The organism is Stappia taiwanensis (assembly GCF_014635285.1).
Taxonomy (GTDB): Bacteria; Pseudomonadota; Alphaproteobacteria; order Rhizobiales; family Stappiaceae; genus Stappia; species Stappia taiwanensis.
The window spans coordinates 229350-284653 of sequence record NZ_BMCR01000001.1; the positions used below are offsets into that span (position 1 = coordinate 229350).

The 55304-nt window shown below is 64.2% G+C and carries 57 protein-coding genes and 1 tRNA gene (2 of these 58 cut by a window edge); 40 read left to right on the forward strand and 18 right to left on the reverse strand.

Annotation, left to right across the window (positions count from 1 at the left end; translation table 11 throughout):
• Window positions 1–92 carry the 3' end of an aminotransferase-like domain-containing protein gene (locus IEV83_RS00955; RefSeq protein ID WP_181758392.1) on the forward strand. 1294 nt of this gene lie to the left of the window's left edge, so the window shows 92 of its 1386 coding nt (coding positions 1295–1386); its start codon lies beyond the left edge, outside the window; it ends in the stop codon at window positions 90–92.
• 9 nt (window positions 93–101) lie between these two features.
• On the opposite strand, the gene hemB is transcribed toward IEV83_RS00955, so the two are convergent.
• Window positions 102–1142, reverse strand: coding sequence for a porphobilinogen synthase (gene hemB / locus IEV83_RS00960; RefSeq protein ID WP_181758393.1), 1041 nt, complete (start codon window positions 1140–1142; stop codon window positions 102–104).
• A gap of 467 nt (window positions 1143–1609) precedes the next feature.
• Between hemB and IEV83_RS00965 the strand changes: the two genes are divergently transcribed.
• The 16 genes from IEV83_RS00965 to IEV83_RS01040 all read left to right on the forward strand — a co-directional run bounded on the left by IEV83_RS00965 (window position 1610) and on the right by IEV83_RS01040 (window position 17088).
• The gene (locus IEV83_RS00965) at window positions 1610–2749 is read left to right on the forward strand and encodes an isobutyryl-CoA dehydrogenase (protein WP_181758394.1); all 1140 of its coding nucleotides are present in this window, start codon (window positions 1610–1612) and stop codon (window positions 2747–2749) included.
• A gap of 22 nt (window positions 2750–2771) precedes the next feature.
• Entirely contained in the window at window positions 2772–2963 is a 192-nt protein-coding gene (locus tag IEV83_RS00970) for a DUF5367 family protein (protein WP_280513983.1), read from the forward strand.
• Window positions 2960–4018, forward strand: a complete 1059-nt coding sequence (locus tag IEV83_RS00975) for an enoyl-CoA hydratase/isomerase family protein (RefSeq protein ID WP_181758396.1) — start codon at window positions 2960–2962, stop codon at window positions 4016–4018. The genes IEV83_RS00970 and IEV83_RS00975 overlap by 4 nt, the downstream gene beginning before the upstream one ends.
• A gap of 45 nt (window positions 4019–4063) precedes the next feature.
• Window positions 4064–4474: a DUF6163 family protein gene (locus tag IEV83_RS00980; RefSeq protein WP_181758397.1), complete on the forward strand. Its 411-nt coding sequence runs from the start codon at window positions 4064–4066 to the stop codon at window positions 4472–4474.
• A 70-nt stretch (window positions 4475–4544) separates the two neighbouring features.
• Window positions 4545–5441, forward strand: a complete 897-nt coding sequence (mmsB, locus tag IEV83_RS00985; RefSeq protein WP_181758398.1) for a 3-hydroxyisobutyrate dehydrogenase — start codon at window positions 4545–4547, stop codon at window positions 5439–5441.
• Between the two features lie 526 nt (window positions 5442–5967).
• Complete coding sequence (gene ldtR / locus IEV83_RS00990) at window positions 5968–6480, forward strand: transcriptional regulator LdtR (RefSeq protein WP_181758399.1); 513 nt, start codon at window positions 5968–5970, stop codon at window positions 6478–6480.
• A gap of 387 nt (window positions 6481–6867) precedes the next feature.
• Window positions 6868–8154, forward strand: a complete 1287-nt coding sequence (locus tag IEV83_RS00995) for a L,D-transpeptidase family protein (RefSeq protein ID WP_209002952.1) — start codon at window positions 6868–6870, stop codon at window positions 8152–8154.
• Between the two features lie 142 nt (window positions 8155–8296).
• Entirely contained in the window at window positions 8297–8500 is a 204-nt protein-coding gene (locus tag IEV83_RS01000) for a DUF6898 family protein (protein WP_181758401.1), read from the forward strand.
• A 180-nt stretch (window positions 8501–8680) separates the two neighbouring features.
• Window positions 8681–9997, forward strand: coding sequence for a serine hydroxymethyltransferase (glyA, locus tag IEV83_RS01005; RefSeq protein ID WP_181758402.1), 1317 nt, complete (start codon window positions 8681–8683; stop codon window positions 9995–9997).
• A 34-nt stretch (window positions 9998–10031) separates the two neighbouring features.
• Window positions 10032–10508 carry a transcriptional regulator NrdR gene (nrdR, locus tag IEV83_RS01010; RefSeq protein ID WP_181758403.1) on the forward strand — a complete coding sequence of 159 codons (477 nt, stop codon included), beginning with the start codon at window positions 10032–10034 and terminating at the stop codon, window positions 10506–10508.
• A 15-nt stretch (window positions 10509–10523) separates the two neighbouring features.
• Window positions 10524–11642 carry a bifunctional diaminohydroxyphosphoribosylaminopyrimidine deaminase/5-amino-6-(5-phosphoribosylamino)uracil reductase RibD gene (gene ribD, locus IEV83_RS01015; protein ID WP_342366151.1) on the forward strand — a complete coding sequence of 373 codons (1119 nt, stop codon included), beginning with the start codon at window positions 10524–10526 and terminating at the stop codon, window positions 11640–11642.
• Window positions 11643–11644: 2 nt separating this feature from the next.
• The gene (locus IEV83_RS01020) at window positions 11645–12262 is read left to right on the forward strand and encodes a riboflavin synthase (protein ID WP_181758405.1); all 618 of its coding nucleotides are present in this window, start codon (window positions 11645–11647) and stop codon (window positions 12260–12262) included.
• Between the two features lie 190 nt (window positions 12263–12452).
• On the forward strand, window positions 12453–12899 hold the full coding sequence (gene ribH / locus IEV83_RS01025) for a 6,7-dimethyl-8-ribityllumazine synthase (protein WP_181758406.1): 447 nt from the start codon (window positions 12453–12455) through the stop codon (window positions 12897–12899).
• Between the two features lie 6 nt (window positions 12900–12905).
• Entirely contained in the window at window positions 12906–13415 is a 510-nt protein-coding gene (nusB, locus tag IEV83_RS01030; protein WP_181758407.1) for a transcription antitermination factor NusB, read from the forward strand.
• A gap of 184 nt (window positions 13416–13599) precedes the next feature.
• Window positions 13600–14820, forward strand: a complete 1221-nt coding sequence (locus IEV83_RS01035; protein WP_181758408.1) for an MFS transporter — start codon at window positions 13600–13602, stop codon at window positions 14818–14820.
• 132 nt (window positions 14821–14952) lie between these two features.
• A complete protein-coding gene (locus IEV83_RS01040) occupies window positions 14953–17088 on the forward strand; it encodes a sodium-translocating pyrophosphatase (protein WP_181758409.1) in 2136 nt (711 codons plus the stop codon).
• A 114-nt stretch (window positions 17089–17202) separates the two neighbouring features.
• Here IEV83_RS01040 and IEV83_RS01045 read toward each other — a convergent pair whose 3' ends face one another.
• Window positions 17203–17640: an outer membrane protein assembly factor BamE gene (locus tag IEV83_RS01045; protein ID WP_181758410.1), complete on the reverse strand. Its 438-nt coding sequence runs from the start codon at window positions 17638–17640 to the stop codon at window positions 17203–17205.
• A gap of 142 nt (window positions 17641–17782) precedes the next feature.
• Here IEV83_RS01045 and IEV83_RS01050 point away from each other — a divergent pair, with 142 nt between their 5' ends.
• The 6 genes from IEV83_RS01050 to IEV83_RS01075 all read left to right on the forward strand — a co-directional run bounded on the left by IEV83_RS01050 (window position 17783) and on the right by IEV83_RS01075 (window position 22364).
• Entirely contained in the window at window positions 17783–18331 is a 549-nt protein-coding gene (locus IEV83_RS01050; RefSeq protein WP_181758411.1) for a ubiquinol-cytochrome C chaperone family protein, read from the forward strand.
• Window positions 18328–18897: a YceD family protein gene (locus IEV83_RS01055; RefSeq protein ID WP_209002926.1), complete on the forward strand. Its 570-nt coding sequence runs from the start codon at window positions 18328–18330 to the stop codon at window positions 18895–18897. The genes IEV83_RS01050 and IEV83_RS01055 overlap by 4 nt, the downstream gene beginning before the upstream one ends.
• A 241-nt stretch (window positions 18898–19138) precedes the next feature.
• A complete protein-coding gene (gene plsX / locus IEV83_RS01060; protein WP_181758412.1) occupies window positions 19139–20200 on the forward strand; it encodes a phosphate acyltransferase PlsX in 1062 nt (353 codons plus the stop codon).
• Entirely contained in the window at window positions 20197–21174 is a 978-nt protein-coding gene (locus tag IEV83_RS01065) for a beta-ketoacyl-ACP synthase III (protein ID WP_181758413.1), read from the forward strand. The genes plsX and IEV83_RS01065 overlap by 4 nt, the downstream gene beginning before the upstream one ends.
• Window positions 21175–21321: 147 nt before the next feature.
• A complete protein-coding gene (locus tag IEV83_RS01070) occupies window positions 21322–21639 on the forward strand; it encodes an integration host factor subunit alpha (RefSeq protein WP_181758414.1) in 318 nt (105 codons plus the stop codon).
• Between the two features lie 38 nt (window positions 21640–21677).
• On the forward strand, window positions 21678–22364 hold the full coding sequence (locus tag IEV83_RS01075) for a MerR family transcriptional regulator (protein ID WP_181758560.1): 687 nt from the start codon (window positions 21678–21680) through the stop codon (window positions 22362–22364).
• A gap of 313 nt (window positions 22365–22677) precedes the next feature.
• Here IEV83_RS01075 and IEV83_RS01080 read toward each other — a convergent pair.
• The 5 genes from IEV83_RS01080 to IEV83_RS01100 all read right to left on the reverse strand — a co-directional run bounded on the left by IEV83_RS01080 (window position 22678) and on the right by IEV83_RS01100 (window position 27606).
• Window positions 22678–22754 (reverse strand) — tRNA-Pro (locus IEV83_RS01080).
• On the reverse strand, window positions 22732–24036 hold the full coding sequence (locus tag IEV83_RS01085; RefSeq protein ID WP_209002927.1) for an O-antigen ligase family protein: 1305 nt from the start codon (window positions 24034–24036) through the stop codon (window positions 22732–22734). The genes IEV83_RS01080 and IEV83_RS01085 overlap by 23 nt, the downstream gene beginning before the upstream one ends.
• A 68-nt stretch (window positions 24037–24104) precedes the next feature.
• Window positions 24105–25664 carry an undecaprenyl-phosphate glucose phosphotransferase gene (locus IEV83_RS01090; RefSeq protein ID WP_181758415.1) on the reverse strand — a complete coding sequence of 520 codons (1560 nt, stop codon included), beginning with the start codon at window positions 25662–25664 and terminating at the stop codon, window positions 24105–24107.
• Window positions 25665–25683: 19 nt separating this feature from the next.
• Entirely contained in the window at window positions 25684–26922 is a 1239-nt protein-coding gene (locus IEV83_RS01095) for a glycosyltransferase (protein WP_181758416.1), read from the reverse strand.
• A gap of 126 nt (window positions 26923–27048) precedes the next feature.
• Window positions 27049–27606: a polysaccharide biosynthesis/export family protein gene (locus IEV83_RS01100; protein ID WP_181758417.1), complete on the reverse strand. Its 558-nt coding sequence runs from the start codon at window positions 27604–27606 to the stop codon at window positions 27049–27051.
• Between the two features lie 171 nt (window positions 27607–27777).
• Here IEV83_RS01100 and IEV83_RS01105 point away from each other — a divergent pair, with 171 nt between their 5' ends.
• Window positions 27778–30027, forward strand: a complete 2250-nt coding sequence (locus IEV83_RS01105) for an exopolysaccharide transport family protein (protein ID WP_181758418.1) — start codon at window positions 27778–27780, stop codon at window positions 30025–30027.
• A gap of 80 nt (window positions 30028–30107) precedes the next feature.
• Here IEV83_RS01105 and IEV83_RS01110 read toward each other — a convergent pair whose 3' ends face one another.
• Window positions 30108–31268: a GNAT family N-acetyltransferase gene (locus tag IEV83_RS01110; protein ID WP_181758419.1), complete on the reverse strand. Its 1161-nt coding sequence runs from the start codon at window positions 31266–31268 to the stop codon at window positions 30108–30110.
• Between the two features lie 208 nt (window positions 31269–31476).
• Between IEV83_RS01110 and IEV83_RS01115 the strand changes: the two genes are divergently transcribed.
• Window positions 31477–32550, forward strand: a complete 1074-nt coding sequence (locus tag IEV83_RS01115; RefSeq protein ID WP_181758420.1) for a polysaccharide deacetylase family protein — start codon at window positions 31477–31479, stop codon at window positions 32548–32550.
• On the opposite strand, the gene IEV83_RS01120 is transcribed toward IEV83_RS01115, so the two are convergent.
• Window positions 32525–32755: a DUF2842 domain-containing protein gene (locus IEV83_RS01120; protein ID WP_181758421.1), complete on the reverse strand. Its 231-nt coding sequence runs from the start codon at window positions 32753–32755 to the stop codon at window positions 32525–32527. The genes IEV83_RS01115 and IEV83_RS01120 overlap by 26 nt on opposite strands.
• 172 nt (window positions 32756–32927) lie before the next feature.
• On the opposite strand from IEV83_RS01120, the gene IEV83_RS01125 reads away from it, so the two are divergent.
• The gene (locus IEV83_RS01125) at window positions 32928–34031 is read left to right on the forward strand and encodes a COX15/CtaA family protein (protein ID WP_181758422.1); all 1104 of its coding nucleotides are present in this window, start codon (window positions 32928–32930) and stop codon (window positions 34029–34031) included.
• A gap of 65 nt (window positions 34032–34096) precedes the next feature.
• On the opposite strand, the gene IEV83_RS01130 is transcribed toward IEV83_RS01125, so the two are convergent.
• The 3 genes from IEV83_RS01130 to IEV83_RS01140 all read right to left on the reverse strand — a co-directional run bounded on the left by IEV83_RS01130 (window position 34097) and on the right by IEV83_RS01140 (window position 36891).
• Window positions 34097–35386: an O-acetylhomoserine aminocarboxypropyltransferase gene (locus tag IEV83_RS01130; RefSeq protein WP_181758423.1), complete on the reverse strand. Its 1290-nt coding sequence runs from the start codon at window positions 35384–35386 to the stop codon at window positions 34097–34099.
• A gap of 113 nt (window positions 35387–35499) precedes the next feature.
• On the reverse strand, window positions 35500–36036 hold the full coding sequence (locus IEV83_RS01135) for a CoA-binding protein (RefSeq protein ID WP_181758424.1): 537 nt from the start codon (window positions 36034–36036) through the stop codon (window positions 35500–35502).
• 45 nt (window positions 36037–36081) lie between these two features.
• Entirely contained in the window at window positions 36082–36891 is an 810-nt protein-coding gene (locus tag IEV83_RS01140; protein ID WP_181758425.1) for an enoyl-CoA hydratase, read from the reverse strand.
• 146 nt (window positions 36892–37037) lie between these two features.
• On the opposite strand from IEV83_RS01140, the gene IEV83_RS01145 reads away from it, so the two are divergent.
• The 3 genes from IEV83_RS01145 to rpsI all read left to right on the forward strand — a co-directional run bounded on the left by IEV83_RS01145 (window position 37038) and on the right by rpsI (window position 38646).
• Window positions 37038–37457 (forward strand): PaaI family thioesterase, encoded by a 420-nt coding sequence (locus IEV83_RS01145; protein WP_181758426.1) that lies wholly within the window; start codon window positions 37038–37040, stop codon window positions 37455–37457.
• Window positions 37458–37699: 242 nt separating this feature from the next.
• Window positions 37700–38167, forward strand: coding sequence for a 50S ribosomal protein L13 (rplM, locus tag IEV83_RS01150; RefSeq protein ID WP_181758562.1), 468 nt, complete (start codon window positions 37700–37702; stop codon window positions 38165–38167).
• 2 nt (window positions 38168–38169) lie between these two features.
• Window positions 38170–38646: a 30S ribosomal protein S9 gene (gene rpsI / locus IEV83_RS01155; protein ID WP_181758427.1), complete on the forward strand. Its 477-nt coding sequence runs from the start codon at window positions 38170–38172 to the stop codon at window positions 38644–38646.
• Between the two features lie 113 nt (window positions 38647–38759).
• Here the strand turns inward: rpsI and IEV83_RS01160 are convergent, their stop codons facing one another.
• Window positions 38760–39182, reverse strand: a complete 423-nt coding sequence (locus IEV83_RS01160) for an Lrp/AsnC family transcriptional regulator (protein ID WP_181758428.1) — start codon at window positions 39180–39182, stop codon at window positions 38760–38762.
• A gap of 162 nt (window positions 39183–39344) precedes the next feature.
• Here IEV83_RS01160 and rocF point away from each other — a divergent pair, with 162 nt between their 5' ends.
• Both rocF and rocD read left to right on the forward strand, forming a co-directional pair.
• Window positions 39345–40298, forward strand: coding sequence for an arginase (gene rocF / locus IEV83_RS01165; protein WP_181758429.1), 954 nt, complete (start codon window positions 39345–39347; stop codon window positions 40296–40298).
• Window positions 40299–40362: 64 nt separating this feature from the next.
• Entirely contained in the window at window positions 40363–41574 is a 1212-nt protein-coding gene (gene rocD, locus IEV83_RS01170) for an ornithine--oxo-acid transaminase (protein ID WP_181758430.1), read from the forward strand.
• Window positions 41575–41587: 13 nt separating this feature from the next.
• On the opposite strand, the gene IEV83_RS01175 is transcribed toward rocD, so the two are convergent.
• Window positions 41588–42217, reverse strand: a complete 630-nt coding sequence (locus tag IEV83_RS01175) for a DUF6653 family protein (RefSeq protein ID WP_209002928.1) — start codon at window positions 42215–42217, stop codon at window positions 41588–41590.
• 193 nt (window positions 42218–42410) lie between these two features.
• Entirely contained in the window at window positions 42411–44216 is a 1806-nt protein-coding gene (locus tag IEV83_RS01180) for a PHA/PHB synthase family protein (RefSeq protein WP_181758431.1), read from the reverse strand.
• A 259-nt stretch (window positions 44217–44475) separates the two neighbouring features.
• Here IEV83_RS01180 and IEV83_RS01185 point away from each other — a divergent pair, with 259 nt between their 5' ends.
• The 7 genes from IEV83_RS01185 to IEV83_RS01215 all read left to right on the forward strand — a co-directional run bounded on the left by IEV83_RS01185 (window position 44476) and on the right by IEV83_RS01215 (window position 51965).
• The gene (locus IEV83_RS01185) at window positions 44476–44919 is read left to right on the forward strand and encodes a hypothetical protein (protein WP_181758432.1); all 444 of its coding nucleotides are present in this window, start codon (window positions 44476–44478) and stop codon (window positions 44917–44919) included.
• 286 nt (window positions 44920–45205) lie between these two features.
• Window positions 45206–46423, forward strand: coding sequence for an LL-diaminopimelate aminotransferase (locus IEV83_RS01190; RefSeq protein WP_181758433.1), 1218 nt, complete (start codon window positions 45206–45208; stop codon window positions 46421–46423).
• A gap of 33 nt (window positions 46424–46456) precedes the next feature.
• Window positions 46457–47770, forward strand: coding sequence for a homoserine dehydrogenase (locus tag IEV83_RS01195; protein ID WP_181758434.1), 1314 nt, complete (start codon window positions 46457–46459; stop codon window positions 47768–47770).
• Window positions 47771–47804: 34 nt separating this feature from the next.
• Window positions 47805–48800 (forward strand): class II fructose-bisphosphatase, encoded by a 996-nt coding sequence (gene glpX / locus IEV83_RS01200; protein WP_181758435.1) that lies wholly within the window; start codon window positions 47805–47807, stop codon window positions 48798–48800.
• A gap of 74 nt (window positions 48801–48874) precedes the next feature.
• Entirely contained in the window at window positions 48875–50692 is a 1818-nt protein-coding gene (gene recJ, locus IEV83_RS01205) for a single-stranded-DNA-specific exonuclease RecJ (protein WP_181758436.1), read from the forward strand.
• 98 nt (window positions 50693–50790) lie between these two features.
• Entirely contained in the window at window positions 50791–50991 is a 201-nt protein-coding gene (locus tag IEV83_RS01210; RefSeq protein ID WP_181758437.1) for a hypothetical protein, read from the forward strand.
• Window positions 50992–51065: 74 nt separating this feature from the next.
• The gene (locus IEV83_RS01215) at window positions 51066–51965 is read left to right on the forward strand and encodes a nitrilase-related carbon-nitrogen hydrolase (RefSeq protein ID WP_181758438.1); all 900 of its coding nucleotides are present in this window, start codon (window positions 51066–51068) and stop codon (window positions 51963–51965) included.
• A 99-nt stretch (window positions 51966–52064) separates the two neighbouring features.
• Here the strand turns inward: IEV83_RS01215 and IEV83_RS01220 are convergent, their stop codons facing one another.
• Genes IEV83_RS01220 through IEV83_RS01230 form a run of 3 tightly spaced genes read right to left on the reverse strand, consistent with a single transcriptional unit; the run spans window position 52065 to window position 54402 of the window.
• A complete protein-coding gene (locus IEV83_RS01220; protein WP_181758439.1) occupies window positions 52065–52907 on the reverse strand; it encodes an ABC transporter substrate-binding protein in 843 nt (280 codons plus the stop codon).
• Between the two features lie 30 nt (window positions 52908–52937).
• Window positions 52938–53702 carry an ABC transporter ATP-binding protein gene (locus IEV83_RS01225; RefSeq protein WP_181758440.1) on the reverse strand — a complete coding sequence of 255 codons (765 nt, stop codon included), beginning with the start codon at window positions 53700–53702 and terminating at the stop codon, window positions 52938–52940.
• Entirely contained in the window at window positions 53695–54402 is a 708-nt protein-coding gene (locus IEV83_RS01230; RefSeq protein WP_181758441.1) for an ABC transporter permease, read from the reverse strand. The genes IEV83_RS01225 and IEV83_RS01230 overlap by 8 nt, the downstream gene beginning before the upstream one ends.
• Before the next feature lie 174 nt (window positions 54403–54576).
• On the opposite strand from IEV83_RS01230, the gene IEV83_RS01235 reads away from it, so the two are divergent.
• Together IEV83_RS01235 and IEV83_RS01240 are read left to right on the forward strand one after the other, a co-directional pair.
• The gene (locus tag IEV83_RS01235) at window positions 54577–54990 is read left to right on the forward strand and encodes a DUF423 domain-containing protein (protein ID WP_181758442.1); all 414 of its coding nucleotides are present in this window, start codon (window positions 54577–54579) and stop codon (window positions 54988–54990) included.
• Between the two features lie 108 nt (window positions 54991–55098).
• A protein-coding gene (locus IEV83_RS01240) for a sarcosine oxidase subunit beta family protein (RefSeq protein ID WP_181758443.1) crosses the window boundary here: on the forward strand, window positions 55099–55304 show its start. 1048 nt of this gene lie beyond the right edge of the window; the window shows 206 of its 1254 coding nt (coding positions 1–206); it begins with the start codon at window positions 55099–55101; its stop codon lies beyond the right edge, outside the window.

Genomic DNA, 55304 nt, shown 5'->3' on the forward strand with positions numbered 1-55304 from the left:
CCGTGCCCGACGAGACCCGCTTTCGCGCGGCCATCGACCGCATCGCCGGGCTGTGTCAGCGGCCCGGAACGCGGTCGGAGTTCGCGCCCTGATCAGGCTCGTCAGACGGCCTTTGCCAGCCGGCGGGCGACCTCGGGGGCGAAATAGGTGAGGATGCCGTCGGTGCCGGCGCGCTTGAAGGCGATCAGGCTTTCCATCATCGCCCGGTCCCGGTCGATCCAGCCGTTCTGGCCGGCGGCGCAGATCATCGCGTATTCACCAGACACCTGATAGGCGTAGGTCGGCATCAGGAAGGTGTCCTTCACCCGGCGGATGATGTCGAGATAGGGCATGCCCGGCTTGATCATCACCATGTCGGCGCCTTCTTCAAGATCGAGTTCGACCTCGCGGAGCGCCTCGTCGCTGTTCGCCGGATCCATCTGGTAGGTGCGCTTGTCGCCGACCAGCGTGGTGTTGGTGCCGACCGCATCGCGGAACGGGCCGTAGAAGGCGGAGGCGTATTTCGCCGCATAGGCCATCACCTGCACATCGCCATGGCCGGAGCGGTCGAGAGCGCTGCGAATCGCGCCGATGCGCCCGTCCATCATGTCCGAGGGGGCGATTACGTCGGCGCCGGCATCCGCCTGCAACAGCGCCTGGCGGACAAGCTGTTCCACGGTCTCGTCGTTGAGGATGTCCTCGCCCTGCATCAACCCGTCGTGGCCATGGCTGGTATAGGGGTCGAGCGCCACATCGGTGATGATGCCGATCGGCAGGCCTTCCCGGGTGATCGCCCGGCAGGCGCGGCAGATGAGATTGTCCGGGTTGAGCGCTTCCGATCCGGTGTCGTCGCGCAAGGACGGGTCGGTGTTGGGGAACAGCGCCACCGCCGGAATGCCGAGCTTCGCCGCTTCCTCGGCCTGCCGCACCACCCCATCGACGCTGAACCGCTGCACGCCGGGCATGGAGGGTACGTCCTCGGCAACGCCTTCGCCTTCGGTCAAAAACAGTGGCCAGATCAGGTCGTCGACCGTGAGGCTCACTTCGCGCACCAGCCGGCGCGACCAGTCGGTGCGTCGGTTGCGGCGCAGCCGGCGACCGCCAACGATGGAGCCGACATCGGCGGCAAGGCCACCGGCGTGGGGACGATGAGGCGCGGTCATGTTGAGGAATCTCCAGTGTATCGTCGAAAAACGCGTTTGCCCGGACCCTATCCCATGCGCCTCTTCGCCGAAAGACTGAGAGGGTGCGATACAATGGCAAGATTGACGGGCAGGCAGGCGGCCGGTACTCAAACCTAGGGTCCAGACTCATAAATGAGGCTGACATGGCATGGGAAATGGCAAAGTCTCGCGAGGAAGGGCGTGCGGAGCGGGCTTGTTGCCCGGTCAAACGCGCTGACGACGCAAGGTGAAGCCATTTCCATGTCCTGAAGGATTTGACCGGATTGCTCCTGCTCCGCGTCGCGAAAGGCTTGAAAATGAACCACATTTCCTGCGCTTTCGCTTCTTGACCAGGAGCAATCTGCCTCAAACCATTTCGAGCTCATTTATGAGTCTGGACCCTAGCGCTGCTCGGCCTGCTTGCCGCGCAGGGCGCTGGGAGAAGTGCGGTAGGGGAGGCGCCGTTCATGGATTTTACCCTCGGTGAGGATCAACGCGCGTTTCAGGACGTCGCGGCACAATTCGCCCGCGACGAAATGGAGCCACACGCCCGGGAATGGGACGAAACATCGACGTTTCCGGTCGAAACCCTGCGCAAGGCCGCCGAACTAGGTTTCGGCGGCATCTATGTGGGCGATGATGTCGGCGGCTCCGGCCTTGGCCGGCTCGATGCGGCGGTGATCTTCGAGGAACTGGCCAAGGGCTGCACGTCGACCGCCGCCTATATCTCGATCCACAACATGGCGTCCTGGATGATCGACCGCTACGGCTCGGACGAGCAGCGGCGCCGCTTCCTGCCCGATCTTTGCGCCATGCAGCGCTTCGCCAGCTATTGCCTGACCGAGCCGGGGGCCGGTTCCGACGCGGCGAGCCTCAGGACCCGCGCGGTGCGCGATGGCGATCACTATGTGCTCAACGGCTCCAAGGCGTTCATTTCCGGCGGCGGCGCGGCGGATGTTTATGTGACCATGGTGCGCACCGGCGAGGACGGTCCCCGGGGGATTTCCTGCGTTGTCGTGGAAAAAGGGACGCCGGGCCTGTCCTTCGGGGCGCAGGAGGTCAAGCTGGGCTGGAAAAGCCAGCCGACGGCCCAGGTCGATTTCACCGATTGCCGGGTGCCGGTGGCCAACCGCATCGGCGAGGAGGGCGAGGGGTTCCGCATCGCCATGGCCGGACTCGACGGCGGGCGGCTCAATATCGGTGCCTGCTCGCTCGGGGCGGCGCAGACTTGCCTGGAACGGGCCACCGCCTACATGCGCGAGCGGCGCCAGTTCGGCAAGGCGCTCGCCGAGTTCCAGGCCCTGCAGTTTCGTCTCGCCGACATGGCGACGGAGCTGGAGGCGGCCCGCCTCCTGCTGCACAAGGCGGCGGTTCTGGTCGATGCCAAGGCACCCGATGCCACCCGCACGGCGGCGATGGCCAAGCGGCTGGCGACCGACACGGGCTTCAAGGTGGTCAACGAGGCGCTGCAATTGCACGGCGGCTACGGGTACCTGCGTGATTATCCGATCGAGCGCTACCTGCGGGACGTGCGGGTCCATCAGATCCTGGAAGGTACCAACGAGATCATGCGGTTGATCATCGCGCGGGACCTGTTGAAGGATTGAGAAGGCGCCCCGGGGTCCATGCTTGCGCTTTGCGGCCGGTGTCGTCATGCCCGGACGTCCGGGTGATGCGGCGGCAACGCTTCTGTGCGCGCAGGCGTTTCCGGCCATGCCGACGAACGACGATGTGCTGTTCGCCGCGATGATGCTATGGGGCTACGGCGTGATCCTGGCCGTGCTGATCCTGTTCGGCGACAAGTTAGTGAGGGCTCGATGAGCGAAGACGAAATTCTGTTCGAAACCCGCGGCCATGCCGGCATCGTTACCCTCAACCGTCCGAAAGCCCTCAATGCCCTGAGCCATGGCATGGTGCGCGCGCTCGCCGCGCAGATAGAGGCCTGGCGGGAGGATGATGCGGTTCGCCTTGTGGTGTTGCGGGCCGCTGGCGAGCGGGCCTTCTGCGCCGGCGGCGACATTCGCCGGATCTACGATCAGGGACAGGCCGGGGATCCGCACAAGGTTGATTTCTTCGCCGACGAATACCGGTTGAATGTCGCGATCAAGCGTTATCCCAAGCCCTGGGTGTCGCTGATCGACGGCATCGTCATGGGCGGCGGTGTCGGCATTTCGGTGCACGGCAGCCACCGGGTCGGCACCGAACGAACCGTCTTTGCCATGCCGGAAACCGGCATCGGTTTCTTCCCCGATGTCGGCGGGTCCTATTTCCTGCCGCGCCTGCGGGGGGAGACCGGAATGCTGGCGGCCCTGAGCGCCGGCCGCATGAAGCAGGCCGATGCGCTGTGGACCGGCGTGCTGACCCATGCGGTCGCCTCCGCCGATCTCGATGGGCTGCTGGACGCGCTTGCCGAGAGCGGGTCTCCTGACGAGGTGCTGGCCGCGCAGGCGCGTACCGCTGCGGATCTTGCTGAGGGCGAGGCGCCGCTGGCGGAACGCGAGACGCGCATCGCCGACGTGTTCGGCCGCGACACGGTCGCAGCGGTTCTCAATGAGCTGGATCAGGTCACCGGCGCGGATGCGGATTGGGCCGCAGGGCTGGCGGACACCATCCGCTCCAAGTCGCCGACCAGCCTTGAGATCGCCTTCCGGCAGGTGCGGCGCGGGGCCGATCTGGATTTCGAGGACTGCATGCGCATGGAATACCGGATCGTCAGCCGGATCCTGGAAGGCAAGGACTTCTACGAGGGCGTGCGCGCGGTGCTGGTGGACAAGGACAACACCCCGCACTGGACGCCGGCCAATCTCGCAGATGTGCGCGAAGAGGATGTGGAAGCGCATTTTTCCGCACCCGCGGGCGGTGATCTGGATGTATGACGTCGAAGGGCGGGGGCGAGGACAGGCAACAGGGATGATGTGCCGATGATCTCGCTGATCAAGGATTTCGTGCAAAGCCGGCCGGCCTGGTCGGTGGTGCTCGTCTGGTACCTCAGGGCCATGGCGGTGCTGCTCTTGGGCGGCGGGCTCATTCACTGGGCGCGGATCATCGGCATTGTGCCGTGGCGCGGTGCCTGGTTCTGGGACATGCCGGTGGAATGGCAGGCGGCGACCGTGTTCTTCGCCGTCCTGGATCTGGTGGCGGCCATTGGCCTGTGGCTGACCGTGTCCTGGGGCGCGGTGATGTGGCTGTTCCGGGCGCTGACGCAGGTGGTGATGCACTCCGCCTTCTCCGACGTGTTCGGGCGCCGGCCTTATGAAATCGCGTTCTATCTTTTGACCATCGCGCTCTATCTGACGTTGCTCTACCTCACGGAGCGGGAGCAACGACGTTAGCGTGCCGTTCCGGCGCGCGGATCTCGAAGCTTGAGTGTTGTGAACTTTCGTTCAGCCAAGGAGAGAATACATGGCAACCATCGGCTTTATCGGACTGGGCAACATGGGTGGACCGATGGCGGTCAACCTGCTGAAGGCCGGGCACAAGGTCTTCGGTCTCGATCTGTCGACCGAAGCCAAGGAGCGGCTCAGTGCGGAGGGCGGTGTTGCCGTCGACAGCGTCGCGGAGGCGGTCGCCTCTGCCGATGTGGTGGTGTCGATGCTGCCGGCGGGCGCGCATGTGCTCAAGGTGTATTGCGGTGAGGACGGGGTGCTGGCGCATGTGCGTCCCGGCGCGTTGCTGATCGACAGCTCCACCATCGATGTGGACTCCGCCCGCCAGGTCGCCGCCGCCGCCGTCGAGGCGGGCATGCGGATGGTCGATGCGCCGGTCTCCGGCGGGGTTGCCGGGGCAGCCGGCGGGACACTCACCTTCATGGTGGGCGGTCCGGACGACGCCTATGAAGCGGCGCTGCCCTATCTGGAAATCATGGGCAAGACCATCGTCCATGCTGGCGGCGCGGGCACCGGGCAGGCGGCGAAGATCTGCAACAACATGCTGCTTGGCATTTCCATGATCGGTGTCAGTGAAGCCTTCGTTCTGGCCGAGCGGCTCGGGCTCGATCACCAGAAGCTTTATGATATTTCCTCCACCGCCTCGGGCCAGTGCTGGTCGCTGACGAGCTACTGTCCCGTTCCTGGACCGGTCGAGACCTCGCCGGCCAACCGGGATTACCAGCCGGGCTTCGCGGCGGCGATGATGCTGAAGGATCTGAAGCTCGCCCAAGAGGCCGCGCATTCCAGCGGCGCCTCGACGCCGCTCGGGGCCGAAGCCGCGGCGCTTTACAACATGTTCTGCAATGCGGGTGAGGCGGGAACCGACTTTTCCGGGATCATTCGCTTCCTGCGTGGCAAACAGGAGGCTTGATCCTCCCAAGGCCGAAAGCAAACAGGTGCCGCGCCGATGGGTGCGGCACCTAGGGTCCAGACCCATAAATGCGCTGACATGGCATGGGAATGGCAAGAGACTGCAAGGAAGGGCGTGCGAAGCGGGCTTGTTGCCCGGTCAAACGCGCTGACGATGCAGGGTGAAGCCATTTCCATGTCCTGAAGGATTTGACCGGATTGCGCCTGCTCTCACGTCGCGAAAGGCTTGAAAATGAACCTCATTTCCTGCGCTTCCGCTTCTTGACCAGGAGCAATCCGCCTCAAACCATTTCGAGCTCATTTATGAGTCTGGACCCTAGGGTTTCCAGTAAGTAAATCTTGGTTTTTTGGCTGTTTTGCTGGATCTCTCCATGTTTAACAAAACGTCACGCATGTTGGCGTGGGATGGAATTGGCAATTAAGGTTCGGTTTAGCGTTCTTTTTAAGCGGATTTTAGAGACCGGGCGCCTAATGTCTGTTTCAAGGTGAGGATAACCCACCAAAAACAATACATGAGGCGCAAACAGATGATGACCGCAAAAAAGGTGGCTGAAGCAACAGTTCAAGCCGAAGACACGAATGAGATCAGACCGCTTTACCTTGAAGCCCTGACTTTGGTCGAGCGACTGCATCGCCGGTTGCTGGATGTGGTCAAGGACGAATTCGACCGGGAAGGCCGCTCGGATATCAATGCGGTGCAGGCGCTGCTGCTGTTCAATATCGGCGATGCCGAACTGACTGCTGGCGAGCTGCGCACGCGGGGCTACTACCTTGGCTCCAACGTGTCCTACAACCTGAAGAAGCTGGTCGACATGGGCTTTATCCATCACCAGCGTTCGCGCACCGACCGCCGCTCGGTTCGTGTCAGCCTGACGGAAAAGGGCAAGGAAATCGCCAGGAAGATCAATGATCTGTATGAGCGGCAGATGCTGTCGGTCGAGCAGGTCGGCGAGATCGGCCCGGATGACTTCGTGGTGCTGAACAAATCGCTGCGCCGGCTTGAGCGGTTCTGGACCGACCAGATCCTGTATCGGCTGTAAAAGACCGGCAAAGGCCACCGATCGCGGTGTGCCGCCTCTCCGGCAAAGGGCCTTCCCCGATCCGGATCTCAAAAGGCCCGCCTTCCACTGGGAGGGCGGGCCTTTGACGTTTGCGCCGGCGGCGATTGCACCGGCTGTCGGGTCCGGTTGGCGAGTGCCGGTTGGGGCAGACCATGAATGCGCCACAATGACATGGAACCCCATGTATCCGACATGTCCGGAGTGTGGCCGCTGGTTGCGCAGGCTTTGCCGGACAGCTCCCGTTGCCGTAGTATTCGCCGGGAGATGCAATTGGCCCTGTGCGTGTGAGTATTTGTTAACAGGGGCGGGGTACCCATGTCCTGACCGCAGGATGCAGGGTGATAAGGGAGTATGCGCGTGGGATCGATGGCAGCCACCATCTTCGAGGCGGGATCGTTGGCGCGAAAGGCCGGTTTTGGGCTGGCCGGGCTGGCCCTGATGGCGTTGCCCCAGGCGGCGACGGCGCAGAACGCGGCGGTGCAGATGCTGATCGAGCAGCAGCAGCGGGCCGAGTGGAGCGATCAGTTCGACAACACCATGCGCAGCCTGCAGGCAATCGAATCCACCTCACCGACCCTGTCTCCCGACACTGCGGCGTATGTGGAACAGGCGATTGCCCGTTATTCCTCGATCGTTGCGCAAGGCGGCTGGCCGCGCGTCAGCAGCGGGCGGCGAGCCATGCGGCTCGGGACCCGGGACGACAATGTGGTGGCCTTGCGCCGCCGTCTGATGGCCTCCGGCGACCTTGAACAGACCGCCGGCTTTTCCAGCACCTTCGATTCCTATGTCGACGCCGGCGTGCGGCGTTTTCAGGCCCGCAACGGTCTGACGCCTGATGGGGTGGTCGGGAAGGGGACCCTCGATGCGCTCAATGTTCCGGCCCAGGTTCGCCTGTCCCAGCTTGAAACCAATCTGGTGCGCCTGCGCTCCATGTCCGGCTTTCTCGGTGATCGCTATGTGATGGTGAACATCCCGGCGGCGGAGATCGAGGCGGTGGAGAACGGCCGGGTCCGCTCCCGCCATACGGCCGTGGTGGGCAAGATCGATCGGCAGACCCCGATTCTCAACTCGAAGATCTACGAGCTCAATTTCAATCCCTACTGGACGGTTCCCGTCTCGATCATCCGCAAGGATCTGATTCCGAAGATGAACGAGGATCCCGGCTATCTGGAAAAGAACCGGATCCGGATCTTCGACTGGAAGGGGAACGAGCTGACCTGGCAGCAGATCGACTGGAGCACCGACGAGGCGACCAAGTACCAGTTCCGTCAGGAGCCGGGCGAGATCAATTCGCTCGGGTCGGTTCGCATCAACTTCCACAACATGCATCAGGTCTACCTGCACGATACACCGTCGAAGTCGCTGTTCGGCTCCGACTACCGGTTCCACTCCTCCGGCTGCGTACGCGTGCAGAATGTGCGCGAGCTGATCACCTGGCTGCTGGCCAGCACGACGCCGGACTGGGACCGCCAGCGGGTGGACAGCACCATTCGTTCCGGCGAGCGCGAGGATGTGCGGCTGAAGACCCAGATTCCGCTGTATCTCGCCTATGTCACCGCCTGGGCGACCGCCGAGGGCGTGGTGCATTTCCGCGACGATATCTACAATCGCGACGGATTGATGATGAGCAGCACTGAGGCGTCCCTGCAGTGACGCAGCCGGTGTGTCGCGCTGAGGCAAATTGCCGTCGCAATCGCCGCCGTGCCGGTTATGTCGTTGCGTCACCTTATGCAGGAGGGCGCGCGGGTTGCCTTGCCCGTTTTGAATGCGGCGCAGTGACGCGGGTGCCTGAGGCATGAGCAAGACCACGCCCGTGCCGGGAGAGGTATATTTTGAATTCGTTCCACTTGGGCGGCAGGTGAAGGTGACTGCCATCGACGCGGCCAGCGGGCTGGAAGTCGTGGTGATGGGGCCGGTCCAGGCGGCGCAGGCGGATCTTCAGCAATTGGCGTTGCGCAAACTGATGCGGCAGCTTGAAGAGAGGACGACCCGCCGCTGACCCCGGAAAATGCCCGGAACTGGGCCTTGGTTCCGTTTGGCGGCTGTGCTATTTGCATCGCCCTTGATGGTGGTGGGGAAGATTGGCTGTCCCCGCTGGAGCGCTCGCCGGCATGCAGCAAGGCGCGCATTCTTTTCGTGAGTGAAAACTCTCCTGGTGAGACTTGGAAGGGGACCGACGATGTCGATGACCGAAACTGCACTCGACGCGCCGATTTATCCGGATTTCTTCACGCGCGCCCTGGCCGACGCGGACCCCGAGCTCTATTCCGCGATGAGCAAGGAACTCGGTCGCCAGCAGCATGAGATCGAGCTGATCGCTTCGGAAAACATCGTCTCGCGCGCCGTGCTGGAAGCGCAAGGCTCGGTGCTCACCAACAAATACGCCGAAGGCTACCCGGGCCGTCGCTACTACGGCGGTTGCCAGTTCGTCGACATCGCCGAGGAGTTGGCGATCGACCGGGCCAAGCAGATGTTCGGCTGCGACTTCGCCAATGTGCAGCCGAACTCCGGCAGCCAGGCGAACCAGGCGGTGTTCCTGGCCCTGTTGAAGCCGGGCGACACGATTCTCGGGCTCAGCCTCGACGCCGGCGGACACCTGACCCATGGCGCGCGGCCGAACATGTCCGGCAAGTGGTTCAACGCGGTCCCCTACGGTCTCGACAACAGCACCGGCATGATCGACTATGACCGGCTGGAAGAACTGGCCAAGGAACACAAGCCGGCGATGATCATTGCCGGCGGCTCCGCCTACTCGCGTGAGTTCGACTTCGTCCGCTTCCGTGAGATCGCCGATGCGGTCGGCGCCTATCTGATGGTGGACATGGCCCATTTCGCTGGCCTCGTCGCCGGCGGTGCGCATCCCAGCCCGTTCCCTTATGCGGATGTGGCGACCTCGACGACCCACAAGACCCTGCGCGGTCCCCGTGGCGGTCTCGTGGTGACCAACCGTGAGGACATTGCCAAGAAGATCAATTCGGCGGTGTTCCCGGGCCTTCAGGGCGGTCCTCTGATGCACGTGATCGCGGCGAAGGCTGTGGCCTTCGGCGAGGCGCTGCGTCCGGACTTCCGCATCTATGCCCGCAACGTGGTGGAGAACGCCAAGGTGCTGGCCGAAACCCTGCGCGAGGGCGGTCTGGATATCGTCTCCGGCGGCACGGACAACCACTTGATGCTGGTCGACCTGCGGCCGAAGGACCTCACCGGCAAGGCCGCCGAGGCATCGCTTGGCCGCGCCAACATCACCTGCAACAAGAACGGCGTTCCGGACGATCCGCAGAAGCCGACGATCACCTCCGGCATTCGTCTCGGCACGCCGGCCGGCACCACCCGCGGCTTCGGCCCGGCGGAGTTCCGCGAGATCGGTCTGTTGATCACCGAGGTGCTGGACGGCCTGAAGAGCGCCAACAGCGAAGAAGGCAATGCTCGCACCGAAGAGACCGTGCGCGGCAAGGTGCTCGCTCTGACCGAGCGTTTCCCGATCTATCCCGGCCTTTGAGCCGGGAGCAATCCAATCCGGAGCCACGTGACGCATGAAATGCCCGTATTGCGGCTGCGATGATACGCAGGTGAAGGATTCCCGTCCCACCGAGGACAACACGGCGATCCGCCGCCGCCGGATCTGTTCGGCCTGCGGCGGTCGCTTCACCACCTTTGAGCGGATCCAGCTGCGCGAGTTGACGGTCATCAAGCGCAGCGGGCGCCGGGTGCCGTTTGACCGGGAAAAGCTGGCGCGGTCCGTGCGGATCGCCACCCGCAAGCGGCCAGTCGAGCCGGACCAGCAGGAGCGCATGGTCAGCGGCATCGTGCGCCAGCTGGAAAGCTCGGGCGAAAGCGATGTCAAGGCCAGCGACATCGGCCATCTGGTGATGGAAGGGCTGAAAGTCCTGGATGATGTCGCCTATGTGCGCTTTGCCTCCGTCTACAAGAACTTCCGCGAGGCAAAGGACTTCGAGGCTCTTCTCGATGAGATGAGCGGTCCGGAGGGGCCGGGGCTTGAGGACCGCTGACAAGCGGACGATTGCGTGAACGATATCAGCCGATTGAACGATGAACGGTACATGGCTGCGACCGTTGCCTATGCGCGGCGCACCCAGGGGCTGGTCTGGCCGAACCCCTCCGTTGGCGCCCTGATCGTAAAGGGGGGAGTGGTTCAGGGGCGCGGGGTCACCCAGCGCCCGGGCGGGCCCCATGCGGAGGTGATGGCCTTGCGCCAGGCGGGCGAGGCGGCCCGGGGCGCGAGCTGCTATGTGACGCTGGAACCCTGTTCCCATCAGGGCCGCACCGGACCTTGCGCCGTTGCGCTGGCCGAAGCCGGCGTGAAACGGGTAATCATCGGCCTGCGCGATCCCAATCCGCGGGTGGCCGGGCGCGGGGAGGCAATCCTGCGAGAACGCGGCGTCGAGGTGGTGTCCGGCGTGGCCGCCGACCTGTGCCACGCCCATCACATCGGTCATGTGCGCCGGGTTCTGGACGGCCGCCCCCAGGTCATCCTGAAGCTTGCGGTGTCGCAAGATGGTTGCATCGGCCGGCGTGGCTATGGCCAGGTGGCGATCACCGGCGAGGGGATCGGCCGGCGGGTGCATATTTTGCGCGCCGAGTGCGATGGCATCATGGTGGGCATCGGCACGGCGCTGGCTGACGATCCTTTGCTCAATTGCCGTCTGCCAGGTCTCGAAAGCCGCTCGCCGGTGCGGGTCATTCTCGACACCGCCGCCCGGCTGCCGCTCGACAGCAAGCTGGTGCGCGGCGCCGCCGATGTTCCCGTCTGGGTTCTGGTTGGCAATGGGGCGGACTACGCGCGTACCGATGCCCTGCGCGATGCAGGCTGCACGGTTGTGCGGCTGGCGACCCTGGCCAATGGGCGGATCGATCCGCTGGTGGCGCTGCGCGCGCTCGGCCAGCGCGGGCTCACCCGTTTGCTGGTGGAAGGTGGCGCCTCCGTCGCCCGGGCGTTTGTCGACCGGGGTGTCGCCGATGAGGTGATCATTTCACGCGGCAATATCGTTGTCGGGGAGGGTGGGATCCCGCCTTTCGGCGACCGCGGCATTGATTTTTTCGAGCGGATGCCGGACTACCGGCTTGTTGCCCGCCAGTGCCACGAGGGCGAGCAACTTCAGCATTATCGACGCGAGAGGGGCTGACCATGTTCACCGGGATTGTCACGGACATCGGGCGTATCGCCGCTATTTCGGAGATCCCGGCCGGGCTACGCACCCGTATCCTCACGGTCTATGACCCGGATGGCATTGCCCTTGGCGCCTCGATTGCTTGCAACGGCGTGTGCCATACGGTGACCGCCAAGGGGCGGGACGCAGGCAATAACTGGTTCGAGATTGAATCGGCGGCGGAAACCCTGCAGCTGACCACGGTTCCGAGCTGGAAGGTGGGTGACCGGCTCAATCTGGAGCGCTCCCTGGCCATCGGCGACGAACTGGGCGGTCACATCGTGCAGGGGCACGTGGACGGCACCGCTGAAATCATCGAGCGGACCGACCATCCCGAATCCGCTTTCTTTCGTTTCAAGGTGCCGGCCGATTGTGCCCCCTTTATCGCGAAGAAGGGCGGCGTGGCGCTGGACGGTACTTCGCTGACGGTCAACGATGTCGACGGCGACACCTTCTCCATCTTCCTCATTCCCCACACCTTGGCGGTGACCACCTGGGGAGAGCGCAAGCGCGGCGATCGGGTGAACCTCGAAGTCGACATGATGGCGCGCTACGCGGCCCGTCTCGCTCAGTATACCGGGGCCGATAGTCTTTAGCGCATGACAGCCCTGAGCACAGGGGGCTGGACAAAGCCCTGAAGGCATGGTTCCTACCGGCACCCCGTGGCCGGGGTGGCTGATGCCTGCCGCTGACAGGGTGTGCGTCTGGACCCCGACTCGGCCTCGATTCCCGCGCCCTTGCCACGCCTGTGGAAGCGGCGCTTGCCCGAAGAAGTGGATTTGCGACATGACGGCTCCCAACATCCTGATCATCGACGCCCGGTTCTACGATGATATCGCCGATGCCCTGCTGGCCGGCGCGACCGAGGTGCTGGATGCCGCCGGCGCAAAGGTGACCCGGATCTCCGTGCCCGGCGTGCTCGAAATTCCGGCGGCGCTGGCCATGGCGCTGGCTGCAATGGAAAACGGCGGCACCGAGTATGATGGTTTCGTGCTGCTGGGCTGCGTGATTCGCGGTGAGACCTCGCATTACGATATCGTGGCCAACGAATCCGCGCGGGTGGTGATGGAACTGGTGGTGGATGCGGCCCTGCCGCTCGGCAATGGCATCCTGACCGTCGAGAACCGCGCCCAGGCCTGGGCGCGCGCCGACGTGGCCCAGAAGAACAAGGGCGGCGTGGCCGCGCGGGCGGCCCTCGACATGATCGCAATCCGGGATCAGCTCGGGGTCTGAAGAACAATGTCTGACAAGTCTACTCCGCACATGCCCAGTGAACCGCGTCCGGCCAACAAACGTGGCGCCGCGCGTCTGTCGGCCGTGCAGGCGCTCTACCAGATGGACGTGGGCGGTGCGACGCTGACCGACGTTCTGGCCGAGTTCGAAGCCTTTCGTCTCGGTGGGGAGCTGGATGGCGAGCAGTACCGCGAGGCGGATGCCACCTGGTTCCGTGATCTGGTCAAGGGCGTGGTCGCCGAACAGCGCCTTCTCGATCCGCTGATTCACAAAGCGCTGGTCGCCGACTGGCCCTTGAAGCGGATCGACACCACCTTGCGGGCGATCCTTCGATCGGCCGCGTTTGAATTGCTGCGCCGCAAGGACGTGCCGGCACGGGTGGTGATCACCGAATATATTGATGTGGCCAAGGCCTTCTACGAGGGGGACGAGGCCCGTCTCGTCAATGGTGTGCTCGACCGGATCGCCCGGGAGCACCGGACTGGTGAGTTCGGCGGAGCTGCGCCCAAGGCCTGAGCCTCCTCTATTCCCAAACACCTTGATGAAGACATTGCCGCAGGTGAGCTGCGGCAATGCACCGCTCCCCTTCCATTTTCGATGAGCGTTCCGGTCTGTTGGTCAGGGGCGAGAGCGGGCTTCCGATTGCCCGCCGGCGTGTGTCGGCCTATGGTCCACGGCCCACAACCATCGGACGCCTTCCATGACCGCGATTCCCGCTGACGATTTGATTGACGACCGCCTGGCGCGGCGCAACGCGATCCTGCTTGCCTGCGCTCAGGCGCTTGGCGGGGCCTCGGCCTCAATCGTGATCGCAACCGCCTCGCTGGTTGGCGCGGGTTTGCTGGGAGCGGACAAATCCTTGGCGACGCTGCCCGTTTCGTTTTTCGTGCTGGGCACCGCCTTCGGAACCTTGCCGGCTGGGGCCATCATGCACCGGTTCGGCCGGCGCGCGGGGTTTGTGGGGGCATCGCTGCTGGGGGTGGGATCCGGAGTGACCTCCGCCTATGCGATCTTTGCGAGCAATTTCGCCTTGTTCTGTCTGGCGGTGGCGGCCAGCGGCGTCGTCGGTGCCTTCGTGCAGCAATACCGGTTCGCCGCAGCCGATACCGCCAGCGATGGCTACAAGCCGAAGGCGATTTCCTTCGTTCTGGCAGGCGGTATGCTGGCTGGCATCGTCGGACCACAGACGGTGATCTGGACCGCGGACCTGTTCTCGCCGGTCATGTTCGCCGGCACCTATGTGGGGCAGGCCGTACTGTCGCTGATCTCGCTGGCGTTTCTGCCGTTCCTGCAGATCCCGAGGCCGAAGCACACAGGCGAGGCGCGCGGCGAACGCCGCCCGCTGTTGCAGATCCTTGCGCAGCAACGGTTCATTGTCGCGGCGGCCTGTGCCGTCACCTCCTACGCGCTGATGAACCTCGTGATGACCGCCACACCGCTGGCCATGATCGGGTGCGGCCACAGCCGCACCGATGCGGCCCTGGCGATCCAGTGGCATGTGCTGGCCATGTTCGCGCCGAGCTTCTTCACCGGGCACCTGATCGCCCGTTTCGGCCGCGAGCGGATCGTCGCCCTGGGGCTCGCCATGCTCGCCGGCTGTGCTGTTGTCGCCATTTCCGGTGTCGAGGTTGCGCACTTCTGGGTTGCATTGGTGCTGCTCGGGCTGGGCTGGAACTTCGGCTTCATCGGCGCGACGGCCATGCTGACCGGTGTCTACCGTCCGGCGGAACGTAACCAGGTGCAGGCGGTCAACGACTTTATCGTGTTTGGCTTTGTTGCCGCAGCGTCATTTTCCTCCGGAGCGCTGCTGGATGCGTTCGGATGGGCGACCGTCAATTGGCTGGTATTCCCCTTCACGCTGCTCAGTCTGGTGTTGCTTGGCTGGCTCGTGATCAGCGAGCGTCAACGCGAATTGACGTAAAACAAAGGCATTTTTCCCTCCCGTGAGGTTCAAAGTCTTTCTTGACGAAAGCCTCAGGACAGCTACCGTCATTGACGACAGGCCGAAGAAAAGCAAACGCGCGGCCGAGTCGTGTCCTTCAGGGGGGGTGCAATGCTCGAACTTTCTATTGTGATTGTGTGTGGGCTTTTGTCTGTCGCCTATGGCATTTGGGCCGTCGGATCCGTCATGGCGGCGGACGCCGGCAATGGGCGCATGCAGGAAATCGCCGGTGCGATCCAGGAGGGCGCGCAGGCCTATCTCAACCGTCAGTACACGACCATTGCCGTGGTCGGCGTGGTGATCTTCGCGCTTGTGGTGTGGTTGCTCGGTTTTCTTGTGGCCATCGGTTTCGCCATCGGCGCGGTGCTGTCGGCGGCCGCCGGGTATATCGGCATGCTGGTCTCGGTTCGGGCCAATGTGCGTACCGCCCAGGCGGCCAGCAACTCACTCGCGGCCGGGCTCGAAATTGCCTTTCGTGCCGGCGCGGTCACCGGGCTGCTGGTCGCCGGTCTGGCCCTTCTGGGGGTCTCCGTCTACTTCACGTTTCTGACTTATGGCCTCGGCTTTGAAGCGCAAAGCCGCACGGTGATTGACGCGCTGGTGGCGCTTGGCTTCGGTGCGTCGCTGATCTCGATCTTCGCCCGGCTTGGCGGCGGCATTTTCACCAAGGGCGCCGATGTGGGCGGGGACCTCGTCGGCAAGGTTGAAGCGGGCATTCCCGAGGACGATCCGCGCAACCCGGCGACCATCGCCGACAATGTGGGCGACAATGTCGGCGATTGCGCGGGCATGGCGGCGGACCTGTTCGAGACCTATGCGGTGACCGTGGTTGCGACCATGGTTCTGGCCTCGATCTTCTTCACCGGTGCGGCGGCGCTGGAGCTGATGATGCTGCCGCTTCTGATCGGCGGCGCCTGTGTGGTGACCTCGATCATCGGTACGTTTTTCGTCAAGCTCGGCACCAGCAGCTCGATCATGGGGGCGCTGTACAAGGGGTTCGTCGCCACGGCGCTGTTCTCGGCCGTGGGGCTTTTTGCCATCACCTTCTTCTGGATCGGTTTCGATACCAGCTACACCACCTCCGGGGGCGTTACCTTCATTGGCCGCAATCTGTTTTACTGCGGTCTCATCGGCCTTGTGGTGACCGGGCTGATCATCTGGGTGACCGAGTATTACACCGGGACCGACTATCGCCCGGTCCGCGCGATCGCCCAGGCCTCGGTGACAGGTCACGGCACCAACGTCATTCAGGGGCTTGCGATTTCCCTGGAGGCCACGGCGCTGCCGGCGGTGGTGATCATTGCCGGCATTCTCGCCGCCTTCAATCTGGCGGGGTTGTTCGGCATCGCCATCGCGGTGACGACGATGCTGGCACTTGCCGGCATGGTGGTGGCGCTCGATGCCTTCGGTCCGGTGACGGACAACGCCGGCGGTATCGCCGAGATGGCCGGGCTGCCGAAGGAGGTGCGCGTCACCACCGATGCGCTCGACGCGGTCGGCAACACCACCAAGGCGGTGACCAAGGGCTACGCCATCGGCTCCGCAGGCCTCGGCGCGCTGGTGCTGTTTGCCGCCTACACGGAGGATCTGAAGTTCTTCGCCGCCAACGCGGCGCCGGGATCCTACTTCGAGGGGGTGTCGGTCGATTTCTCCCTGTCCAACCCCTATGTGGTCGTTGGCCTGTTGTTCGGCGGTCTGCTGCCCTACCTGTTCGGCGGCATTTCAATGACCGCCGTTGGTCGTGCCGCCGGCTCGGTGGTGGAGGAGGTCCGCCGCCAGTTTCGGGAAAAGCCGGGCATCATGGCGGGCACGGAAAAGCCGGACTATGGCCGGGCGGTCGACATGCTCACCAAGGCGGCGATCCGCGAGATGATTATTCCCTCCTTGATGCCGGTGTTGTCGCCGCTGGTGGTCTTCGGGGTGGTGACGATGGTGGCTGGCAAGTCGCAGGGCTTTGCTTCGCTCGGCGCGATGCTGCTCGGCGTGATCGTCACCGGGCTGTTCGTCGCCATTTCCATGACCGCGGGCGGCGGTGCCTGGGACAATGCCAAGAAGTCCTTCGAGGACGGGTTCACCGACAAGGATGGCGTGTCGCATGAAAAGGGCTCGGAGGCGCACAAGGCCTCCGTCACCGGCGACACGGTGGGCGATCCTTACAAGGATACCGCCGGTCCGGCGGTCAATCCGATGATCAAGATCACCAACATCATGGCCTTGCTGCTGCTTGCCGTGCTGGCGCACGGCTAGGCGCGTGGCGCCGGCCGGCAGGAGCGTCGACCATCAAACGGAAAACGCCTCGACCGAGGGAATCGGCCGGGGCGTTTTCATGTCGGTGCCGGATGACCCCGGCGCGGCCGCGTGTCAGAGACCCAGGCTCGGGTTCTGCGCGCCGCGCAGGATCTGCGTCAGGAAGCCGTAATCCGAACCGCCGGTGCGGGTCTTGCGCGTCAAGACGTCGATGACCTTGCCGTCTTCCATGCTGTAGTAGCCGGTGTCGCGGACAAAGCCATCTTCATCGAAGTAGATCGCGACCACGCGCTGTTCCACCAGCTCGGGTTTGAGAAAGGCCGTGGTCTCGCGGGTCTGCGAGATGTAGTAATAGGCATCGCCGTTGAGGCGCGAGGTGGTGGAGGGGGAGCCGAGCAGGAGTTCCACCTGTTCGCGACTCGAGCCGACCTGAATGTCGCGGACCCGCTCACTGGAGATGACATGTCCGTGATTGAGCGTGGTCGTGAAGCAGCCGCCGACCGGCAAACTCAAGACACTCACCATCAGTGCGCCGCGCAGCCATCTCTTCATCGCAAACGATCCTGTTGTTTTCTGCAAGCCGAAGCCGATCTATGACCTTGGGATTGGTCAAGCCGGAATGGTCGCCAGTCCTTGGCAAAGTCCCTAACCTGCGATAGGCCACTTGGCAACCGTGGTCCAAACGAGGCACAGCATGGTGTTCGGGTTATTTCGCCGGCGCAAGCGTCCGGAAGTCTTTGCGACGTACAGCGCGATCGTGGCGCAGGCGCGGCAGGCGCATTTCTATTCCGACTTGCGCGTCCCCGATACGCTCGACGGGCGTTTCGAGTTGATCATGCTGCATGCGATTCTGTTGTTCGACCGCTTGCGCGGCGAAGACGATGCGGCATCGGCCTTCGGTCAGGAGGTGTTCGACCTGTTCTTCCAGGACATGGATCACTCCCTGCGCGAGATGGGGGTCGGTGACCTGACCGTGCCGAAGAAGATCAAGAAGATGGCCGAGGCCTTCTATGGCCGGGCGGGGGTCTATAGCGAAGCGCTGGCGTCGGAAAGCCGTCATATGCTAGTCGAGGCGCTGGATCGCAACATCTTTGCCGAGGCATCGGATCTGCCGGCGGCCGCAGCGCTCGCCGACTATGTGCGGGCCGCTTGCGGAACCCTCGGCGAACAGCCGCTGCCGGAAGTGATGTCCGGCAGTCTGAACTGGCCGGAGGCAACCGGCTTTATCGCGAAAGATACATGATGACAGTCAAGGAATTCCCCATCCGCCGTCCGCAGGATGTCAGCCGGTTGGGCGATCGCACCCTGAAGATCGCGCTGGTTCCGACCGATGCGGAACGGGCGGCGATGATCGAAACCTACGGGCTGCTCGCCCTGCCGGACCTGAAGGCCGACCTTGAGCTGCGGCCCTGGCGGAAGGACGGCATCACGGTCGAGGGCCATTTGCAGGGGCGGGTCTCGCAGGCCTGCGTGGTGACGCTGGAGCCGGTCGAGCAGATGCTTGACGCGCGGTTCACCGTCCGCTTCGCGCCGGGCGCCGCCGGAGATGAGCCGGACGAGGACGGCGAGATCGTGATCGACGTGCAGAGCGAGGATCCGCCGGATCCGCTCGAGGGCGACGAGGTCGATCTTGGCGCGGTGCTGTGCGAGCAGTTCGCGCTGGCGCTGGATCCTTACCCCCGGGCCGAGGGCGCGCACGTGCCGGAAGCCTACGCGGATTCCGGTGAAACGGCGGAAAATGGGGACGAGCAGGCGGAGAGACCGTCCCCGTTTGCGGTGCTGGCGGACCTCAAGAAAAACCAATCCTGATGCAATTGCGCACGGCTGCAGGTGGAAGCCTGCTCCGCGCAGCCGTGACAGGATAGGGAGAAAGCTGTTGTTTCCGTGTCGCAAACAGGTATGTTCCCCGACGCTGCAAACCGCACCGCAGCGAAAGCACTCCGGGCGGGTGTTCCGGAGCATCCGACGCGCGGTCTTGCCGTGGCGCGTGCCCGCTGACTGGCGGGCCTTTCAACCGACCGGAAAGACGACGGCCTAGAAGAAACGGACCATGGCGCAGACCATTCGCATTTCGCTCGATGTCATGGGGGGAGACGCCGGTGCCGAGGTTGTGGTGCCAGGCGCCGCGCTGGCGCTGGAGCGTCACCCGGGCATCACGTTCCACCTTTATGGCGATGAGGCGATCGTCGCTCCCTTGCTTGAGGCCCATCCGGCCCTGAAGCAGGCCTCGACCCTCCATCACTGCGATGTCTCGGTGGCGATGGACGCCAAGCCGAGCCAGGCGCTCCGGCAAGGCCGCTGGCGCTCAAGCATGTGGCGGGCCATCGAGGCGGTGAAGAGCGGGGAGGCGGATGTCGCCGTTTCCGCCGGCAACACCGGCGCGCTGATGGCGATGTCGAAATTCTGTCTGCGGACCATGGCCAATATCGAGCGGCCGGCCATCGCGGCGATCTGGCCGACTGCGCGCGGCGAATCGATTGTGCTCGACGTGGGCGCGACCATCGGCGCCGATGCGCAGCAGTTGATCGACTTCGCGCTTCTCGGCGGGGCCATGGCCCGGGTGCTGTTCGGTATCGAACGTCCCACCGTTGGCCTGCTGAACATCGGCGTGGAAGAGGTCAAGGGGCTTGAGGAGGTGCGCACCGCCGGCAAGTTGCTGCGCGAGGCCGACCTGCACTCCCTGTCCTACTACGGCTTCGTGGAAGGCGATGACCTTGGCAAGGGCACGGTCGATGTGGTCGTGACCGAAGGGTTTGCCGGAAACATTGCCTTGAAGACGGCCGAAGGCACGGCCAAGCAGATCGGCGGCTACCTGCGCTCGGCCATGAACCGGACCTGGCGCGCGCGTCTCGGCTATCTGCTGGCCAAGGATGCCTTTGACCGGCTGCGGCAGAAGATGGATCCCCGCAACGTCAATGGCGGGGTGTTCCTCGGACTGAACGGCATTGTCATCAAGAGCCATGGCGGCACTGACGCGGAAGGCTTCGCCGCCGCGGTCGAGCTTGCCCATGACATGGCTCGCAACGATCTCATGCCCAAGATATCCCAGGATTTGCTTCATTATCATCGCGGCCGGTTCGCGGCGCGGGATGGATCGGAAGGTGATCAGTGACAGTTAAACGTTCCGTCGTTTTGGGAACCGGCAGCTACTTGCCGGAGCGCCGGCTGAGCAACAGCGATCTGGCCAAGATGGTCGACACCTCGGATGAGTGGATCGTTCAGCGGACGGGCATTCATGCGCGCCATATCGCAGCGGAAGGGGAGATGACCTCCCATCTGGCGCTGGCTGCGGCGCGCAATGCGCTGGATGCGGCGGGCGTGTCCGCCGACAGTATCGACATGATCATCCTGGCCACGGCCACGCCGGACAACACCTTCCCGGCGACCGCTGTTACCGTGCAGGCGGAACTTGGGATCACCACCGGTTTTGCCTTCGATGTGCATGCGGTCTGTTCCGGTTTCGTCTACGCGATGACCACCGCAGATGCTTATCTGCGCGGCGGTCTTGCCAAGCGCGCGCTGGTGATTGGCGCGGAGACCTTCTCCCGCATTCTCGACTGGAACGACCGGACCACCTGCGTTCTGTTCGGCGATGGCGCCGGCGCGGTGGTGCTGGAGGCGGTCGAGGCGGAAGGGACCAACGCCGATCGCGGTATTCTCAGCGGTCACCTGCGCTCCGATGGGCGGCACAAGGAAAAGCTGTTCGTCGATGGCGGCCCGTCCTCGACCCAGACCGTCGGCCATTTGCGGATGCAGGGGCGCGAGGTGTTCCGGCATGCGGTGTCGATGATCACCGACGTGGTGGAGGATGCCTTCGCCGCGACCGGAACCAGCGCCGAGGATCTCGACTGGTTCGTGCCGCACCAGGCCAATCGGCGGATCATCGATGCCAGCGCCAAGAAGCTCGGCATCGCGCCGGAGAAGCTGGTGATCACGCTGGAAGAGCAGGGCAATACCTCCGCAGCGTCAATTCCGCTGGCGCTGGATCAGGCGGTTCGCGACGGCCGGATCCAGCCTGGGCATCTGGTGATGCTGGAGGCCATGGGCGGCGGTTTCACCTGGGGGGCGTCGATTCTGCGCTGGTGACCGGCCATCTATTTGATGGCGGTGTGTTTTTTCTGTCGCGGGCAGCCTTGCGCGGTTGACCCGTCCGGCAGGAGTCAATAGGCTACCGTCTCTTGAGAATGTATCCCTATTTTCTGCCAGATCTCGGTTTCTGGCCAAGGAGGGACCATGGGCGGCAGGACTATCACACGCGCGGATCTGTGCGAGGCTGTGTATCAGAAGGTCGGATTGTCTCGCTCCGAGTCATCCGAGCTGGTCGAGAAGGTGCTTTCCGAAATCGCGGATTGTCTCGTTACGGGAGAGCCGGTGAAGCTCTCTTCCTTCGGGTCGTTCGTGGTGCGCTCCAAGGGCGAGCGGATCGGGCGCAATCCCAAGACCGGTGAAGAGGTGCCGATTTCACCGCGTCGGGTGATGGTGTTCAAGCCGTCCAACGTCTTGAAGAAGAAGATCAACGAAACCATTCTTGGGAATGCCGGCGGCGATTGATGACGCCGCCGTCTCGGTAGGGTGTCAGACAGGTGTCCGTGGAAAAAAGTCCCGATGCGTTTCGCACCATCAGCGAGGTTGCCGATGACCTCGACCTGCCGCAGCACGTGCTGCGGTTCTGGGAAACACGTTTCACCCAAATCCGTCCGCTAAAGCGGGGCGGTGGCCGGCGTTACTACCGGCCCGACGATGTCGACCTTCTGCGCGGCATTCGTCATCTGCTTTACGAAGAAGGCTATACGATCAAGGGTGTGCAGCGGATCCTGAAGGAGCAGGGGCCGCGTTTCGTCATGCAGATCTGGCGCGAGGATGCGCTGACGCTGACCGCGATTGCCGCGGCCGCTCGGACCGAGGCCGGCGCCGAAGGTGCAAAGCTGGAGGCCAAACCGGCGCCTCCGGCCGCCAAGACGCGCGGCAAGCGCAAGGAGCCCGCTGCCAAACCAACCGAATCCTGGCCCGATGAAGCGCCGCCACCAGCGGCCTCCGCCGAGCGGAATGCGGAACCTGGTGAAGATGAAGCCGTCCCGCGCGGCATTCTGCCCGAAGGGGTGGACGTCGAGCCCGGCACCGCTGGCTGGTCCGGCTTGCGCCTGATGGAGCGGTTTCTCGGCGACAAGGCCGAGGTCGCAGGCGGCGGGGCCTTGTCGCGCGATGACGTGCGCCGGCTTCAGGCAACGCTGTTCGAGCTGCTGGAGTGCAAGCGGATCCTCGATCAGGCCCGGTAGGGCGATCCCTGTATCCCATGAAACCGAACGCGCCTTCGAGACTATGATCGTCTGGTGTACGGCGATTGGCGTCGTCGCAGGGCCATGGTGGTCGGGCGCGCGCAGGGGCGCACGTGTCCGATGCCTACGGGACGGCGGTAACGACGACCGCGACAGGGCAGCGCCCCTGAGGTTCGCCAAATCTTGCTGGATTGTCGGTGGGGCCAGATCGCAAGGAAGGAACGCGAAGCACGTCGTCCCTCGTAGGGGCCGTCTGCATTGCAATCGGTCTGGACGATCGCCTGGCTGTTCGTCGAAAAGACCACTTAAAGCGTGGTCGGGCAGGCCGGATTTGAACCGACGACCCCTTCACCCCCAGTGAAGTGCGCTACCAGGCTGCGCTACTGCCCGTTTGTCCGTGTGCGAACGGGTCCTTCCTAGCCGTTTGATCCGGGCTGCGCAAGCGGTTCCGTCGCGGTGCGAGCGACTGTGCACAGCGCAGTGGCTGCAGCGCCCCTTGTCGGGCGTGCCGATAAGCCTGTTCCGCGCCAATCAGCCCCCAGGCGAGACCGTAGAGCAGATAGAGATGGCGCCAACGGTCGGTATCGATGATCGCCGACATCAGCATGTGGCCGAGCAGGACCATGAAGACGCATTGCGCAAAGGGTTGCCAGGGGCGCGGCTGGAACATGAGGGGAAAGAGCTGGCGTACGGTGACCGTCACCAGCAGCAGATAGGCAAACCCGCCAAGCCAGCCATAGGTGGTGAAGGCCTTGAGGTAGCTGTTGTGCTCGTCTTCGGGAAAGAAGTTGCGGAACTGCAGCGGTCCGAGACCGAAGGGGTGGTCCAGCACCATCTGAAAGCCGAGAGAATAGCGAGCGAAACGGCCAAGGCGCGCCGTGTCGTAATCCTGGACCAGCTTGGCGCGCTGCAGGAACATGTCGGCCACGCTGTCGATCGACAGGGCAATCCCCATCAGCAGAACGAACCCGCCAAGCCCGGCAATCGCATAGGCGATCAGCCGCAAGCGGTCCGGGCCCCTCGGCATGGTGATGAAGACGGCGAGATAGACGCCGATCCCGGCAAAGGCCAGAAGCCCCCAGGCTGCGCGGGAGAAGCTGAGGAACACGCCGATGGTGAGAAACAGGAGAAGAGCGATCTGGGGCAGGGCGCGCGTGACCGGACGGGTCAGCACCTGATGCAGCAACAGCGCCCAGGGGAGCACTAGAAACGGCCCGTAGACATTGGGGTCCTGAAAGGTGCCCTTGGCACGGCCGTAGAGGGTGAAACTGTCGCCCGAGAGGAGGTGGAAATAGCCGGCGATGCCGGTGAGGGTGACGATCACCGCGCTGGCGATATAGGCATTGGCGATGATGGAGAGCCGTTCGGGGCGAACGGCAACGATGCAGGCAAAGAAGATCGCCGTCAGGGCGAGAAAGGCGGTGACGGTGATGTAAAGGGCTGCCTCGCCGAAGTCGTCCGACATCAGCGAGGAAAACAGCCCGCCGGTGACGAACAGCACCATGATGAGGAGCAGCGGGCCGACCGCTGCCGGAAAGCGTGCGCCGGCGATGAGCCACCCGGCCAGCACCACCAGCATTGCCAGTTCATAGGGTGCCGGTTCCCGAAAGACGAAGCCACCAAGAAAGACGAGGCACCAGAGGGCGGCGGCCGCAATGGTTTCCGCCGGCACGCTCCAGCCTCTCCCAGCCGCGCGCGACCGGGGCGGGCAAAGCCAGAGCGGGGCCGGCAGGGTGCGCTTCAATAGGCGTTCTCCGTGTTCAGCAGCGCGAAGGGCGTGCTGAAGAGGATCTTCAGATCAAACAGGATCGACCAGTTTTCGATGTAGTAGACGTCGTACTCGACCCGCTTCTGGATCTTCTCCGGCGTATCGACCTCACCGCGCCAACCGTTGATCTGGGCCCAGCCGGTGACGCCCGGCTTGACCTTGTGGCGAGCGAAATACCCATCCACCACATCGTCCCAAAGAGTGTCATTGGTATGGGCATTGACCGCGTGCGGCCGCGGGCCGACGAGGGACAGATCGCCGCGAAGGACATTGAAAAGCTGGGGAAGCTCATCGATCGAGCTGCGCCGGATGAACTTTCCGACCCTTGTCACGCGCGGGTCGTCCCGGGTCACCACCTTCTTCGCGGTCGGGTCGGCCATCTCATGGTACATGGACCGGAACTTCAGGACCTCGATCACCTCGTTGTTGAAGCCGTAGCGCTTCTGGCGAAACAGGATGGGCCCCTTGCTTTCCATGCGGATGGCGATGGCGGTGCCGATCATCACCGGTGACAGCAGCACGATCATCACGCAGGCGAAGACCAGGTCGAAAGCGCGCTTGGCGATGGAATCCCAGTCGGCCATCGGCTTGTGCACCACATCGACGAAGGGCACGGTGCCGATGAAGGAGGAGGCGCGATCGCGGAAGCGCATCTTGTCCATATGCGCGGACAGGCGAATGTCGACCGGCAGGACCCACAGGGTCTTGAGAAACTCCAGAAGGCGTTTCTCCGCGCGCAAGGGGATCGTCACGATCAGCATGTCGATGCGCGCGATCCGGGCGAACTCCACCAGATCGGCCACCGTACCGAGCTTCGGATAGCCCGCGACGATGTTCGGGGAACGGTCGCCCTTGCGGTCGTCGAAGATCCCGCAGATGCGAATGTCGTTGTCCTGATGCATCTCGATTTCGTGGATCAGGTCCGCCGCCGCCGTGCCGCCGCCGACAATCACCGCGCGCCGTTCCAGTCGACCTTGGCGGGTCCAGCGGCGGGTGAGAATGGACAGGGTGAGACGCGAGACCAGCAGTGCGGCAAGCCCAAGCGCATACCAACTGGTCAGCCAGAGTTCGCTGGTGCCGGTCAGGAGGACGCCGGAGGATTTTACGACCAGAAACACGCCGAAGACGAGCGTCCAGGCAATCGTCATTCGCGCACCTTGTGACAGCACCGTCCGCATCACGGGCAATTGGTAGCAGTCGGCCGCCTGGAAGAAGGCCACCGCGAGAATGAGCGCGGCTCCCACGAGCAGCAGATGTTCGAGCGCATAGCCACCGATGGCGGTGGAGGCGAAAGTTGCCAGCCCGGCGAGAATGACGATCGCCATGTCGAGGAGACGTACCGTGCCTCCGAGAACCGAGGGCGAGATAACGGAGTCCTGCAGGCTTTCGGCGATTTCCAGCGCTTGCGGCGACAGTTTCGAGCCGGGGTGCCGGTTCTCCTGTTCGCTTTCCTGCTTGCGCCTGGCGGCTGCATCGTCCGTTTCAGGCGACCTGATGTCCTTGAGAAAACGGACCGTTGGATCATTGGTCATGGCGCGGGCCCCCACCCTGTTACTCTGGCTTGCGCCGTACTGTCTGCGCCTTGGATTCGGCAAGCGCACCGGTTGAAAGGAATGCGGGCGCTTCTGCCCCCGTGGTCGCGCCACGCGGCTTCGGCTCGCGAATGGTGACATAGAGCGAGGTGATTCGATCGCTCATCAGCTCGACATTGAAGGTTTCCGACAGGCATTGACGCTGACCGACAGCACGGCGTCGCATTCCTTCCGGGTCGGCATAGGCAGCAGCCATGGCGCCGGCAAGCTCGTTTGCGTCCCCCGGCGTCACCAGACGGTCGGCGTAGCGGCCGAAAATTTCCGGAATGCCGCCGACGCGGCTGGCAATCAGCGGCACTTCGGCGGCCACCGTCTCCAGAACGATGTAGGGCATCGCCTCGGCGCGCGAGGGCACCACGATGCAATGTGCCTTGCGGAAGGCGTCGCGCGCGGGGAGGGGACCTGTGAACTGCACGGTTTCGGTCAGGCCGTAGTCTCTCACCATGCTTTCGTAGCGGGTGTGGTCATCGCCTTCACCGACGATCAGGGCGCGGGGCCTGAGGCCCTGGTCGCTCTTCAGCCGGTGGAGGGCCTTGATGAACAGATCCGGTCCCTTGAGGTCGCGCAACATGCCGATAAACACGAAGTCGGCGGCATCCGGATCCGGTTTGACCTTTGAAAACTCTTCCGGCGAAAGGCCGTTGTAGACGACCCGGGCCGGGGCCCTCGGCGTCATCACCTTGGCTTCATAGGCGGCATATTCGTAGTCGGAGACGAACACGAGCCCGTCGGTGAAGCGCTGCTGGAGGCGCTCCAAGGCGAAGTAGATCTTTCCTTCGAGGCGGGCCGGGTCGTAGTGCAGACTGCCGCCGTGAGGGCAATAGATCCGGGTGACCTTCTTGCCCGACATGCGCAGGATGGTGCCGATCGCCCGGGCGAAGACACCGCCCTTGGCGCCGTGGCCGTGAATGACGTCCGGGGACAGGTCGCGGATGTGCCGGTAGAGCCGCAGGGCCGAGCGAAGGTCGCTCGGGGTGACCTGCCGGCGCATCGGGAAGCGCGCCAGCCCAAGCGCAAGTTGTGGAGCAAGCCGGGCAATGGCTGCGTCCTCGAACGCGCCGCCGGTGCTGGAATCGCAAATCACGCCGACCTGATGCCCGGCACGGGTTTGTGCAAGGGCAAGGTCGGCAATATGTCGAAAGATCCCGCCGATCGGGGCGCGAACGATATGAATGATGCGCAAGGGCGCGGCGGTCATCGGAAACTCCCTTGTTCGACGCAAGGTGCACGTCCGGATTATGCTTCCGGTTGGCACGAGGTCGACCCTAGCAGGGAGGAGTGAGTCGCAGGTTAATTCCGACGATGCAGGGACTTGCGGCCCTTTCTAGAAGAACCGCTCACGCACGTAGATGGTGTCGCCAGGGCGCACCGGATCGGTGATCGGAACGCGGCCGCTGATGACCTCGCCATTGATCTGACGCGTGATGTCGACGGTGCCATGCAGGGCCCGGGGCGAGAAGCCGCCGGCGGTTGCAATCGCGTTCTGGGCGGTCATGCCTGCCACATACGGATACTGGCCGGCGTTGGTGACCTCGCCCATGACGAAGACCGGGCGATAGGTGGCGACTTCGATGGAGACGTCCGGGTCGCGCAAATAGCCGTTTTTCAAGCGCTTTGTAACGGTCTTCTCAAGTTCGCGAAGGGTCAGGCCGCGCACGGGAACGCTGCCGATCAGCGGCATGGAGATGTAGCCGGCCTGATCGACGGTGTAGGTGTTGTTGAGATCCGCCTGACCGAAAACGATCACTCGCAGAACGTCCGAGGAATCGAGTCGGTAGGGCTTGGTAAGAATGTCATGGAACGCGGTCGGCGGTTGACGGTAGCCGCTGCAAGCGGCGAGCATCAAGGCCAGAGCCATGACGAATGCGGTGCGCGTGATCATGCCTGTCTCCTGGGGCAACTGCGCCAGTATTTTCCGCATCATGGTTAACGGGCAGTGAATCAATGGGAAATGAGTTGGGCATCAATGAGAAAGCGCTGACTTTCTGGCGGTTAACGGTCCGCTTACCATAATTCCCGACAATGGGCTCCAGGATCTCGCGGAGTAACAGTCATGAATCAGCCCCAGCCCTCGGGCGCGGATGAAAGGGTCGAGATCGACCTGTCCGCGATACTTGGCGCCCTGCGTGGTGCCTTGCGCTGGTTGCTGCCGCTGTGCGCGGCGGTTGCGCTGATTGCTCTTCTCGGGTTGCAATTCGTTTCCCCGAAATATCGCGGCGAAGCCAAGGTGCTGATTGAAACCTCCGGCCCGGTTTATCCGGGAGACGCGCGCGGCGCGGAGGAGGAACGGGCTCTTCTGGACGGGGAGGGGGTTGCCAGCCAGGTCGAGTTGCTGATGTCCCGCGACCTTGTGCGGCGGGTGGCCAAGCGCATGGATCTGGCCGCGCTTCCGGAGTTTGGCGGCGACGGCTCTCCGGGGCTGGTGACGGACATGTTCATCTCCCTGGGCCTGATGCGCGATCCGGGCCGCACCTCGCAGGAAGAGCGGGTGCTGAAGAAGTTCTATGAGAACCTCGAAGTCTACCGGGTGGATGGCTCGCGGGTCATCGCCGTGCGCTTCGTGTCCCGGGATCCGGAGCTTGCCGCGGGTGTCGCCAATGCACTGGTCGAGGAGTATCTCAACCTCCAGTCGTCGGTGAAGCGCGAGACCACGGATTTTGCCGCGACCGCACTGGAGCCGCAGATCGAGCGGTTGCAGCAGGATGTGAAGGCGGCGCAGGAGAAGGTCGAAGCGTTCCGGGCGCAGGCCGACCTGCTGCTGGGCGCGGACAACCAGACGCTGGACCAGCAGCAACTTGGTGAGATCAGCACCGAGCTCTCTGATGCCCGCGCCGCCCAGTCCCAGGCCGAGGCCCGGGCCAATCAGATCCGGCGCCTTCTGAAGCAGGGCGGATCGCTGGACAGCGCCAGTGAGGTGCTGAACTCGCAGCTGATCCAGCGGCTGCGTGAGCGGCAGGTGGAGTTGCAGGGGCGGATCGCCGAACTGTCGACCACCTTGCTGCCGAACCATCCGCAGATCCGGGCTCTGCGCTCGCAGCTCAACGATTTCGACCGGCAGATTCGCGCCGAAGCGAGAAAGGTCATCGCCGGTCTTGAGAACGATGCGAAGGTGGCGCGGGATCGTGTCGCTTCGCTGACCGCCACCTTGAGCGAGTTGAAGGCGCGGGCGGCCAAATCGAACGAGGATCAGATCCGCCTGCGCGAACTGGAGCGGGAGGCCAGCGTCAAGACGGCGCAGCTCGACCAGTTGATGATCCGCTACCGCGAAGCGGACACCCGGCGCAATGCGACGGTGCTGGCCGCTGATGCCCGCGTCATCTCCCGCGCCACGGTTCCGCTGGAGCCGTTCTCGCCCAAGGTCCTGCCGATCACGATCATGGCGACCCTGGCAACGCTTGTGCTTGGCGCCACCTGGGTCGTGCTGGGGCAATTCCTTTCTGGCCGGGTCTTTGTGTATGTGCCGCTGGCAGATGGTGAGGTTTCCGACAGCCCCGCGCGGCCGGCGATGCCGACGCCTGTGACCACCGCCGGATTCGGCGCGGGTGCATTTGGTGCGGCCAGCTATGCCCGTTCAGGTAGCAGTGCCTTTTCCTATGGCTTTGGCGCGCCCCAGACGGTGACCCCCACTCAGGCGGGCACGGCGGCGCCGACCGACGCGCCGGAAGCGGCGCCGGCAGAGGTGCCCGCGGGCGATGAGCGGGGGGGAAGCGCAGCGGAAACGGCGGCGTCGACCTATGCCCCGGTTTCCCGTCCTGCGCAGGACCGGCCCCGCCGGATCGCCGTTCTCAGTGTCGACAATGATGAAGTGGCGCAGGAAGTGGCGTTCCGCCTGGTGCGGGAGGCGGCCGAACAGGGCGTGTTGCCGCTGTTTCTGGAGGTGCGCCCGGATCTCGCCGATCCGGAGGCTGTGGCCGGGTTTGCCGAGCTTCTGGATGGCAGCGCCTCGTTCGCCGGGGTGATCTATCGCGATACGGCCTCGCGCGCGCATGTGATCGAGTCGGGTCGTCAGCTCATTGACGATGACCTGGCGCAGAGCGGCCGCTTCGAAACGCTGATGACCGCCATCGACCATACCTACGATCAGGTGTTCTTCGATCTCGGGTTGATCGACGATTCCCTCATCAGCGCGCAGATCCTGGCCATGGCCGATCAGGTGGTGGTGGCCTCCGGCGGATCGCCGGCCGGCCCGGAGCTGGAAGAAGCGCTGCGGATGCTGGAAGAGCACACCGGCGCACCGGTGGCGATCGAAACCGTGAGCCGGGACGACGGCGGCAAGCGGCCACGCTCCGACATGGCGGCCTGACAGGCGTCAGGCCCCACAAAGGGCAGCTCCAGGAATGTGCGGGATGCCCGGTGGGAGCGGAAACGCGCTGATCCACTACCTCAGAGTGGCAGCCCGAGGCGGCGCAACCGGCGGACGATGGCCCACAGGCGCGGGGAGTTGCGGATATAGCGCTTGCCGTTGCGCAGCGCCCGCACGCTCATCTCGGCGCAGCGGCCCTTGAGCGTGACCGGGATCTCGACATCCATCAAGACTTCCTTGTCCGCCCAGGCGGTCTTGTAGCGCTCCGCGCCCAGGCCGAAATCGAAGGCCTCCGCGCCAAGGGTGCAGGCCTCGGCGATCACATGGTTCAAAAGGATATCGCCGGGGCTGCACGCGGCGACGTCTTCGCTGATGCTGTTGGTGTAGGCGTGAAACCGGTCGAACTGGAGGCCGGACAGATAGGTCGCCTTGACCGCGTCGCCGACAATCAGGGCGTGGATCATGAAACTGTCCGATCCGTCGTCGAGTGCCTTTGTGAGTTGCTCCGACAGGAACGCGCGAACGTCTTCCGGCTCGAACACATTGGGAATGCCGCTGCTTTCCTGCCGCGCGCTGCGCTGCGCGATCAGCGTGTCGAGAAAGGAAAGCGCGGTTGCCGCATCCCGCGCACGTTCGATACGCACCGGCCCGATCTCGCCGAGTTTCTTTTCCTTGGTCCGCAGCTTCTTGCGAGCGCTTGAGCTGCGCCGCGCCTTGTAGAGCGCGTCGAAGTCGGGCGTGAGCGGCAGGGCATGAATTGCGTTGAGACTTTCGATCGACGCCTGATCAACCAGGGGATGTACGCGCCCGTTGATCTCCGCCGGGACATATTTCAGATCGAAGAGGTCAATGCCGTGGTGGCGACCGATGGAAATCAGGGCTTTCCGCAAGGTGCGTCCGTGAATGCCGGCAAGGATATCCCGGCGCCACAGGCCGCTGTTCTGATTGCCATGGAAGTCGGCGAGGAAGCGGGCGATGGTCACCGTGCCGCCGGCCGCGCGCATCAGTCCCAGCGGCAGCAGGAACGCTGGCTTGCCCTCGATCGTCCCGACGACGATCAGCGCTTCGATACCCCGCGTCCGTCCAACATGGTGTTGCCAGGACGACAGCCAGTCATAGCTGGTGAAAAGCGTGCCGAATGCGTTTTCCTGAAGGGTGCGCCATTCCACCTCGACCTCTGTCGGATCATGGGCGGCGCGGATGGAGAAATCGCCGGACTCCAGCATGGCATCGATCCTCATGGCTTCTGCATCCATCTCTTCCCAGGTATGTGCGGGGAGCCGGAAGGCGGGGGGCGCAGAGGTTGCTGACATCCGTGGGTTCTCTCATTCTCAGTCCAATTGGATGGCCGCCGTGAGGCGTTATTGCAATTTGAAATAGCAAGGAGTTCTAAAGAAAACGTCGCTAGGCTCGCGCCTGTATTATCGGGACGCTCGGGAAGGGACTGGAATGGACGTGCGCCGGCAGATCCTTGGAAGTGGCTGCAAACTGCTTCACTGGAGTGGCATCGGGCGTCTCTTGTCGCCGCTGACAGCCGGAAAGGGCCTCATCTTCACCCTGCACAGTGTGCGGACAGGGAAAGCACATGGCGACTTTCTCCCCAACAGGCACCTTTCCGTCACCTCGGACTTTCTGGAGCAGACCATCGAACAGGTGCGCGGCGCCGGCTTCGATTTCGTCTCGCTGGACGAGGCGGTCGACCGGATGGGGGAAAGCGGCGGGCGCCCCTTTGCCGCCCTGACCTTCGACGATGGCTATCGCAACAATCTCGACATCGCCTATCCGGTGCTGAAGCGACACCAGGTGCCCTTCACCATCTTCGTCACCAGCGGTTTCGTGGATCGGACCTCGGAAATCTGGTGGGAGGCGCTGGAGCGGATTGTCGCCTCGGCCGAGGCGATCGAAATGCCCATCGGCGAGCGGATGCAGCGGTTGCCGACAGATACGCCCGCGCGCAAGATGCAGGTCTTCGACAGATTGCTGAAGTGGTATTCGCTGGATCTTGGCGAGCGGTCGCAGCGGATGGAGATCCGGCGGCTCGCCAAGCGCCATGGGCTGGACCTTGCCGCGCTGGCCGAGGAGCTCATCCTCGGCTGGGATGACATCCGCGGGCTCTGCGCCGATCCGCTGTTCAGCCTCGGTGCGCATACCCACAATCATTTCGCGCTGGCCCGTCTGACCCGCGACGACATGCGCAGCGAAATCCGGCAGGGCCTTGAGCGGTTTCAGGCCGAACTGGGGATCCGCCCCACCATGTTCGCCTATCCCTATGGTTTCGAGGCTGCGGTGAACCACCAGTCGACGGAAGCGGTGCGCGAATTCGGCTTCCGCGCGGCGGTGACCACCCATCCGGGGGTCTTGAGCGGTGATGAGCCGCTGCTGGAGTTGCCGCGCGTGTCGCTGAATGGCTACTTTCAGGACCGGGCGATCATTGCCCAGTATCTCACTGGCGCGCCGTTCCCAGTGCTCAATGCCATGAAGCGGATCCGCAGCCGGCTTAGTCTTCAGCCTGCTTGCGGCTGATTGTCGCGGGGCGCTCCATCCACCAGATCAGGGCGCCGGCGGGAACGGTCCAGGCAATGCCCGCAATGGCGAAGTAGAGCAGCTTTACGGCCATATGGGCATTTTGCAGCGTCATGTCGCCAATCACCATGGCGATGAAGGCGTAGACGATGACGAAGGTCACCAGAATCACCATTCCAATGAATTTGCGCAGGCGAGAGGGCATGGGCGTTGTCGTCCGTATCAGCGGGAGAGGGTGCGCGGCATACCGCGCTTGTCCGCTGGATGTGTCACATTCTCCGGGCGCGTCAAGCCTTGTCATTCGCCGCCACGGTCTGTAACCGGCTTAGAGGGGAGGCCCCGCGCCAGCGTCAGGCACGGGCCACGGCGGAGGAAACATGACGGATTTGGCAGTGTCTTTCGAGCGCACGGCAGAGCAGCGGGCACGCGACCGGCGGGCCATTCGGGTCTGGCTCTATGGCGTCTGTCTGTTGATTTTCGCCATGATCGTCGTCGGTGGTGCCACCCGGCTGACCGAATCCGGCCTGTCGATCACCGAATGGAAGCCGATCCACGGGGTGATTCCGCCGCTGTCTGTTGCCGAGTGGGAGGAGGAGCTGGAGAAATACCGCCAGATTCCCGAGTACCAGCTCATCAACAAGGGAATGTCGCTGGCGGAGTTCAAGTTCATCTACTGGTGGGAATGGAGCCACCGCTTGCTCGGCCGGGTGATCGGTGTGGCCTTCTTCCTGCCGCTGGTCTGGTTCTGGGCACGGGGACGGGTGGAGCCCTGGCTACGCCCCTGGCTGATCGGCGGCTTCGTGCTTGGTGGAATGCAGGGGGTGATCGGCTGGTGGATGGTGGCCTCGGGCCTCGTCGACCGGGTCGATGTCAGCCAGTACCGGCTCGCAACCCATCTGACGCTGGCCTGCCTGATCCTTGCCTATCTGCTTGCGTTGGCCCGCCATCTGGCACTGGCGCCACTGGACGGCCCGGCGCGACAGGGCGGAGGCCGCTACAGCGGCGCGGCGGCAGTGCTTCTGGCGCTGCTTGGCGTGCAGATCTTCCTCGGCGGGCTGGTCGCGGGTCTCAATGCCGGCCTGACCTTCAACACCTGGCCGCTGATGGATGGTGCCTGGATCCCGGACGGCTTGTGGTTGATGCAGCCGGCCTGGCTCAATCATTTCGAAAACGTGCTGACGGTGCAGTTTCAGCACCGGGTCACCGCCTATCTTCTGGTGTTGGCTGCCGTCTGGGTGGCCGTATCCGTATGGCGCAATGGGAACGCCCGGGCCTTGCGTCCGGTGGCGCTGGCGGTTGTCGGCGTGCTGCTTGTGCAGATGACCCTCGGCATCCTGACCCTGCTTGGCCATGTGCCCTTCACGCTGGCCCTCTTCCATCAGGGCTTCATCGTCATCGTGCTGGCGGCAATGGTCGAGTTCTGGATCCGCGCCAGATTGCACACGGGCAATGCGGCGCGCGTTTCGACCTTCAGGAGATGAAACAAAAAACGGGCCGGGGAAATGGTCCCCGGCCCGTTTGTCGTTGCGCAGTTCTGTGAAGGCGCTCAGCCCTTGATACTGGCCAGCGCTTGATCCAGATCGGCGATGATGTCTTCCGCGTCTTCCAGGCCGACGGAAATCCGCACCACATCGGGGCCGGCGCCCGCCGCCGTCTTCTGCTCGTCGGTAAGCTGGCGATGGGTGGTGGAGGCCGGGTGGATGATCAGCGACCGGGTATCGCCGATATTGGCGAGATGGGAAATGATCTCGCAGTTGGAGACCACGGCAACGCCGGCGTCATAGCCGCCCTTGACGCCGAAGGTGAACACCGCACCGGCCCCCTTGGGCATGTATTTCTGGTGCTTGGCGTAGTTCGGGTCGCCCGGAAGCCCGGCGTAGGACACCCAGCTTACCTTGTCGTGCCCATCGAGATATTCGGCGACCTTCAGCGCGTTGTCGCAATGACGCTGCATCCGGAGCGGCAGCGTCTCGATGCCGGTCTGCAGCATGAAGGCATTCATCGGCGAGATCGCCGGCCCGAGATCGCGCAAACCCAGCACCCGGCAAGCGATGGCGAAGGCGAAATTGCCGAAGGTTTCGTGCAGCACCATGCCGTTGTATTCCGGCCGGGGCTTGGACAGCATCGGGTAGTTCTCGCTGGACGACCAGTCATAGGAGCCGCCATCGACGATGACGCCGCCCATGGAGTTGCCGTGCCCGCCCATGAACTTGGTCAGCGAATGCAGGACGATATCGGCGCCATGCTCGATCGGCCGGCAGAGGTAGGGGGAGGCCATGGTGTTGTCGACCACCAGCGGCACGTTGCGCGCCTTGGCGATTTCGGCAATCGCGGCCATGTCGGTCACCACGCCGCCCGGGTTGGCCAGGCTCTCGATGAACACGGCCCGGGTGCGGTCGTCGATCAGATCGGCGAAGCTCTGCGGGTCTTCCGCGTCCGCCCATTTGACGTTCCAGCCGAAGCTCTTGAACGAATGGTTGAGCTGATTGATCGAGCCGCCATACAGCTTGTTCGCCGCGACAATGTTGTCGCCCGGGGTCATCATGGCGTGGAAGGTCAGCAACTGCGCGGAATGGCCAGATGCAACGGCAAGCGCGGCGGTGCCGCCCTCGAGCGCGGCGACCCGCTCTTCCAGCACCGCCGTGGTCGGGTTGGTGATCCGGGTATAGATGTTGCCGAACGCCTGCAGGCCGAACAACGAGGCGGCGTGGTCGACGTCATCGAACACGAAGGAGGTCGTCTGGTAGATCGGCGTGGTGCGTGCGCCGGTGGACGGGTCCGGTTGGGCGCCCGCGTGAATGGCGAGCGTCGAGAAGCCGGGAATGCGGTCAGTCATGGAATCCTCCACCGTGGATGAATGCGCGGCATACTGGCTGAAGGCCTGAGGCACGTCAAAGCAAAGCGATTGCCTGAAAAGCCGGTCTGTTGGAAACGCTTTCCAGGCCTGTGTCAGTCCTGCGGCGACTTGCTCGTCGCCAGTCCGCGATGCTGAAAGCCGCTCTTCAACACCGGACGCTTGGCCGACAGGTTGCGTGAATTGACGCCGGTCCAGCCGATCTCGCCGGAAAGCCGCCCGTATTCGATCTTCGGGCAGCGGTCCATCACCACCTTGAGACCCTTGTCCTCGGCCAGCCGGGCCGCAGCGTCGTTGCGCACGGAAAGCTGCATCCAGATGACCTTGGGCAGCGTCGGGAGCCGGAGCGCTTCTTCAACGACGGCGCCGGCGGCCTCCGAATTGCGGAAGATGTCGACCATGTCGATGGCGACGGGCACGTCCGCCAGCGAGGCATGGACGGTCTGGCCGAGGATCTCTTTGCCGGCCTGTCCGGGATTGATCGGGATGACCTCATAGCCCTTGGACAGCAGGTATTTCAGAACGAAGTAGGACGGCCGCACCGTATTGGCGCTGGCGCCGACCAGGGCAATGGTCTTCACGCCGTCGAGGATGTCGCGGATATAGGTGTCCGGGTAGCTGTCGTGGTTCACGGCAAGGGGCTCCGGTAAGGGCAGGGCGTTGGCTGCGGAGAAGGGCTATTCCCCGGTCCATTCGGGCGAGCGCTTTTCAAGGAAGGCGCCGATGCCTTCCTCCGCATCGCGGGCCATCATGTTGTCGACCATCACCTGGGCGCAGTAGTCATAGGCCTCGGCGAGCGGCATCTCGATCTGCCGATAGAACGCTTCCTTGCCGGTCTTCAGCGTCAGCGGCGACTTGGCGGCGATGGTTTCGGCGTATTTCGCCACCACCTGACCCAGATAGGCCTCCGGAACGACACGGTTGACGAGGCCGAATTCGCGGGCGGTCGAGGCGTCGATGATCTCGCCGGTGAGCAGCATTTCCATCGCCTGCTTGCGCGAGACATTGCGCGACAGCGCCACCATCGGCGTGGAGCAGAACAGGCCGATATTGACCCCGGGGGTGCAGAACCGCGCCGTGTCGCTGGCAATCGCCAGATCGCAGGAGGCAACGAGTTGCAGCCCGGCGGCGGTCGCCATACCGCCCACCTCGGCGATCACCGGCTTGGGCAGGGTAACGATGGTCTGCATCAGCCGGGAGCAGCGCCCCATCACATCCGTGTAATAGGCCCGGCCGCCATCGGCCTGGGCGCGTGCCGCGGTCATCTCCTTCAGGTCGTGACCGGCGCAGAACACAGCACCCGAAGCCCTGAGCACAACCACCCGGACCTCGGGATCGCTCGCCGCGCCCTCGAGCGCTGCCTGAAGCGCGGCCATCATCTCCTCCGACAGCGCGTTACGGCTTGCCTCCCGTTGCAGGGTGAGGGTCAGAATGCCGCCCTGGCGGTCCTGGGCGATCGGTGGGGTGGCATCTTGCGCTTGCAGCATGGCGCGCGGTCTCCTTGACATGTCTGCCCGTTATAACGGAGCCACTGGCGCCGACAAAGCGCCGTGTGGGCCTTGTGATGCAAGGTCGCATTCCGTAAACGGAAAGGGGAGACGCGCGAGGGGGAGGGAATATCTTGCAGCCAATCATGAGTATTGCGGAACTGGACGCGTTCATCGACCGGGAGTTTCCGCAGGTGCATGTGGATGGGCGGATCTATGCCATCGAAGATTTGTCGTCGGGACAGGCGGTGGTGTCAATCACCCCGCAGGAGCGGCATCTGCGCCCCGGGGGGACGGTGTCCGGCCCGACCCAGATGACGCTTGCCGATCTCGCCGCTTATATCGTGATTCTCGCCCATATCGGGCCGGTGGGGCTTGCCGTCACCACCCATCAGTCGATCAATTTCCTGCGCAAGCCCGAGCCCGGCGAGTTGATCGCCACCTGCTCACTCCTGAAACTCGGCAAGCGGCTGGCCGTCACCGAATGCGGTATCCGCAGTCGTGGCAGCGAGGAGCTGGTTTCGCACGCAACCGCGACCTATTCGATCCCGCCACGCGAAAGCTGAGCCGGTGCAGGGCGATTTCGGCGAGGAATTATGTGGTAATATCATACCGTTTTTGTAGGCGATTGTTTTAATTGATAAATCTCAGGGGTGGTGCGAATAATGTTGATTGACAGCCTGTTCCGCCACGCGTAAATACCCTTCGACAGCACGCGGTCCCGCTTCGGGGCCGTTTTGCATGGCATTCGGACCGGCTTGGCTGACATCTGCCAATGTCCGGTTCGCGACAAAAACGGATCGCACCCATGAAGACCTATTCTGCCAAGACGGCCGAGGTCGAGAAAAAGTGGATCTTGATCGACGCTGAGGGCGTTGTCGTCGGCCGCCTGGCCGCCTTCATCGCCAACACTTTGCGCGGCAAGACCAAGCCGACCTTCACCCCGCACATTGACTGCGGCGACAATGTCATCGTCATCAACGCCGACAAGGCGGTTCTGACGGGCAACAAGCTGCAGGACAAGAAGTACTACTGGCACACCGGTTATCCCGGCGGCATCAAGGAACGCACCGCGCGCGCCATCATCGAGGGCAAGTTCCCCGAGCGCGTCCTGGAGCAGGCCGTGAAGCGCATGATGCCGGGTGGCCCGCTGAGCCGCCAGCAGCTGAAGAATCTCCGGATTTACGCCGGGTCCACCCATCCGCATGAAGCCCAGGCACCGGTCACGGTTGACTTCAAGGCCTTCAACGCGAAGAACGACGGAAAGAGGGCTTGATCATGGCTGAGCTGCAGTCCCTCGAAGAACTCGGCGGCGCCATCGACGCCGGCCAGTCCGAAGCTCCTGTGCATGTCCAGAAGCTTGATGCCCATGGCCGCGCCTACGCGACCGGCAAGCGGAAGGACGCGATCGCACGTGTCTGGATCAAGCCGGGCACCGGCAAGATCACCGTCAACAAGAAGGACTTCGTGGAGTATTTCGCGCGTCCGGTGTTGCAGATGATCCTGCGTCAGCCGATCGTTCTGACCGATCGCGACGGCCAGTATGACGTGATCGCCACCGTCACCGGCGGCGGCCTGTCCGGCCAGGCCGGTGCGCTGCGTCACGGCATCTCCAAGGCTCTGACCCATTACGAGCCGGAGCTGCGCGGCGTGCTCAAGAAGGAAGGCTTCCTGACCCGCGACAGCCGTGTTGTCGAGCGTAAGAAGTACGGCAAGCGCAAGGCGCGCCGGAGCTTCCAGTTCTCCAAGCGCTGATCTGCGGATCGGTTCTTGCAAGACTTTCGACGGCCCGCCTTTCGGCGGGCCGTTTTGCGTTTGCGGGGCAGGTGGTGCAGCGCCGTGCCGCGTCCCGGCGATAAACGCGCGGCCTATCCCTTGCGCGAGGCCAGAAGGATGCTGGTTTCCGAAGAGGCGATGCCATCGAGGCCGCGGATCGTCGACAGTAGCCGGTCGAAGGCCTCCAGCGTGTCCGCCTCGATCTCCGCGACCACATCCCAGCGTCCGTTGGTGGTGTGCAACGCGCGCACGTCCGGAAAGCCGTAGAGCCGGCGTACGATCGCATCCGCCCGGTGTCCCTCGACCTCGATCATCATCACCGCGCGGATCGGCCGGCCCGTCGCATCGCTGCGCAGGCGAAGGGTGAAGCCCTGAATGGTGCCATCGGCCACCAGCCGGTCCATCCGCGCCCGAACGGTCGCCCGCGACGTGCCAAGCTCGGCGGCGAGCGAGGCGACCGGCAGGCGGGAATCGTGGCGCAGCAGGGCGATCAGTTTCCGGTCGAGATCATCCATATGTATCATATTGCTCCATTGAGCCTGCCACTATGGCAGGATTCCTGAACAAATCGCCGAAAAACCATCTATTTGCCACCGCGCAATCGGCGCATTCTGTGTGAAACGGCCGGGAGGGAGTGTGTCTCTCATCGCCGGTACCGGGATGCAGGGAGGCGGCTGATGAGCGGGAACAGGGCACGGCGGATCGGTTTGCTTGGCGTGCCGGTGGAGGCGGGAACGGGCCGTCGCGGAGCGTGTATGGGGCCGGAGGCCTTGCGCGTCGCCGAACTGGAAGCCCGGCTTGCTGCCCTTGGCTGGGACGTCACCGACCATGGCAATGTGGTGCAATTGGATGCGCGGGCGCTGGGGGCGCTGACCTTTGCCGGCGCCGCCCACAGCCCGGAGCGGGTGGCGAGTTGGGTGCGCCCGCTTGCCCGCCAATCCTACGATCTGTGCAAGGCCGGAACGCTGCCGGTGTTTCTCGGCGGCGATCACTCCCTGGCGATGGGCTCCGTCATGGGTGTTGCCCGCCACTGGGAGGAAGAGGGCCGGCCACTCTTCGTCCTCTGGCTCGATGCTCACGCGGATTTCAACATTCCCTCGATTTCGCCCTCGGGCAACATGCATGGCATGTCGCTGGCCTTGCTGGCCGGCGAGGCGGAGTTGCGTCCGGTCTTCGGCGATGAGCCGACCACCGCCATCCCGCCGGAGCGCATGTGTGTGTTCGGCGCCCGCTCGATCGATCCGGGCGAGCGCGATCTGCTGCGCCGGCGCGGCGTGTCGATTGTCGACATGCGGCAGATCGACGAACACGGTGTTTCGGTGCTGCTGCACCGGTTCCTGAACCGTGTCGCTGCCGAGAACGGCGTGCTGCACGTATCGCTCGACGTGGACTTCCTTGACCCGACGGTCGCGCCAGGCGTGGGCACCACCGTGCCGGGCGGCGCCACCTATCGCGAGGCCCATCTGGTGATGGAGCTTCTGGAGGATGCGGGCTGTGTCGGCTCGCTCGATGTGGTGGAGCTGAACCCGTTTCTCGATGACCGCGGCCGCAGCGCCCTGGTGCTTGCCGAGCTGGTCGCCAGCCTGTTCGGGCAGGAAATCATGGATCGCCCCACCCAACCGTTCGGGTAAGTGAAGGAACGCGCCCGACCACCCCTTCACTGATTGTTGCATCACTTGATCCGAGGAGGCCCGCATGAGCCGGTTGCCGGAAGACTACATCGCCGCCGAACACCGTTTGGGTGCGCACAACTACAAACCGCTGGATGTCGTCCTGACGAAGGGTGAGGGCGTCTGGCTCTGGGATGTGGAGGGGCGCCGCTATCTCGATTGCCTCTCCGCCTATTCGGCGGTCAACCAGGGGCACTGCCATCCGCGCATCCGCGATGCGATGATCGAACAGGCCGGCAAGCTGACGCTGACCTCCCGGGCCTTTCACAACGACCAGCTTGCGCTTCTCTACGAAGACCTCTCGGCCCTGACCGGCGCGCACAAGATCCTGCCGATGAACTCCGGCGCCGAGGCGGTGGAAACGGCCGTGAAGGCGGTGCGCAAATGGGGCTATGAGGTGAAGGGCGTGCCGGCGGGCAAGGCGGAAATCATCGTCTGCGCCAACAATTTCCATGGCCGGACCCTGGGCATCGTCGGCTTCTCGACCGACCCGACGGCGCGTGCCGGGTTCGGGCCGTTCGCGCCCGGTTTCAAGGTGGTGCCGTTTGGCGACTACGCGGCGCTGGAAGCAGCGGTGACCGACAACACGGTCGCCTTCCTTGCCGAGCCGATTCAGGGAGAGGCCGGCATTCTCATTCCGCCCAAAGGGTACTTCCGCAAGGCGCGGGAGCTGTGCACCGCGCGCAACATCACCATGATTCTCGATGAGATCCAGACCGGCCTCGGGCGCACCGGGCGGTTGCTGGCGGAGGAGCATGAAGGGGTCGAGGCGGATGTGACGCTGGTCGGCAAGGCCCTGTCCGGGGGCTTTTATCCGGTCTCGGCGGTGCTCTCCAACTCGGAGGTTCTCGGCGTTTTGAAGCCGGGGGAACATGGCTCGACTTTCGGCGGCAATCCGCTCGCCTGTGCTGTTGCCCGCATGGCGCTGAAGGTGCTGGTTGATGAAGGCATGATCGAGAACGCGGAGACCAAAGGGGCCTATTTCCGTGAAGGATTGGGTGAAATCAGGTCCAATGCGGTGCGCGAGGTGCGCGGGCGCGGCCTGATGATTGCCGTGGAACTGCACCCGGAAGCCGGCGGCGCGCGGGCGTATTGCGAGGCGCTGCGCGATGAGGGGATCCTGGCCAAGGACACCCATGATCACACGATCCGCATAGCGCCGCCGTTGGTGCTAACCCGCGATGATGTCGACTGGGCGCTGGAGCGTTTCGACAAGGTTTTGACGCGCGGCGCCTGAGGCGTCCGACCGGTCAGCCCCCTGTCTGGCGGCGTGTCCGCTTGCCGGTCTGGTGGCTGGCGGCGTTGTCGTTATCCGGCGTGATGCTCCAGGAGCGGTAAACGGGATGCGCGTCGCGCATCTCGTCGTAGAGCCTGACCATCGTCTGCAGGAAGGTCATCTTCCCCGCATAGGTGAGAACCAGGCCGATGACGAGCGGCGCCAGGCTGGTGGTCACCGCGCCCCAGAGCCCGATGACGAAGCCGATGCCGGTAACCAGAGACAGCGCCATGGCGCGGCGGTTGATGGTGTCCGGGATCGGGACCATCAGCCGGTTGAGCCACACCCGTTCGCCGAAGGTCGCGCGCACGTGCCAGCTGTCGAACCGTTTGGGTGGCGGGAAAAGTCTCGGGTTCAGCCACAGCCAGATGCACACCAGCGCGATTGCGGCAAGGGCCGTAGGCCAGCCGTACCAGGCATGCGACCAGACGGCGAGATGCAGCAGGGGCAGGGTGGCGAAGCGGGTCCACACGCTCCAGCCGCTGGCATGGCGGCGCCATACATCCGCATCCATGCCCAGCGCCGGAATCTTTCCTGCGTCCATGGGCCGGTAGACGGAGTATTTTGCGGCCGGCGTGCCGGTCCGCTGCGGGGTGTGCGGCATGATGCGCCTGTATTCGGCTGAGCCTGTCAGCAACTGAAACGGATGCCCGATGGCGTGGCAAGGCCTCGCACGATCGGTGCTCCGGCCCCCCGCAAGGAGCCTGCGAGAACCCTTTCAGTCATACCGCATGTCCCCACCCCATGCCAAGGCTGAGGCAGGGCCGGCGCAATCCGGGGGCGCTATGCGCGGACGGTCAGGAGCGCGCCTTGACGTAGCTTCCGGGGGCGTCCTCCAGGATCTTCATGCGCCGCGCGCCGGGTTTGCGCGCCTTGACAATGGTATCGTCCTGCGCGCGGATCCAGGCATCCCAATGCGGCCACCAGGAGCCGGGATGCTCGCTCGCCTTGGCGATCCAGTCCTCCAGCGTGCCGGCGGGAGGCCCATCGACCCAGTACTGGTACTTCTTCTTGGCGGGCGGATTGACCACGCCGGCGATGTGCCCCGAGCCGGAGAGCACATAGTCCACCTTGCCGCCAAAGAAGCTGGAGCCGAGAAACACCGATTCCGGTGGTGCGATGTGATCCTCGCGGGTGGCGAGGTTGTAGACCGGGATCGTCACCTTGCCCAGATCCAGCCGTTCGCCGGCGATTTCCATCTCGCCCTTGGAGAGACGGTTTTCCAGGTAGCAGTTGCGCAGGTAGAAGGAGTGATTGGCCGCCGGCATCCGGGTGGAATCCGAATTCCAGAACAACAGGTCGAAGGGGAAGGGCTCGCGCCCCTTCAGGTAGTTGTTGACCATGTAGGGCCAGATCAGATCGTTCGACCGCAGCAGGTTGAAGGCGGAGGCCATCTTGGAGCCATCCAGGTAGCCCTTTTCCTCCATGCGCTTTTCCAGCGCTTCGATCTGCTCTTCGTCGACGAACACCTTCAGATCGCCTGCGTGGGTGAAATCGACCTGTGTGGTGAAGAAGGTGGCGCTCTGGATCCGCTCGTCGCCGGTTGCCGCCATATAGGCCAGCGTCACGGCCAGCAGGGTGCCGCCGACGCAATAGCCGATGGCATTGACCTCTTCCTCGCCGGTGGCGCGCTTGATGACGTCGAGGGTCTCCAGAATTCCCTCGCGCATGTAGTGCTCGAAGCTCTTCTTCGCCTGGCGTTCATCGGGATTGACCCAGGAGACGACGAACACCGTATGTCCCTGTTCCACCGCCCATTTGATGAACGACTTTTCCGGATTGAGATCGAGAATGTAGAACTTGTTGATCCAGGGCGGCACGATCATCAGCGGCCGCTTGAGAACGGTATCTGTGGTCGGGGTGTACTGGATGACCTGGCACACGTCATTCTGGGCGATCACCTTGCCGGGGGTCAGCGCCAGGTTCTCGCCGACCTTGAACTTGGTCGGGTCCGACTGGCGAAGGCGCAGCTCGCCCTTGCCGGCTTCGATGTCCTCCGCCAGCAGCTTCATGCCGCGCACCAGGTTCTCGCCGTTCGATTCCAGCGTTTCGCGCAGCAACTCCGGATTGGTCAGGACGAAGTTCGACGGCGACAGCGCGTTGGCGATCTGCTTGACGTAGAAATCCGCCTTGTGGCGGGTGTGTTCGTCGAGATCCGCAGCCTCAACCACGAGCTGCTCGGCCCATTGCGAGGTGATCAGGTAGAGCTGCTTGACGAAATCGAAGAACTGATTCTCGCTCCATTCCGGGTCGCCGAACCGCTTGTCGCGCGGATCCGGCTGGACGGCCGGCGTGGAGGGCTCGCCCATCATGCGCTTGAGCGAGGAGTTCCACAGGCCGATATACTGGGTCCACAGGCGGCTCTGGGCTTCGATCGCGCGCTGCGGATCGGACATCCAGTACTCGCCGACCTGGCTGAGGGTCTTGACGATTCCCGTCAGTTCATCGGCCAGTTCGGGCTTGATCTCCCCCTTTTCGCGCGGTTCTACATAGGCGGCCATGGCCTTGCCGGCGTTTTCGATGATCTTGGCGAGGTTCTGCGCAAAGGCTTCCGGATTGTTCACGATGTACTGCAGAAGTGGGTTGTGTTGATCGTTCTGCATCCGCGCTGTGCCCTCCACTGGCATTCCGGAAATTGATGTCTGCCGCCGCTGGTGCCGGTCCTTGGTGCCGATCCGCGCATGGCGAGAGTGGACCGGCGAAGCTCAACTGGCATAATAGCGCTTTATCAGGGCGGCATGACAAGATGGACAAAGCGCTTAGTGTGTCGTAACCGGGGGAATGTTGAATCCGATGACCTCCGCACGCAGGGATCGGCCACGGGAGAAGGCCGGGCACAGTTCGACGTTGGTTGCGCCACTTATGGCTGCACTGGCGCTCGTTGTTGGCGCCTGCGCCTACGCACCTTCCGGCACATTGGTTGACGCCTTCGAGCCGGCGCCGGGGACCGTTGGTGCGGCACCGGCTACGGAGATGCGCCCGACCGCAACCGCAGGTGCTCAAACCACCACGGCGGAGCGCCTTGCCGAAACCGCGACGGCGGCACCAGCACCGGTGACGGACGGCGACGCCTCCCGGCCGGAGACGCCGGCAACTGCGTTTTTCACGCCCTACAACTTCGATTCGCAGCTGCTGTCCCTTGAGGAGCAGGAAGCGACGCGCCGCCGGCTCCTGGACATTGCGGCCGGCCGGGCAGGGGCATCGCCGCCCGCACCGGCTCAATCCGGGGCCGAAGCCCTGCGCCGTCTCGGCGCCGAGCATGGTCAGCGCGCCATTCGCGACATCGAAGCGGATGCGGAGAATTAAGAACGACGGCATCGGCCGGGCGGTTTGACCGCAGGTGCCCGTTCTTTCTGCCCGCTTCGGCGGGGAAGGCCACAAAGATCAGCGTCATGAACGTGATTTTGCCGATGCATGGCGCCGCGTTCGCTGGTAAACAACCGCGCTGCTATACCGCCTGACATCCCGTCTCCCGACCGTTCCGCGTCCGCGCGAAGGCAAGGGGAGGGTAGGCGGAGCGGGCCGGAAGCGTTTTCGCAGGTGCCGCCTCCGGATGATTGATGAGTTTCCTGCGCCGTGCAAGAGGTGTGTCATGGAAGAGTTCTACCAGACGCGGCGTTTGCCGCCCTATGTCTTCGAACAGGTGAACCGGCTCAAGGCAAAGGCACGCGCGGCAGGGGCGGACATCATCGATCTGGGTATGGGCAATCCGGATGTGCCCACGCCCCAGCACATTGTCGACAAGCTGGTCGAGACGGTCCAGAACCCGCGGACCCATCGCTATTCCTCTTCCAAGGGCATTCCGGGGCTGCGCCGCGCGCAGGCGGCCTATTACGAGCGCCGCTTTGGCGTCAAGCTCGATCCGGAAACCCAGGTGGTCGCCACGCTCGGCTCCAAGGAAGGCTTCGCCAACATGGCTCAGGCGATTTCCGCGCCGGGCGATGTGGTGCTCGTGCCGAACCCGAGCTATCCGATTCACGCCTTCGGCTTCCTGATGGCCGGCGCGGCCCTGCGCTCCATTCCCGCCGAGCCCGGTCCGGAGGTGTTTCACGCTCTGGAGCGGGCGATTGTCCATTCGGTGCCCAAGCCGATCGCGTTGATCCTGTGCTATCCGGCGAACCCGACGGCCTATGTGGCCGATATCGAGTTCTACAAGGACATCGTCGCCTTCGCGAAGAAGCATGACATCTTCGTTCTGTCCGATCTGGCTTATTCGGAGATCTACTTCGGCGATACGCCGCCGCCCTCGCTGTTGCAGGTGCCCGGCGCGATGGATATCGCCGTGGAGTTCACCTCCCTGTCCAAGACCTTCTCCATGCCCGGCTGGCGCATGGGCTTTGCGGTCGGCAACGAGCGGCTGATCGCCGCGTTGGCGCGGGTGAAGTCCTATCTGGACTATGGCGCCTTCACGCCGATCCAGGTGGCGGCCACCGCCGCGCTCAACGGTCCGGACGATTGCATTGCCGAGACCCGGGCGATCTATCGCAAGCGGCGCGATACGCTGGTCGATTCCTTCAGCCGGGCGGGCTGGGACGTGCCGGCTCCGGAAGCAAGCATGTTCGCCTGGGCGCCGATTCCGGAGAAGTTCCGCGAACTGGGCTCGGTGGAGTTTTCCAAGCTTTTGATCGAGAAGGCCGAGGTGGCGGTCGCCCCGGGGCTGGGCTTCGGTGAACACGGCGACGGCTATGTGCGTATCGCGCTGGTGGAAAACGAACAGCGGATCCGCCAGGCGGCGCGCAGTCTCCGTCGCTTCCTTGAAACGGCGGACAAAACATTGCACAACGTGGTCCCCATCGGAGCGTCCCGCTAGGACGGTCGCGCTTACAAACGGATTGCATCTCATATGGCAACTGAATTGCACGTCGGTGTCGCGGGCCTTGGAACGGTCGGCGCGTCCCTCGTCGGACTGCTGGACAAGAAAGCGAACGCGCTTGCGGCCCGCTGCGGCCGTCCCTTGAGGACGGTCGCGGTCTGCGCCCGTGACAGGACGCGCGATCGCGGGCTCGACCTGTCCGGCTGCGAATGGTTCGACGATCCCTGCGCGCTCGCGGTCTCGCCGTCGATTGACGTGTTCGTTGAACTGATCGGCGGCGACGAGGGGGCGGCGCATGACAGCGTGCGCGCTGCCCTGGAGGCCGGCAAGCATGTGGTGACGGCGAACAAGGCCTTGCTCGCCCGCCACGGCGTCGAGCTGGCGGCGATTGCCGAGAAGAACGGCGTCAGCCTCAATTTCGAGGCGGCGGTGGCCGGCGGTATCCCCATCGTCAAGACCATGCGCGAAGCGCTGGCGGGCAATGACGTTGCCCGCGTCTATGGCATCATGAACGGGACCTGCAACTACATCCTCACCCGGATGGAGCAGGAAGGGCTCGGCTTTGCCGAATGCCTCGCCGATGCCCAGCGTCTCGGCTATGCCGAGGCCGATCCGACCTTTGACATCGAAGGGTTCGACACGGCGCACAAGCTGGCGATCCTGACCTCGCTCGCCTTTGGCTGCGAGATCGACATGGATGCGATCTATGTCGAGGGCATCACCTCGATCAGCAAGGCGGATATCGAGGCGGCGAGCGAGCTTGGCTATCGCATCAAGCTCCTGGGCGTGGCGCTGCGCACCGACAGCGGCATCGAACAGCGGGTGCACCCGACCATGGTCCCTCGCGCTTCGGCGATTGCCCGCATCGACGGCGTGTTGAACGCGGTCGCGGTGGATGGCGATACGGTCGGGGAGGTGGTTCTGGTCGGCCCCGGTGCCGGTGGCAATGCCACCGCTTCCGCAGTGATCGCCGATCTTGCCGATGTGGCCCGCGGGCAGATGCGCCCCGCGCTTGGCGCACCGGTCGGCGAATTGACGCCCTATCGCGCGGCGCGGATGCGCCGGCATGAAGGGGGATATTACATCCGCCTTTCCGTCTTCGACCGTCCGGGTGCTTTCGCCGAGATCGCCCGCCTCATGGCCGAGGAGGAGATTTCGCTGGAATCGATCGTGCAGCACGGCCGTGCGTCCGCTGCGGCGGGCGAGGGCTGTTCGCCGCAACCGGTGATCCTGATAACCTACGAAACAACAGAAGCCGCCGTGAAGCGGGCCCTTGCGGCGATTGAGGCGCAAAACCTGGTCGACGGCACCCCACAACTGATCCGGATCGAGAAACTCGCTTGATCCCTGCACACTACCATTGATCTGAGGACCATTCATGTCGAAGACCGAAGCCGCCAAGAGCGATGCGCTCGACCGTATCCTGGCCCTGGAACTGGCCCGTGTCACCGAGCGTGCTGCCGTGGCGGCTGCGCGGTTGCGCGGGCGCGGCGACGAGATGGCCGCCGACCAGGCCGCCGTCGACGCCATGCGCCGCGAGCTGAACTGCCTGCCGATTGCGGGCACCGTGGTGATCGGCGAGGGCGAGCGCGACGAGGCGCCGATGCTCTACATCGGCGAGACGGTCGGCACCGGTGAGGGGCCGGCGGTCGATATCGCGCTCGACCCGCTCGAAGGCACGACCATCTGCGCCAAGAACCTGCCGAACTCGCTGGCGGTGATCGCGATGGCGCCGAAGGGCGGTCTGCTCAACGCTCCGGACAGCTACATGGAGAAGATCGCGGTGGGTCCGGGCTACCCTGCGGGGATCGTCGATCTCGACGCGCCGGTGGAAGAGAACATCGCCGCGCTGGCCAAGGAAAAGGGCGTGCCGGTGGCGGAAATCACCGCCTGCGTGCTCGACCGTCCGCGCCATGCCGGTCTGATCGAGGGCCTGCGCGCGACCGGCGCCTCCATTCGCCTGATCGGCGATGGCGACGTGGCCGGTGTGATCCACACCACCGATCCGGACGAGACCGGCATCGACATTTACATGGGCATTGGCGGCGCGCCGGAAGGCGTGCTGGCGGCGGCCGCTCTGCGCTGCATCGGCGGCCAGATGCAGGGGCGTCTGGTGATCACCCGCGAAGAGCAGGTCGAGCGCGCCTATCGCATGGGCATCGATGACATCAAGCGCAAGTACACCATGGAAGAGATGGCCACTGGCGATGTGCTGTTCGCGGCCACCGGTGTCACCGACGGCAACTTCCTGCAGGGCGTGCGCTTCGGTCGTGGCGACATCACCACCCACACGGTCGTGATGCGCTCCACCACCGGGACCGTTCGCTACATCAAGGCGCGGCACAGCCATCTCGACAAGTTCCATTTGGGCTGACTGAAATCTAAGCGCGGGCCGGCCGGCTGAACGGCCGGCCCCGCACCGGCGCCGACGGGGAGCCTCGAACGGGCATGACAGGCATGGACGAGGGCACGCGGCGCACGGTTCTTGGCGTGGTGCGCTCCGCCGGCGAACGCATCTGGCAGGAACGGCTCGACCGGCGTCAGGCCAGCGTCGCCATGGCCATCACCCAGCGGCTCGGCGTGCCGGAAGTGGTGGGCCGCGTGCTGGCCGGACGCGATGTACCTCTCGACGCGGCCACCGAGTTTCTCGACCCGACAATCAAGAGCCTGATGCCGGATCCCTCCGTGGTTCAGGACATGGAAGCGGGCGCGGCGCGGGCCGCCGACGCAATTCTCGCCGGGGATGAGATCGCCGTCTTCGGTGACTACGATGTGGATGGCGCCACGTCTTCAGCGGTGCTGTCGCGTTACTTCTCCGCGCTTGGCGTTTCCTGCCGCATCCATATTCCCGACCGGATCACCGAAGGCTACGGCCCGAACGGCCCCGCCATCCGCGCCCTGAAGGACGCCGGCGCCGGGCTGCTGATCTGCGTCGACTGTGGCAGCACCTCGTTCGAGGCGTTGGAGGAAGCCGCCGCCGTCGGGCTGGAAACGCTGGTGATCGACCATCATCAGGTCGGCGAAGCATTGCCCCGGGCCTATGCCCTGATCAACCCCAACCGGCAGGACGATCTGTCCGGCCTCGGCCATTTGGCCGCCGTCGGGGTCGCCTTTCTGTTCGTTGTCGCCCTGAACCGCGAGCTGCGCCGCCGGGGCGTGTTCCGCCAGCGGCGGGAGCCGGATCTTCTGGCTCTGCTCGATCTGGTCGCCGTCGGCACCGTCTGCGACGTGGTGCCGCTCAAGGGGCTGAACCGGGCCTTTGTGCGCAAGGGGCTGCTGGCTCTCCATGCGCGCGGCAACATTGGTCTTGCCGCGCTTTGCGACATCGCCCGGGTCAACGGCCCGGCCACGCCCTATCATCTGGGCTTTCTCATCGGTCCGCGTATCAATGCGGGCGGGCGGATTGGCGATGCGGCGCTTGGCGCGCGTCTGCTGACGACCCTTGACGGGGATGAGGCGCGCTCGATTTCCGAGACCCTCGAACGGCTGAACGGCGAACGGCAGGCCATCGAGGCGATCATGCTGGAGGAGGCCGATGCCGCCGCCCTGATCGCGGTGGAGCGGAACGATCCGCCGGTGCTGGTCTCCGGCTCCGATGGCTGGCACCCGGGCGTGGTCGGGCTGGTCGCTTCCCGCCTGAAGGAACGCTACCGCCGCCCGGCCTTCGCCATTGCCTTCGACGAGCGGCGCGGTGTCGGCACCGGCTCCGGACGGTCGATTCCCGGCGTCGATCTTGGCGGGGCGGTGCGCAAGGCGGTTGATCTCGGAATTTTGGAAAAGGGCGGCGGCCATGCCATGGCCGCTGGCCTGACCGTGGCGCGTGACCGGATGACCGAGCTTGAGGAATTTTTCCGGGCCGAGCTTTCCGATGAGGTGGCCGCCGCCCGCGCCGGCAACACCCTGAAGGTCGATGGCGTGCTGACCGCCAGCGCCGCCAGCGTCGATCTTCTGCACCTTCTGGAGGATGCCGGACCATTCGGAGCCGGTCATTCGGAGCCGGTGTTCGCCTTTCCCGCGCACCGGGTGAAATTCGCCGATGTGGTCGGCAAGGGGCATGTGCGCCTGACCCTGGGCGATGGCGCCGGTGGCAGCCTGAAGGCGATTGCCTTCAAGGCGGAGCAGACCCCCTTGGGGGAAATGCTGCTGTCGAAGCGCGGCCAGACCTTGCATCTGGCCGGGTCCTTGTCGCTCGACACTTGGCAGGGCCGCGAACAGGTTCAGGTGCGGGTGATCGATGCCGCCGATCCGCGTACGTGCCGGCCTTGAAGCAGGCCGTGAACTAGGCAAAAATTTCCCTTAATTAACCAAGATGTAATCCCGTTGCTCCTATCTTGGGGGAGGATGATGATGACGGGATTGAACGAATGACACCTCGGGCACAGCTGCGCCGGTTGATGAGCGACGTCGACCAGGCGGCGGACAGGGCGCATGTGGCGCTGCGGCGCGTGCAGGCCGGGCCCGACGTGCGCTGCGTCGATGCCGCCGAGGTGGCCGCGCCCTTGCGCCATGGCCTCATTCTCGCCAGCTTGTTGATGGCCGCGAAGGTGCTCTTCGCGCAAGGGTGAGCCTGCGCGGAAGGCGTGGGAGCCGCTGATTTTGCGGTTGAATTTCCTTGGCACTGGCGGCAGCATCGCCGCCCATGAGCACCAATTCCTATTCTATCGCGCTATGCGCGCTGAACCTTGGTCAGGGCGGGAAAACCGCCGGTGACTTTGTCGCGGCCATTGCCCGCCATATGGGCCGGGCACGGGAGGCGGGCGCCCGTCTGCTCGTGCTGCCGGAATACATCAGCGAGTGTTTCCTCGCCTGGCGCCCGGAAGGGCTGTCCCCCGATGGCGAAATCGCCTGGATGGCGGGGGAGGCGGACCGGATCCTTCCCCAGCTTCGCGAACTTGTCACCCGCACTGGGGTTTCGCTGGTGGCTGGGTCGATGCCTCATGCGGCCGGCGAGGGGCGGTTCACCAACCGGGCAACGGCTTTCCTGCATGACGGCCGGACCATTCATCACGACAAGCTGGCGCTCACCCCGGATGAGCAGGACCGGGACACCTGGGACCTTTACCCAGGCGATGCGGTGACGCTGTTCGAGCTGGACGGCATCCGCATGGCGATGCTGATCTGCCTCGATGTGGAGATGCCGGCTCTGTCCTGCCTGATGGCCGCCGAGGCACCCGAATTGCTGCTGGTGCCGTCGATGACCTCGAGCCTTGCCGGGTATAGCCGGGTGTTCGGCTGCGCCAAGGCACGGGCGGTGGAACTGATGGGCGCGGTGGCGGTCTGCGGCACGGTCGGCAGCACGCCGGGCACCACGCAGAACGAGGAAACCGTCTCCGGCGCTGCGCTCTATCTGCCTTGCGAGCCGGGGCTTGGCTATGACGGCATCGGTGCGGCGCTGCCGCCGGTGGACGGCAAGGGCGGGGAAGAGCCGTTTCTGGTGGTGGATGTGCCGATCGGTGAGATCCGGGCGCTGCGTGCCGGCGGGGCCGAGGTCTGGCCGGGCAACTGGCGCGCCGATGGCGTGGCGCTGCGCAAGGCTTGAAGCGAGACGGGCAGCGGAGCTGCCGGCAATCATAATGTTCAGATAAGATAGTCGCCCCCGCCAGGCAGGCGGGGGCGGCCGGTATTTGTCTTCAGCGGATCAGTTGGTTTCCTTGGTCGCGTTCGGGAAGAACAACTGCTGGCCATCGACCTGGTAGGCGGCAATCGCCTTCTGGCCTTCCGCGCCGATCAGCCAGTCGATGAAGGCCTGGCCGTCGTCCTTCTTCACCGCGGCGTGCTTTTCCGGATTGACCAGAATGACGCCATACTGGTTGAACAGCCGGTCGTCGCCCTCGGTCAGGATTGCCAGCTCGCCCTTGTTCTTGAAGGCGATCCAGGTGGCCCGGTCCGACATGGTGTAGGCGCCCATACCGGCGGCGGCGTTCAGCGTCGCGCCCATGCCCGAGCCGGTTTCCCGGTACCAGCTGCCCGATGCCTCGCCGATGTCGACCTCGGCCATCTTCCAGAGCGCGCGCTCCTTCTTGTGGGTGCCGGAATCATCACCGCGCGAGGCGAAGGGCGCCTTGCTGTCCGCGATCTTGCGCAGCGCGAGCGGTGCGTCCGACAGGCCCTTGATACCGGCGGGGTCGCTCTTCGGTCCGATGATCACGAAATCGTTGTACATCACGTCGGACCGCTTCACGCCGAAGCCGTCCGCGACGAATTTTTCCTCCGCCGGCTTGGCGTGGACCAGAAGCACGTCGCCATCGCCATTGCGGGCATTCTTCAGGGCCTGCCCGGTGCCGACGGCGACGACACGGACTTCGATGCCGCTCTTGTCCTTGAACTGCGGCAGGATGGCATCGAGCAAACCGGAGTTCTGCGTCGAGGTGGTCGACTGGACGATGATGAAACGATCATCGTCGGCAAGAGCCGGCGCCGTGGCGACAACGCCCAGCGCGAGAACTGCGGCGGCGGATGCGGAGAAGAAACGTGTGAGCATGGGGTCTCCCTTCGGGTTTTGGCGGAAAGTTCACAGCAGGATCTGGCCGGCGAGATAGGCCCGGGCCTCGGGGGAGGCCGGTGCGTCGAAATAGCTGTCTGCGTCGCTGTGCTCGGTCAGCCGGCCGCGATGCAGGAAGACCACGTCTTCGGCAAGCCTGCGGGCCTGATGCAGATCGTGGGTGACGAGCAGGACCTTGGTGCCGCCGGCCCGCGCCTTGTGCAGGGTCTCCTCGATCAGCAGCACCGAGGCAGGGTCGAGATTGGCGCAAGGTTCATCAAGGAACAGGATATCCGGAGTGAGCAGCAGAGCGCGCGCCAAGGCCAGCCGCTGCTGTTCACCGCCTGACAGCAGGCGCGCTGGCCGGTCGGCCAGGTCATTGAGATGAAGGTCGTCCATGAGAATGGATAGAAGATCAGTTGCTTCAGGCGATTTCTTCAAGTTGACCGCGAATTGAAGATTGGCACGTACCGAACGTCTGAACAGCACCGGTTTCTGGAACACCATGGCCTGACGCTGGCGCGTGTGCCGGTCGAGCTCCCGCCCACCCCAAAGGATCCGTCCCGCCGAGGGGGGCAGGAGCCCGTGCAGCAGCTTCAGGAGTACGCTCTTGCCGGCGCCGTTGGGGCCCATGATCACCGTCAGCCGGTTGTCCGTCAGGTCGAGATCGATGCCGTCGAGGATCCGGGTGCCATCGGCGACGAAGCCGAGCCCGCGAACGGTCAGCGGCAGCCGGGCGGCGGGGCGCGCTTCGCCCGGGCTTGTGGGGAAGGGCAGGACGCGGGGGTCAGGCATAGGCCATCCTCCGCGCGCTCGCCCTGACGGCCATCACGGCGGCGTTGACCGCCAGCGCGATCATCAGGAGCACAAGGCCCAGTGCCAGCGCCAACGCCAGATCGCCCTTCGATGTCTCAAGAGCGATGGCCGTGGTCATGACGCGGGTGACGTGGTTGATGTTGCCGCCGACAATGATGACGGCGCCAACCTCGGCAATGGCCCGGCCGAAGCCGGCAAGCACCACGGTCAGCAGCGCATAGCGGGCATCCCACAGCAGCGTCACTGCGGCCTTGTGCCAGGGAACCACCATGGAGCGGAAGGTGTCGGCGTATTCGGCGTTGAGATCGCTCAGGACCTGCTGGGTCAGGGCGACGATGATCGGGGTGACCAGAACGGCCTGGGCGATGATCATCGCCCCGGGGGTGTAAAGCAGCTGGAGAACGCCAAGCGGTCCGGCATTCGACAAGAGCATGTAGACCAAGAGGCCGACCACCACCGGCGGCAGGCCCATCAACGTGTTGAAAAGAACGACGAACAGCCCGCGTCCGGGAAAGCGCAGGATCGCCAGCGCGGCGCCGATTGGCAGGCCGATGACACATGCGATCAGAACCGCGGCAAAGGTGACGCGCAACGACAGGAACACGATTTCACCCAGCGCTGGGTCAAACCGCCACAGCAACTGAAAGGCCAGGGAGAAGGAGTGTGCGAAATCCTGCATAATCCCGCGCGATTTCCGAAAATGAATGCCCATACGTAACCTAACGCAGCTTATGCGCTTGTAAAGTGGGTTCTCTCGCGAGCCATCCGCGCCGCGTTTGCGCTATAACAATGGCCAAACGGGGCGGCAGGTCGATGCGGCTTGGCCGCGACAGCAGAAAACTCAAGGAAAGTCATGACGATCAAGCGGCGTTCAGGTGTGGGGTTCATCCTTGGCGGGCTCGTCGGAGCGGGGGGCGTGGCGCTGTCGGCGGCGGCCACCCATTCGGCGGCAACCGAGCTGTTGCGCCCGGCGGCACAGATGTTGCTGTTCCACGCGCCGCTGTTTCTCAGCTTGTCCCTGCTCTTTCTCTGGCGCGGACGCGGTGTGTCCGCCGCCGTTCTGGCGATGGGCACCGGAGCGCTTGTTGTGCTTGTGGCCGGGTTGGCGCTTTTTTGCGGAGATCTGCTGTTTCGTGCCTATGGCGGCGCGCGGTTGTTTCCCTTCGCCGCGCCGCTTGGCGGCAGCCTGTTGATCGCTGCCTGGGTTGGTGTGATCCTCACAGGGGCCGCGCTGCTGCGCTCCGGCGAAACCGAGCGTGGCGCTTAGGCGCGACAGCATGTCGGATTTGTACAAGCCGCGCGCGGGAAACGGCGGCACAACAATGCCATGGATGGTCGCGCCGTTTCGCGATCGCGACAGGAAGCCGAGGTTCGCATGACCCGTTTCTCCTTCTGGGAGCTGGCGCGCAAGGCGCTGAACGCCCATCAGGACTGGGGCGATCAGTGGCGCAAGCCCGAGCCGAAACCCGCCTATGACGTGATCATCATCGGTGCGGGCGGCCATGGGCTGGCGACTGCCTATTACCTGGCCAAGGAGCACGGCGTGACCAACGTCGCCGTGCTGGAAAAGGGTTGGCTCGG

Excerpts from the sequence above, each read along its gene's own strand:
- IEV83_RS01020 (WP_181758405.1), top strand. The coding sequence starts at position 11,645 with ATGTTCACCGGGATTGTCACGGACATCGGGCGTATCGCCGCTATTTCG.
- rpsI (WP_181758427.1), top strand. The coding sequence starts at position 38,170 with ATGGCTGAGCTGCAGTCCCTCGAAGAACTCGGCGGCGCCATCGACGCC.
- IEV83_RS01125 (WP_181758422.1), top strand. The coding sequence starts at position 32,928 with ATGACGGATTTGGCAGTGTCTTTCGAGCGCACGGCAGAGCAGCGGGCA.
- mmsB (WP_181758398.1), top strand. The coding sequence starts at position 4,545 with ATGGCAACCATCGGCTTTATCGGACTGGGCAACATGGGTGGACCGATG.
- hemB (WP_181758393.1), bottom strand. The coding sequence starts at position 1,142 with ATGACCGCGCCTCATCGTCCCCACGCCGGTGGCCTTGCCGCCGATGTC.
- IEV83_RS01070 (WP_181758414.1), top strand. The coding sequence starts at position 21,322 with ATGGGCGGCAGGACTATCACACGCGCGGATCTGTGCGAGGCTGTGTAT.
- recJ (WP_181758436.1), top strand. The coding sequence starts at position 48,875 with ATGACAGGCATGGACGAGGGCACGCGGCGCACGGTTCTTGGCGTGGTG.
- IEV83_RS00965 (WP_181758394.1), top strand. The coding sequence starts at position 1,610 with ATGGATTTTACCCTCGGTGAGGATCAACGCGCGTTTCAGGACGTCGCG.
- IEV83_RS01120 (WP_181758421.1), bottom strand. The coding sequence starts at position 32,755 with ATGCCCTCTCGCCTGCGCAAATTCATTGGAATGGTGATTCTGGTGACC.
- glpX (WP_181758435.1), top strand. The coding sequence starts at position 47,805 with ATGTCGAAGACCGAAGCCGCCAAGAGCGATGCGCTCGACCGTATCCTG.
- plsX (WP_181758412.1), top strand. The coding sequence starts at position 19,139 with ATGGCGCAGACCATTCGCATTTCGCTCGATGTCATGGGGGGAGACGCC.
- IEV83_RS01185 (WP_181758432.1), top strand. The coding sequence starts at position 44,476 with ATGGCTGCACTGGCGCTCGTTGTTGGCGCCTGCGCCTACGCACCTTCC.
- IEV83_RS00980 (WP_181758397.1), top strand. The coding sequence starts at position 4,064 with ATGATCTCGCTGATCAAGGATTTCGTGCAAAGCCGGCCGGCCTGGTCG.
- IEV83_RS01090 (WP_181758415.1), bottom strand. The coding sequence starts at position 25,664 with ATGACCAATGATCCAACGGTCCGTTTTCTCAAGGACATCAGGTCGCCT.
- nusB (WP_181758407.1), top strand. The coding sequence starts at position 12,906 with ATGTCTGACAAGTCTACTCCGCACATGCCCAGTGAACCGCGTCCGGCC.
- nrdR (WP_181758403.1), top strand. The coding sequence starts at position 10,032 with ATGAAATGCCCGTATTGCGGCTGCGATGATACGCAGGTGAAGGATTCC.
- IEV83_RS01140 (WP_181758425.1), bottom strand. The coding sequence starts at position 36,891 with ATGCTGCAAGCGCAAGATGCCACCCCACCGATCGCCCAGGACCGCCAG.
- IEV83_RS01235 (WP_181758442.1), top strand. The coding sequence starts at position 54,577 with ATGACGATCAAGCGGCGTTCAGGTGTGGGGTTCATCCTTGGCGGGCTC.
- IEV83_RS01045 (WP_181758410.1), bottom strand. The coding sequence starts at position 17,640 with ATGAAGAGATGGCTGCGCGGCGCACTGATGGTGAGTGTCTTGAGTTTG.
- rplM (WP_181758562.1), top strand. The coding sequence starts at position 37,700 with ATGAAGACCTATTCTGCCAAGACGGCCGAGGTCGAGAAAAAGTGGATC.
- IEV83_RS01000 (WP_181758401.1), top strand. The coding sequence starts at position 8,297 with ATGAGCAAGACCACGCCCGTGCCGGGAGAGGTATATTTTGAATTCGTT.
- IEV83_RS01050 (WP_181758411.1), top strand. The coding sequence starts at position 17,783 with ATGGTGTTCGGGTTATTTCGCCGGCGCAAGCGTCCGGAAGTCTTTGCG.
- IEV83_RS01180 (WP_181758431.1), bottom strand. The coding sequence starts at position 44,216 with ATGCAGAACGATCAACACAACCCACTTCTGCAGTACATCGTGAACAAT.
- IEV83_RS01195 (WP_181758434.1), top strand. The coding sequence starts at position 46,457 with ATGGCAACTGAATTGCACGTCGGTGTCGCGGGCCTTGGAACGGTCGGC.
- IEV83_RS01095 (WP_181758416.1), bottom strand. The coding sequence starts at position 26,922 with ATGACCGCCGCGCCCTTGCGCATCATTCATATCGTTCGCGCCCCGATC.
- IEV83_RS01130 (WP_181758423.1), bottom strand. The coding sequence starts at position 35,386 with ATGACTGACCGCATTCCCGGCTTCTCGACGCTCGCCATTCACGCGGGC.
- ldtR (WP_181758399.1), top strand. The coding sequence starts at position 5,968 with ATGATGACCGCAAAAAAGGTGGCTGAAGCAACAGTTCAAGCCGAAGAC.
- IEV83_RS01105 (WP_181758418.1), top strand. The coding sequence starts at position 27,778 with ATGAATCAGCCCCAGCCCTCGGGCGCGGATGAAAGGGTCGAGATCGAC.
- IEV83_RS01110 (WP_181758419.1), bottom strand. The coding sequence starts at position 31,268 with ATGAGGATCGATGCCATGCTGGAGTCCGGCGATTTCTCCATCCGCGCC.
- IEV83_RS01160 (WP_181758428.1), bottom strand. The coding sequence starts at position 39,182 with ATGGATGATCTCGACCGGAAACTGATCGCCCTGCTGCGCCACGATTCC.
- IEV83_RS01230 (WP_181758441.1), bottom strand. The coding sequence starts at position 54,402 with ATGCAGGATTTCGCACACTCCTTCTCCCTGGCCTTTCAGTTGCTGTGG.
- rocD (WP_181758430.1), top strand. The coding sequence starts at position 40,363 with ATGAGCCGGTTGCCGGAAGACTACATCGCCGCCGAACACCGTTTGGGT.
- IEV83_RS01175 (WP_209002928.1), bottom strand. The coding sequence starts at position 42,217 with ATGCCGCACACCCCGCAGCGGACCGGCACGCCGGCCGCAAAATACTCC.
- IEV83_RS01210 (WP_181758437.1), top strand. The coding sequence starts at position 50,791 with ATGACACCTCGGGCACAGCTGCGCCGGTTGATGAGCGACGTCGACCAG.
- IEV83_RS01190 (WP_181758433.1), top strand. The coding sequence starts at position 45,206 with ATGGAAGAGTTCTACCAGACGCGGCGTTTGCCGCCCTATGTCTTCGAA.
- IEV83_RS01115 (WP_181758420.1), top strand. The coding sequence starts at position 31,477 with ATGGACGTGCGCCGGCAGATCCTTGGAAGTGGCTGCAAACTGCTTCAC.
- IEV83_RS00995 (WP_209002952.1), top strand. The coding sequence starts at position 6,868 with ATGGCAGCCACCATCTTCGAGGCGGGATCGTTGGCGCGAAAGGCCGGT.
- IEV83_RS00975 (WP_181758396.1), top strand. The coding sequence starts at position 2,960 with ATGAGCGAAGACGAAATTCTGTTCGAAACCCGCGGCCATGCCGGCATC.
- IEV83_RS01225 (WP_181758440.1), bottom strand. The coding sequence starts at position 53,702 with ATGCCTGACCCCCGCGTCCTGCCCTTCCCCACAAGCCCGGGCGAAGCG.
- IEV83_RS01100 (WP_181758417.1), bottom strand. The coding sequence starts at position 27,606 with ATGATCACGCGCACCGCATTCGTCATGGCTCTGGCCTTGATGCTCGCC.
- glyA (WP_181758402.1), top strand. The coding sequence starts at position 8,681 with ATGTCGATGACCGAAACTGCACTCGACGCGCCGATTTATCCGGATTTC.
- rocF (WP_181758429.1), top strand. The coding sequence starts at position 39,345 with ATGAGCGGGAACAGGGCACGGCGGATCGGTTTGCTTGGCGTGCCGGTG.
- IEV83_RS01055 (WP_209002926.1), top strand. The coding sequence starts at position 18,328 with ATGATGACAGTCAAGGAATTCCCCATCCGCCGTCCGCAGGATGTCAGC.
- IEV83_RS01220 (WP_181758439.1), bottom strand. The coding sequence starts at position 52,907 with ATGCTCACACGTTTCTTCTCCGCATCCGCCGCCGCAGTTCTCGCGCTG.
- ribH (WP_181758406.1), top strand. The coding sequence starts at position 12,453 with ATGACGGCTCCCAACATCCTGATCATCGACGCCCGGTTCTACGATGAT.
- IEV83_RS01215 (WP_181758438.1), top strand. The coding sequence starts at position 51,066 with ATGAGCACCAATTCCTATTCTATCGCGCTATGCGCGCTGAACCTTGGT.
- IEV83_RS01145 (WP_181758426.1), top strand. The coding sequence starts at position 37,038 with ATGAGTATTGCGGAACTGGACGCGTTCATCGACCGGGAGTTTCCGCAG.
- IEV83_RS01035 (WP_181758408.1), top strand. The coding sequence starts at position 13,600 with ATGACCGCGATTCCCGCTGACGATTTGATTGACGACCGCCTGGCGCGG.
- IEV83_RS01040 (WP_181758409.1), top strand. The coding sequence starts at position 14,953 with ATGCTCGAACTTTCTATTGTGATTGTGTGTGGGCTTTTGTCTGTCGCC.